55 protein-coding genes (1 of these 55 only partly in view) are annotated in these 55,990 nt (G+C 61.0%); 23 read left to right on the forward strand and 32 right to left on the reverse strand.

From position 1 onward, the window contains the following. The 4 genes from QRN10_RS11230 to coxB form a co-directional block, all read right to left on the reverse strand. Positions 1-483, reverse strand: partial view of a cytochrome c oxidase subunit 3 gene (locus QRN10_RS11230; protein WP_181077432.1) — the 5' portion only. It extends 405 nt beyond the left edge of the window; the window shows 483 of its 888 coding nt (coding positions 1-483); the start codon lies at positions 481-483; the stop codon falls past the left edge of the window. A 35-nt stretch (positions 484-518) separates the two neighbouring features. Then, entirely contained in the window at positions 519-1,070 is a 552-nt protein-coding gene (locus QRN10_RS11235; protein WP_181077434.1) for a cytochrome c oxidase assembly protein, read from the reverse strand. Between the two features lie 90 nt (positions 1,071-1,160). Further along, positions 1,161-2,750: a cytochrome c oxidase subunit I gene (gene ctaD, locus QRN10_RS11240; protein WP_181077435.1), complete on the reverse strand. Its 1,590-nt coding sequence runs from the start codon at positions 2,748-2,750 to the stop codon at positions 1,161-1,163. A 58-nt stretch (positions 2,751-2,808) separates the two neighbouring features. Beyond that, positions 2,809-3,936, reverse strand: a complete 1,128-nt coding sequence (coxB, locus tag QRN10_RS11245; protein WP_181077437.1) for a cytochrome c oxidase subunit II — start codon at positions 3,934-3,936, stop codon at positions 2,809-2,811. 368 nt (positions 3,937-4,304) lie between these two features. Between coxB and QRN10_RS11250 the strand changes: the two genes are divergently transcribed. After that, positions 4,305-4,952, forward strand: coding sequence for a hypothetical protein (locus tag QRN10_RS11250; protein WP_181077438.1), 648 nt, complete (start codon positions 4,305-4,307; stop codon positions 4,950-4,952). Positions 4,953-5,009: 57 nt separating this feature from the next. Here the strand turns inward: QRN10_RS11250 and QRN10_RS11255 are convergent, their stop codons facing one another. From QRN10_RS11255 to QRN10_RS11280, 6 genes are all read right to left on the reverse strand, one after another. After that, positions 5,010-6,557, reverse strand: coding sequence for a SulP family inorganic anion transporter (locus QRN10_RS11255; RefSeq protein ID WP_253509872.1), 1,548 nt, complete (start codon positions 6,555-6,557; stop codon positions 5,010-5,012). Positions 6,558-6,642: 85 nt separating this feature from the next. Then, entirely contained in the window at positions 6,643-7,374 is a 732-nt protein-coding gene (locus tag QRN10_RS11260; RefSeq protein WP_181077441.1) for a carbonic anhydrase, read from the reverse strand. Between the two features lie 227 nt (positions 7,375-7,601). After that, on the reverse strand, positions 7,602-8,660 hold the full coding sequence (locus QRN10_RS11265) for a PA0069 family radical SAM protein (RefSeq protein ID WP_253509871.1): 1,059 nt from the start codon (positions 8,658-8,660) through the stop codon (positions 7,602-7,604). An 82-nt stretch (positions 8,661-8,742) separates the two neighbouring features. Next, positions 8,743-10,041, reverse strand: coding sequence for a cytochrome c (locus QRN10_RS11270; RefSeq protein ID WP_285428416.1), 1,299 nt, complete (start codon positions 10,039-10,041; stop codon positions 8,743-8,745). Between the two features lie 12 nt (positions 10,042-10,053). Then, positions 10,054-11,838, reverse strand: coding sequence for a GMC family oxidoreductase (locus QRN10_RS11275; RefSeq protein ID WP_181077446.1), 1,785 nt, complete (start codon positions 11,836-11,838; stop codon positions 10,054-10,056). Positions 11,839-11,840: 2 nt separating this feature from the next. Next, entirely contained in the window at positions 11,841-12,593 is a 753-nt protein-coding gene (locus tag QRN10_RS11280; RefSeq protein WP_181077447.1) for a gluconate 2-dehydrogenase subunit 3 family protein, read from the reverse strand. Between the two features lie 284 nt (positions 12,594-12,877). Here QRN10_RS11280 and QRN10_RS11285 point away from each other — a divergent pair, with 284 nt between their 5' ends. Further along, on the forward strand, positions 12,878-13,534 hold the full coding sequence (locus tag QRN10_RS11285; protein WP_181077449.1) for a tyrosine-protein phosphatase: 657 nt from the start codon (positions 12,878-12,880) through the stop codon (positions 13,532-13,534). A gap of 58 nt (positions 13,535-13,592) precedes the next feature. Here the strand turns inward: QRN10_RS11285 and QRN10_RS11290 are convergent, their stop codons facing one another. Next, positions 13,593-13,865: a YheV family putative zinc ribbon protein gene (locus tag QRN10_RS11290; protein ID WP_181077450.1), complete on the reverse strand. Its 273-nt coding sequence runs from the start codon at positions 13,863-13,865 to the stop codon at positions 13,593-13,595. Then, positions 13,862-15,913: an oligopeptidase A gene (prlC, locus tag QRN10_RS11295; RefSeq protein ID WP_285428418.1), complete on the reverse strand. Its 2,052-nt coding sequence runs from the start codon at positions 15,911-15,913 to the stop codon at positions 13,862-13,864. Before prlC ends, QRN10_RS11290 begins: the two co-directional genes overlap by 4 nt. A gap of 102 nt (positions 15,914-16,015) precedes the next feature. Between prlC and QRN10_RS11300 the strand changes: the two genes are divergently transcribed. Together QRN10_RS11300 and QRN10_RS11305 are read left to right on the forward strand one after the other, a co-directional pair. Beyond that, positions 16,016-16,558, forward strand: coding sequence for a gamma carbonic anhydrase family protein (locus tag QRN10_RS11300; RefSeq protein WP_181077452.1), 543 nt, complete (start codon positions 16,016-16,018; stop codon positions 16,556-16,558). Then, the gene (locus QRN10_RS11305; RefSeq protein WP_181077453.1) at positions 16,555-17,214 is read left to right on the forward strand and encodes an HAD family hydrolase; all 660 of its coding nucleotides are present in this window, start codon (positions 16,555-16,557) and stop codon (positions 17,212-17,214) included. The genes QRN10_RS11300 and QRN10_RS11305 overlap by 4 nt, the downstream gene beginning before the upstream one ends. Positions 17,215-17,280: 66 nt before the next feature. Here QRN10_RS11305 and QRN10_RS11310 read toward each other — a convergent pair whose 3' ends face one another. Further along, positions 17,281-18,324 carry an aminopeptidase gene (locus QRN10_RS11310; protein WP_285428419.1) on the reverse strand — a complete coding sequence of 348 codons (1,044 nt, stop codon included), beginning with the start codon at positions 18,322-18,324 and terminating at the stop codon, positions 17,281-17,283. 109 nt (positions 18,325-18,433) lie between these two features. Between QRN10_RS11310 and QRN10_RS11315 the strand changes: the two genes are divergently transcribed. Continuing rightward, positions 18,434-18,856, forward strand: coding sequence for a PA0061/PA0062 family lipoprotein (locus tag QRN10_RS11315; RefSeq protein ID WP_181077455.1), 423 nt, complete (start codon positions 18,434-18,436; stop codon positions 18,854-18,856). Here QRN10_RS11315 and QRN10_RS11320 read toward each other — a convergent pair whose 3' ends face one another. Both QRN10_RS11320 and QRN10_RS11325 read right to left on the reverse strand, forming a co-directional pair. Further along, positions 18,857-19,096, reverse strand: a complete 240-nt coding sequence (locus QRN10_RS11320) for a DUF1161 domain-containing protein (protein WP_003233678.1) — start codon at positions 19,094-19,096, stop codon at positions 18,857-18,859. It lies immediately after the preceding gene. 145 nt (positions 19,097-19,241) lie between these two features. Then, on the reverse strand, positions 19,242-19,673 hold the full coding sequence (locus QRN10_RS11325) for an OsmC family protein (protein ID WP_181077456.1): 432 nt from the start codon (positions 19,671-19,673) through the stop codon (positions 19,242-19,244). Between the two features lie 217 nt (positions 19,674-19,890). Between QRN10_RS11325 and QRN10_RS11330 the strand changes: the two genes are divergently transcribed. Then, positions 19,891-20,892 (forward strand): LLM class flavin-dependent oxidoreductase, encoded by a 1,002-nt coding sequence (locus QRN10_RS11330; protein ID WP_181077457.1) that lies wholly within the window; start codon positions 19,891-19,893, stop codon positions 20,890-20,892. 63 nt (positions 20,893-20,955) lie between these two features. On the opposite strand, the gene QRN10_RS11335 is transcribed toward QRN10_RS11330, so the two are convergent. Next, positions 20,956-21,180 carry a DUF1161 domain-containing protein gene (locus QRN10_RS11335; RefSeq protein ID WP_181077459.1) on the reverse strand — a complete coding sequence of 75 codons (225 nt, stop codon included), beginning with the start codon at positions 21,178-21,180 and terminating at the stop codon, positions 20,956-20,958. A 113-nt stretch (positions 21,181-21,293) separates the two neighbouring features. Next, positions 21,294-21,509: a dodecin gene (locus tag QRN10_RS11340; protein WP_076952195.1), complete on the reverse strand. Its 216-nt coding sequence runs from the start codon at positions 21,507-21,509 to the stop codon at positions 21,294-21,296. Positions 21,510-21,665: 156 nt separating this feature from the next. Here QRN10_RS11340 and QRN10_RS11345 point away from each other — a divergent pair, with 156 nt between their 5' ends. Next, on the forward strand, positions 21,666-21,992 hold the full coding sequence (locus QRN10_RS11345; RefSeq protein WP_034101663.1) for an ElaB/YgaM/YqjD family protein: 327 nt from the start codon (positions 21,666-21,668) through the stop codon (positions 21,990-21,992). On the opposite strand, the gene QRN10_RS11350 is transcribed toward QRN10_RS11345, so the two are convergent. Further along, positions 21,965-22,885 carry a LysR family transcriptional regulator gene (locus QRN10_RS11350; RefSeq protein ID WP_285428420.1) on the reverse strand — a complete coding sequence of 307 codons (921 nt, stop codon included), beginning with the start codon at positions 22,883-22,885 and terminating at the stop codon, positions 21,965-21,967. The genes QRN10_RS11345 and QRN10_RS11350 overlap by 28 nt on opposite strands. Before the next feature lie 110 nt (positions 22,886-22,995). Between QRN10_RS11350 and trpB the strand changes: the two genes are divergently transcribed. The 3 genes from trpB (at position 22,996) to QRN10_RS11365 (ending at position 26,866) form a co-directional block, all read left to right on the forward strand. Beyond that, entirely contained in the window at positions 22,996-24,222 is a 1,227-nt protein-coding gene (gene trpB / locus QRN10_RS11355) for a tryptophan synthase subunit beta (RefSeq protein WP_285428421.1), read from the forward strand. Then, entirely contained in the window at positions 24,223-25,032 is an 810-nt protein-coding gene (trpA, locus tag QRN10_RS11360; protein WP_181077464.1) for a tryptophan synthase subunit alpha, read from the forward strand. A 175-nt stretch (positions 25,033-25,207) separates the two neighbouring features. After that, the gene (locus QRN10_RS11365) at positions 25,208-26,866 is read left to right on the forward strand and encodes an FAD-binding oxidoreductase (RefSeq protein ID WP_285428422.1); all 1,659 of its coding nucleotides are present in this window, start codon (positions 25,208-25,210) and stop codon (positions 26,864-26,866) included. A 67-nt stretch (positions 26,867-26,933) separates the two neighbouring features. Here the strand turns inward: QRN10_RS11365 and QRN10_RS11370 are convergent, their stop codons facing one another. The 6 genes from QRN10_RS11370 to QRN10_RS11395 all read right to left on the reverse strand — a co-directional run bounded on the left by QRN10_RS11370 (position 26,934) and on the right by QRN10_RS11395 (position 32,617). Beyond that, a complete protein-coding gene (locus QRN10_RS11370) occupies positions 26,934-28,244 on the reverse strand; it encodes an MFS transporter (RefSeq protein WP_181077467.1) in 1,311 nt (436 codons plus the stop codon). Between the two features lie 113 nt (positions 28,245-28,357). Continuing rightward, on the reverse strand, positions 28,358-29,506 hold the full coding sequence (gene dgoD, locus QRN10_RS11375) for a galactonate dehydratase (protein ID WP_181077468.1): 1,149 nt from the start codon (positions 29,504-29,506) through the stop codon (positions 28,358-28,360). A 47-nt stretch (positions 29,507-29,553) separates the two neighbouring features. Continuing rightward, the gene (locus tag QRN10_RS11380; RefSeq protein WP_181077470.1) at positions 29,554-30,174 is read right to left on the reverse strand and encodes a 2-dehydro-3-deoxy-6-phosphogalactonate aldolase; all 621 of its coding nucleotides are present in this window, start codon (positions 30,172-30,174) and stop codon (positions 29,554-29,556) included. 1 nt (position 30,175) lies between these two features. Next, on the reverse strand, positions 30,176-31,141 hold the full coding sequence (locus QRN10_RS11385; RefSeq protein ID WP_181077472.1) for a 2-dehydro-3-deoxygalactonokinase: 966 nt from the start codon (positions 31,139-31,141) through the stop codon (positions 30,176-30,178). 167 nt (positions 31,142-31,308) lie between these two features. Then, positions 31,309-31,635, reverse strand: coding sequence for a DOPA 4,5-dioxygenase family protein (locus QRN10_RS11390; protein WP_181077474.1), 327 nt, complete (start codon positions 31,633-31,635; stop codon positions 31,309-31,311). A gap of 31 nt (positions 31,636-31,666) precedes the next feature. Beyond that, positions 31,667-32,617 carry a choline sulfate utilization transcriptional regulator gene (locus tag QRN10_RS11395; RefSeq protein WP_266245231.1) on the reverse strand — a complete coding sequence of 317 codons (951 nt, stop codon included), beginning with the start codon at positions 32,615-32,617 and terminating at the stop codon, positions 31,667-31,669. 103 nt (positions 32,618-32,720) lie between these two features. Between QRN10_RS11395 and betC the strand changes: the two genes are divergently transcribed. The 3 genes from betC (at position 32,721) to QRN10_RS11410 (ending at position 36,819) form a co-directional block, all read left to right on the forward strand. Next, a complete protein-coding gene (gene betC / locus QRN10_RS11400; RefSeq protein WP_285428423.1) occupies positions 32,721-34,235 on the forward strand; it encodes a choline-sulfatase in 1,515 nt (504 codons plus the stop codon). 16 nt (positions 34,236-34,251) lie between these two features. Continuing rightward, positions 34,252-35,166, forward strand: coding sequence for a choline ABC transporter substrate-binding protein (gene choX, locus QRN10_RS11405; protein WP_253509862.1), 915 nt, complete (start codon positions 34,252-34,254; stop codon positions 35,164-35,166). A gap of 84 nt (positions 35,167-35,250) precedes the next feature. After that, entirely contained in the window at positions 35,251-36,819 is a 1,569-nt protein-coding gene (locus tag QRN10_RS11410; RefSeq protein WP_285428425.1) for a SulP family inorganic anion transporter, read from the forward strand. Between the two features lie 8 nt (positions 36,820-36,827). On the opposite strand, the gene aroE is transcribed toward QRN10_RS11410, so the two are convergent. Both aroE and hemF read right to left on the reverse strand, forming a co-directional pair. Further along, positions 36,828-37,646 carry a shikimate dehydrogenase gene (gene aroE, locus QRN10_RS11415; protein ID WP_181077482.1) on the reverse strand — a complete coding sequence of 273 codons (819 nt, stop codon included), beginning with the start codon at positions 37,644-37,646 and terminating at the stop codon, positions 36,828-36,830. After that, positions 37,646-38,578 (reverse strand): oxygen-dependent coproporphyrinogen oxidase, encoded by a 933-nt coding sequence (gene hemF / locus QRN10_RS11420; protein WP_181077484.1) that lies wholly within the window; start codon positions 38,576-38,578, stop codon positions 37,646-37,648. Before hemF ends, aroE begins: the two co-directional genes overlap by 1 nt. Positions 38,579-38,754: 176 nt before the next feature. Between hemF and QRN10_RS11425 the strand changes: the two genes are divergently transcribed. Then, positions 38,755-39,732, forward strand: a complete 978-nt coding sequence (locus QRN10_RS11425; protein WP_285428540.1) for a quinone oxidoreductase family protein — start codon at positions 38,755-38,757, stop codon at positions 39,730-39,732. A gap of 78 nt (positions 39,733-39,810) precedes the next feature. On the opposite strand, the gene tsaC is transcribed toward QRN10_RS11425, so the two are convergent. The 3 genes from tsaC to QRN10_RS11440 form a co-directional block, all read right to left on the reverse strand. After that, the gene (gene tsaC, locus QRN10_RS11430) at positions 39,811-40,368 is read right to left on the reverse strand and encodes an L-threonylcarbamoyladenylate synthase type 1 TsaC (protein WP_027608149.1); all 558 of its coding nucleotides are present in this window, start codon (positions 40,366-40,368) and stop codon (positions 39,811-39,813) included. Between the two features lie 70 nt (positions 40,369-40,438). Continuing rightward, positions 40,439-41,533, reverse strand: a complete 1,095-nt coding sequence (gene dprA / locus QRN10_RS11435) for a DNA-processing protein DprA (RefSeq protein ID WP_253509859.1) — start codon at positions 41,531-41,533, stop codon at positions 40,439-40,441. A 63-nt stretch (positions 41,534-41,596) separates the two neighbouring features. Then, positions 41,597-42,373 carry a peptidoglycan-binding protein gene (locus tag QRN10_RS11440; RefSeq protein ID WP_253509858.1) on the reverse strand — a complete coding sequence of 259 codons (777 nt, stop codon included), beginning with the start codon at positions 42,371-42,373 and terminating at the stop codon, positions 41,597-41,599. A 135-nt stretch (positions 42,374-42,508) separates the two neighbouring features. On the opposite strand from QRN10_RS11440, the gene def reads away from it, so the two are divergent. The 5 genes from def to QRN10_RS11465 all read left to right on the forward strand — a co-directional run bounded on the left by def (position 42,509) and on the right by QRN10_RS11465 (position 47,066). Continuing rightward, positions 42,509-43,015: a peptide deformylase gene (def, locus tag QRN10_RS11445; protein WP_181077488.1), complete on the forward strand. Its 507-nt coding sequence runs from the start codon at positions 42,509-42,511 to the stop codon at positions 43,013-43,015. Between the two features lie 69 nt (positions 43,016-43,084). Further along, positions 43,085-44,038: a methionyl-tRNA formyltransferase gene (fmt, locus tag QRN10_RS11450; RefSeq protein ID WP_285428427.1), complete on the forward strand. Its 954-nt coding sequence runs from the start codon at positions 43,085-43,087 to the stop codon at positions 44,036-44,038. Further along, positions 44,035-45,345: a 16S rRNA (cytosine(967)-C(5))-methyltransferase RsmB gene (gene rsmB, locus QRN10_RS11455; RefSeq protein ID WP_181077492.1), complete on the forward strand. Its 1,311-nt coding sequence runs from the start codon at positions 44,035-44,037 to the stop codon at positions 45,343-45,345. Before fmt ends, rsmB begins: the two co-directional genes overlap by 4 nt. A gap of 20 nt (positions 45,346-45,365) precedes the next feature. Next, positions 45,366-46,739 (forward strand): Trk system potassium transporter TrkA, encoded by a 1,374-nt coding sequence (gene trkA, locus QRN10_RS11460; RefSeq protein WP_253509855.1) that lies wholly within the window; start codon positions 45,366-45,368, stop codon positions 46,737-46,739. Positions 46,740-46,754: 15 nt separating this feature from the next. Next, positions 46,755-47,066: a tetratricopeptide repeat protein gene (locus QRN10_RS11465; protein ID WP_181077495.1), complete on the forward strand. Its 312-nt coding sequence runs from the start codon at positions 46,755-46,757 to the stop codon at positions 47,064-47,066. A gap of 89 nt (positions 47,067-47,155) precedes the next feature. Here the strand turns inward: QRN10_RS11465 and QRN10_RS11470 are convergent, their stop codons facing one another. Together QRN10_RS11470 and QRN10_RS11475 are read right to left on the reverse strand one after the other, a co-directional pair. Then, positions 47,156-48,043 carry a lysophospholipid acyltransferase gene (locus QRN10_RS11470; protein WP_181077496.1) on the reverse strand — a complete coding sequence of 296 codons (888 nt, stop codon included), beginning with the start codon at positions 48,041-48,043 and terminating at the stop codon, positions 47,156-47,158. Between the two features lie 40 nt (positions 48,044-48,083). Next, on the reverse strand, positions 48,084-48,641 hold the full coding sequence (locus tag QRN10_RS11475; RefSeq protein ID WP_266245212.1) for a DNA-3-methyladenine glycosylase I: 558 nt from the start codon (positions 48,639-48,641) through the stop codon (positions 48,084-48,086). A gap of 81 nt (positions 48,642-48,722) precedes the next feature. Between QRN10_RS11475 and glyQ the strand changes: the two genes are divergently transcribed. The 4 genes from glyQ to QRN10_RS11495 all read left to right on the forward strand — a co-directional run bounded on the left by glyQ (position 48,723) and on the right by QRN10_RS11495 (position 53,120). Next, on the forward strand, positions 48,723-49,676 hold the full coding sequence (glyQ, locus tag QRN10_RS11480; RefSeq protein ID WP_003170711.1) for a glycine--tRNA ligase subunit alpha: 954 nt from the start codon (positions 48,723-48,725) through the stop codon (positions 49,674-49,676). Next, the gene (gene glyS, locus QRN10_RS11485; protein WP_285428428.1) at positions 49,673-51,727 is read left to right on the forward strand and encodes a glycine--tRNA ligase subunit beta; all 2,055 of its coding nucleotides are present in this window, start codon (positions 49,673-49,675) and stop codon (positions 51,725-51,727) included. The genes glyQ and glyS overlap by 4 nt, the downstream gene beginning before the upstream one ends. 2 nt (positions 51,728-51,729) lie before the next feature. After that, entirely contained in the window at positions 51,730-52,266 is a 537-nt protein-coding gene (gene gmhB / locus QRN10_RS11490) for a D-glycero-beta-D-manno-heptose 1,7-bisphosphate 7-phosphatase (RefSeq protein WP_253509851.1), read from the forward strand. Between the two features lie 83 nt (positions 52,267-52,349). After that, entirely contained in the window at positions 52,350-53,120 is a 771-nt protein-coding gene (locus tag QRN10_RS11495; protein ID WP_181077504.1) for a lysophospholipid acyltransferase family protein, read from the forward strand. A gap of 180 nt (positions 53,121-53,300) precedes the next feature. On the opposite strand, the gene QRN10_RS11500 is transcribed toward QRN10_RS11495, so the two are convergent. Next, positions 53,301-55,580, reverse strand: coding sequence for a CHASE2 domain-containing protein (locus tag QRN10_RS11500; RefSeq protein ID WP_285428429.1), 2,280 nt, complete (start codon positions 55,578-55,580; stop codon positions 53,301-53,303). Between the last annotated feature and the right edge of the window lie 410 nt (positions 55,581-55,990).

Below are 55,990 nucleotides of genomic sequence, written 5' to 3' on the forward strand. Positions count from 1 at the left end.
CAAGCCCCACGGGCTGATAGTGCCTTCCGGCGCGGGGTAGAGTTTCGGGTCCGGGTTGTTGAGCAACGGCCAGGCAAATTCAAAGTTCGGCCACAGCATGTGCGCAATGCCTTTGGGACCTTCGCCGGCCAACGCGGGACCGGACACATGGCGCACATAGAACAGCGCACCGAAGAAGGCGATAAAGAACATCACTTCGGAAAAGATGAACCAGCTCATCCCCCAGCGGAACGAGCGATCCATCTGCGCACTGTACAAACCGGCGCGACTTTCCTTTATTACCGCGCCGAACCAGCCGAACAGCATGTAGGCCAACAGCAGGCCACCGACGAAAAAGATCCACGGCCCGTGGGATTCCGGGCGCGCCGCCTTGAGATCGTTGAACCACAGGCCCAGGCCGTACACGGTGATCAACAGGCCAAACGTGGCAATTATTGGCCATTTGCTTTGCGCTGGTACGTAGTACGTATCATGAGTCGACATGTATTCGCTCTCCTGATTGAGCGGGCAAACAGTAGCTAGCCGCCGCTGTGGGCGGCCACGGGCGGTTGGCGCGCGGTGATATCAAACAGCGTGTACGCCAGGGTCAGATGCTTCACATCCTTGGGCATGTCACGGTCGACGATAAACCGCACGGGCATTTCGATGCGCTCGCCGGGCTGCAGCACTTGCTGTGTGAAGCAAAAGCACTCGGTTTTGTGGAAGTACACCGCCGCTTCGGCCGGGGAAATGCTCGGGATCGCCTGCGCAGTCATCGGTTTTTTGCTGGGGTTGTAGGCTACGAACAGCATCTCGTTGACCGCCCCGGGGTTGACCACCAGCTCATCGGCCTTGGAGCGAAATTCCCAGACCATGTCGATGGCATTAGTGGCCAGAAACTGCACGCGCACTTGGCGCGACGGGTCCACTACCTGCGAGCCCTCGTACTGCCCTGCGGTCTTGCCATTGATGCCGAACGCCTTGCACATCACGTCATAGATGGGCACCAGCGCGAAGCCGAAGGCGAACATCGCCACTACCAGGATCAACAGCCGGGTGACCAGGCGCTTGAGGGGCACGGAGTCAGCCATGGCGTCCACCTGCTGCGTCGCAAACCAGGCTGATGTCGGCTGACATACCGTCATCGGGGGCAAGCCCCCTCCCACAAGGGATCAGCGTCTTCATTTGACCTCCGGCGGCGTGGTGAAGGTGTGGTACGGCGCCGGCGATGGAATGCTCCACTCCAACCCTTCGGCGCCATCCCACGGTTTGGCCGGTGCCGGTGGGCCGCCACGGATGCACTTGATCACGATAAACAGGAAGAAGATTTGCGTGGCGCCAAACATGAACGCGCCGATCGACGACACCATGTTGAAGTCGGCGAACTGCAGGTTGTAGTCCGGCACCCGCCGCGGCATGCCGGCCAGGCCCACGAAGTGCATCGGGAAGAACGCCATGTTCATGCCCACGAAAGACAGCCAGAAGTGCAGCTTGCCCAGGGTTTCGTCGTACATGTGGCCGGTCCATTTCGGCAGCCAGTAGTACGCCGAAGCGAAAATGCCGAAGATCGCGCCGGGCACCAGTACGTAATGGAAGTGCGCCACCACGAAGTAGGTGTCGTGGTATTGGAAGTCCGCCGGCGCAATGGCCAGCATCAAGCCGGAGAAACCGCCGATGGTGAACAGGATCACGAAGGCCACGGCGAACAGCATCGGCGTCTCGAAGGTCAGCGAGCCTTGCCACATGGTGCTGACCCAGTTGAACACCTTCACCCCCGTCGGCACGGCGATCAGCAACGTGGCGTACATGAAGAACAACTCGCCCACCAGCGGAATGCCCACCACGAACATATGGTGCGCCCACACGATGAACGACAGGAACGCGATGCTCGCCGTGGCGTAGACCATCGAGGTGTAACCGAACAGCGGCTTGCGCGAAAAAGTCGGGATGATCGAGCTGACGGCGCCGAAGGCCGGCAGGATCATGATGTACACCTCGGGGTGGCCGAAGAACCAGAACACGTGCTGGAACAGCACCGGATCACCGCCACCGGCGGCACTGAAGAAGCTGGTGCCGAAGTGAATATCCATCAGCATCATGGTCACGCAGCCCGCCAGCACCGGCATCACCGCAATCAGCAGGAAGGCGGTGATCAGCCAGGTCCACACAAACAGCGGCATCTTCATCAACGTCATGCCGGGGGCGCGCAGGTTGAGGATGGTGGCGACCACGTTGATCGCACCCATGATCGAGCTGATGCCCATCAGGTGGATGGCGAAGATGAAAAACGTCACGCTTTGCGGCGCATACGTGGTGGAGAGCGGCGCATAGAAGGTCCAGCCGAAATTCGGCCCTCCGCCCGGCGTGAACAAGGTCGACACCAGCAACAGGAACGCCGCCGGCAACAGCCAGAAGCTGAAATTGTTCATGCGTGGCAGCGCCATGTCGGGCGCGCCGATCATCAGCGGGATCATCCAGTTGGCCAGGCCGACAAACGCCGGCATTACCGCGCCGAACACCATGATCAGACCGTGCATCGTGGTCATCTGGTTGAAGAACGCCGGCTCCACGATCTGCAACCCCGGCTGAAATAACTCAGCGCGGATCACCATGGCGAAGGAGCCGCCCAGCAGGAACATGGTGAAGGCGAACCACAGATACATCGTGCCGATGTCTTTGTGGTTAGTGGTCAGCACCCAGCGCATCAATCCTTTGGCGGGGCCGTGGGCGTGGTCACTGGCGTGGCCATGGTCATCGATCACAGCGCTCATGGCCGTTCTCCTGCAAAAGAAGGGGCGGGGCGGTTCAGGGCATTTGCAATGAAAGAAGTCATTTGCTTTCCGCCTGCTTGATGGCCAACACATCTTTAGGCGTGACCATGTCGCCCTTGTTGTTGCCCCACGCGTTGCGCTCGTAGGTCACTACGGCGGCGATATCCACTTCCGAGAGCTGCTTGCCGAACGCGGCCATCGCAGTGCCAGGCTTACCGTGGTAGACAAGGCTCAGGTGATCGGCCGCAGGCCCGGTGGCAATTTTCGAGCCCTTGAGCGCCGGGAACATCGGCGGCAAGCCCTGGCCCTCAGCCTGGTGACAGGCCACACAAGTGGTGTGGTAAACCTTGTCGCCACGGGCCACCAGCTCTTCAAGGGTCCACTCTTTGGAGGTCAGCTCCTTGAGCTTGGCGGCGTCGGCCTTGCGCTCGCCGAGCCAGGTGTCGTAGTCGGCCTTGGATTTGACTTCCACCACGATGGGCATGAAGCCGTGGTCCTTGCCGCACAGCTCAGCGCATTGACCACGGTAGAGGCCAGGCTTTTCGATACGGGTCCAGGCTTCGTTGACGAATCCGGGGATGGCGTCACGCTTGACCGCAAACGCCGGCACCCACCAGGAGTGGATCACATCGGCGGCGGTCACCAGAAAGCGCACCTTGGCGCCCACCGGCAGCACCAGCGGCTGGTCGACTTCCAGCAGGTAGTGCTCACCCTTGGTGGCCTGGTTGCGGATCTGCTCGGCAGGCGTAGCCAGGTTGCTGAAGAATTCAACATCCTGGCCCAGGTATTTGTAATGCCATTTCCACTGGTAGCCGGTGACCTGGATATCGATGTCCGACTCACTGCTGTCGTAGATATTGATCAGGGTCTTGGTGGCCGGGATGGCCATCGCGATCAGGATCAGCAGGGGCACGACCGTCCAGAGGATTTCCACGGTGGTGCTCTCGTGGAACTTGGCCGCGACCTGGCCGGTGGAGCGGCGGTGGACGATCATCGACCAGAACATGGCGCCGAACACCACGATGCCGATCACTACACAGATCCAGAAAATGGTCATGTGCAGGTCAAACACCGCGTGACTGACTTCTGTCGCCCCTGGCGCCATATTCGTGGTCCAGGCGGCGTGCGCCTGGCCGAATACCGACCACAACAGGAGGCCCATCCAAACATGTGGATGTCGCATCATTGCGAGTTCCCCTTATCGTTCTTGTTATCCCGCCGGTTGTGCACCTGCGTCGAAGGGAGCGGCTTCCATACTGCTTACAACCGCTTAGCCTTGCCTGCTTATGCAGTCTGGCGTCATCAGCTAATCGCGTACAAATCCGAGTATAGACAGGGTCTGCAACCCCGCAATGTGTAGGGGCAAATGAGCGAAAATGATCGGAGAAACTCAATAAACCCGGGTGCGGAATCGTTTTTCCGACGAACGATGGCTATTCGATATAACCCCTGCGCATAACCGTGAAATAATTATGACAAATGCGTCTTAGCCGCTCGTATAAACGAGCTAACTTATGCTGTCCCTATTCCTACACCTGCTTGACTGGAGCCTTCATGAACACCGCCGCATTGCGCGAGCAGATTTCCCGTGCCCATCAACACGAAGCCACAACGGGCCAGCTTGCCCTGCAACTGGAAAAACAATTGCCGGATCTGCATTCGGCCATTTCCCTTGCTGATGATGATCGCAACTTAGTCATGACCCGCTTCGTCACCGCTTACATCGATCTTGTCCCGGAGTTGCTCGAGGCCGCCAACGACGTGGCCCGCGAAGCCGGTATCGAAAGCCAGATCAAGCCTGTGCTGAAGATCGCCGAGCATTTTTTCCTGCAGCCGCCCGCCATGCTGGAAGGTCATGAAGGGCTCGACGGCCTGCTGGACGAAGCGTACCTGGCCCATCGTCTGGTGGAAGAGGTCAACGACTTGTATATCAAACACTTTGGCCAGCCTCTGATTCCGGCGGATACCACCGTGGCCAACGTGATTGCCCATCAGTTGATCGGCGAAACGTTCGCCAACCAACTGGATGAAGTCGTACACCATGCCGTGGATGAAATGCTCAACGAAGACAGCTTTGCGCTGGAATCCGTCGAAGCCTATCGCGAGCAGCTCAAAAGCCCGGAAACGGAAGCGGCGTGGAAGCGCTGGCCGTGCCTTTCCCGCCAGCTGGGGGTTGAACTGGCGCTGGATCGCCCGGCTTAAACTTTCAATCTGATGTGGGAGGGAGCCGGTCCTCTCCCACATGTTGATTCGACTCCGTCAGCCGATAGAGGGTGCCGAGCCGATCCCCGTCGTCATCCTGATGCGGCCTTCGAGCCTGCGTTTCAACCCTCGCGCTTCAATCACCAACTTCGACCCTTTGGCAGCATTGGCCCGCCCCCATTCCTCCAGCAACTCCAGACAGGAATGATCGATGTAACTCAGGTTATTGAGCGGCACATGCACAGTGGTGCCGGCCGGCACGGTCGACAGCACCTGGGTCAGCGCCGGCACTTTGAGAAATGTCGCCGCGCCGATCAAGCGCAACTCCATCTCACCGTCCTGAGGCAGATCAATCAGGCTCACCTTCAAGCGTGACGCCTTGAACGCGAGCTTGACCAGCGTCAGACCAAAACCCACCAGCACGCCGGTCAGCAAGTCGGTGAAGATGATCGCCAGTGCGGTCGCGGCATAGGTAAACATCGGCATCCGGCCATAACGTCCCAATGCCTTGAAGGCCTTGAGGTCAACCAGCTTGATCCCGGTGTACACCAGCACACCCGCCAGGCTCGCCACCGGAATGCTTTGCAGCACGCTCGACAGCAGCAGCACAAAACCCAGCAGCCACACGCCGTGAAACATGGCAGACAATCGCGTGGTAGCACCGGCCTGTACGTTGGCCGAACTGCGCACGATTACACCGGTCATCGGCAGGGCGCCCACCAGGCCGCACAGCATGTTGCCTACACCTTGGGCGGACAATTCCTTGTCGAAATCGGAACGTTGACCACTGTGCATGCGATCCACAGCGGCCGCGGAGAGCAGGGTTTCGGCACTGGCAATAAACGCAACGGCAAACGCGGCGATCAGCAATTGTGGGTCGGCCAGGTTGAGCAGGTCGCTGGGGCGCAGCCAGTCGATCGCGTCGGCGAGGTTCTCGGGCACCTCAACCCGCTTGACCTGCAACGCCAGCACCAGGCTGGTGACCGTGGCCAGGCCGACACCGAGCAGGGCGCCCGGCACGAAGCGCAGCGACTGCGGGCGCAGCTTGTCCCACAGGTACATCACCAGCATCGTGGACAAGCCGAGCACTCCCGCCTGCCAGCCGAGGCCGCCGCCGAGGGTGGGGATAGCTTCGACCAGTGCGGCCGGGAAGCCCGCCAGGTTATCCAGCCCCGAGGGCTTGGGCGCGCCATCGAGCATCACATGAATCTGCGACAGCACAATCAGCACGCCAATGCCCGCCAGCATGCCGTAGACCACCGCCGGTGCCGTCACGCGGAACCAGCAGCCCAGACGCAAACGCCCGGCCACCAGTTGCAGAAACCCCGCCAACAACAGGATCGGCCCCAGCATCAGCATGCCGTGCTGGCGCACCAACTCGAACACCAGCACCGCCAAACCCGCCGCCGGGCCGCTGACTTGCAGCGGCGACCCCGCCAGCCAGCCCACCACGAGGCCACCGATAATACCGGTGATCAGGCCCTTGGCCGGCGGCATGCCGGACGCAATGGCGATACCCATGCACAAGGGCAGGGCGACCAGAAACACAACCACCGAAGCAAGCAACTCCCGTGGCAATACAGCTTTCAATTGAGCAGCACGCATGATGGCTCTCCCGAGGCATTCGCCGGGCGCGGTAAAGCCTGGCTGCGTCCATGGCAGCCACCGCTTTACCCGGCAGGGAAGTGTTTTAGAAGCGCGCTTTAGGCGTCGCGCAAGGGATAGGTCCGGAACCGCTCAACGGTCGGAACGCCGATTCATCCGCATCGTAAGCGCGAATTTCGCTGGTCTCGATGTTGTAAATCCAGCCATGGATAAACAACTGACCGTTGGCCATGCGCGAAGCCACCGAAGGGTGGGTGCGCAAATGCTGCAACTGGGCGATGACGTTTTCTTCGGTCAGCACCTTCATGCTCTCGCCTTCATTGGCGCAGTCGCAGTTGTCATGAACCATGGCCTTGGCGACCTCGGCGTGCCGCAGCCAGGCCTTGACCGTCGGCATCTTCTCCAGGCTGTCGGGGTTGAGGACCGCGCGCATGGCGCCGCAATCGGAATGCCCGCAGACGATGATGTGTTGTACCCCGAGGGCGAGTACCGCGTACTCGATTGCCGTGGACACACCGCCGTTCATCTGCCCGTATGGGGGCACTACGTTACCGACGTTACGGGTAACGAACAGGTCGCCGGGCGAACTTTGAGTAATCAGTTCAGGGACGATGCGCGAGTCGGCGCAGGTAATAAACATCGCCCTCGGGCTCTGGGCCGTGGCGAGTTTCTTGAAAAGTTCTTCCTGCTGAGGGAAGACGTCGTGATGGAAATGCAAAAAACCGTCAACGATATGCTGCAGCGCTGCATCGGCGGATTCCGCCACCTGAGGGGCTGATGCCGACGCAGCCAACGGCTGTTTATCCTTATCACTCATGATTCATCCTCTTGATTAATGCAGGGGAGTTTTCAGCTCAGTTCGACGCCTGGATAGTGGAATAGTTGTAAAACGCCGCGGGCTCCAGGGCCGACTCATCAGTCACTCGCCGAACAAGGTAACCATCGAAACTTAACTCAAACTGAATGAACCGCTCTAGATCGCGGGTTTCAGTGATATCAAAACGCGACTATTCCTACAGTAGCGGTGCATTCTTCCCAGCCAGTCTACAACAATGCCATTTGTCTGCCCGGTGGGCAGAACGCCTCGCAATCCAGATTGAAGCCTTCCCGGCGATCCATACCCAGGCGCTTGATCGCTTTGCTGAAGCGCTGCGCCAGCAGGTCGGCAAACGGCCCTTCACCGCGCATGCGTACGCCAAATCGACTGTCATACACCTCACCGCCCCGCACCTGGCGCACCAGGCTCATCACATGGGCGGCGCGCTGCGGGTAATGCGCCGCCAGCCACTCCTCGAACAGCGGCGCCACCTCCAGCGGCAGGCGCAACATCATGTAGGCCGCGCTCTGGGCTCCGGCGGCATGGGCCTCGGCCAAAAGGCTTTCCAGTTCGCTGTCGTTGATCATCGGGATCATCGGCGAACACAATACGCCCACCGGTATCCCCGCCTCACGCATCACTCGAATCGCCCGCAACCGCGCCTTGGGCGCCGCCGTGCGCGGCTCAAGGATGCGCTTGAGTTCGTCGTCCAGGCTGGTGAGGCTGATCATCACCGCCACCAGACGCTGGCGCGCCAGCTCGGTGAGCAGATCCAGGTCGCGCAGGATCAGCGAGCCCTTGGTGATGATGGTCACCGGGTGTCGGTAGCGCAGCAGCACCTCCAGGATCTGGCGGGTGATGCGGTACTCGCGCTCGATGGGCTGGTAGGGATCGGTATTGGAACCCAGGTTGATCGGTGCGCACACGTAGCCGGGCTTGGACAGTTGCTGCTCCAGCACGTCAGCCGCGTTGCTCTTGGCGATCAGCTTGGTTTCGAAATCCAGCCCCGGGGACATGTCCCAATAGGCATGGCTGGGCCGCGCGTAGCAGTAGATGCAGCCGTGTTCGCAGCCGCGATAGGGGTTGATCGAACGGTCGAACGGCAAATCCGGCGAGTTATTACGGGTGATGATGGTCTTGGCCGTTTCAATGCGCACTTCAGTGCCTTGGGTCGGCGGCACTTCCTGGTGCCAGCCGTCGTCTTCGGCCACGCTGACCGTGGGCGCAAAGCGGTTGTGCAGGTTAGTGGCCGTGCCCCGGCCACGGGGTGGCAGCGCAGTGGACATAAGAACGCCTCGATACTGTTTTTATATACAGTATCGAGGCGCGAAGGATCTGACCAGTGCCGTTTGGCGGGTCAGCACACTGTCAGTGCTTTTGCGTCACTTGCCCCAGATCGTCACCCGAGGTGGTGCGCATGTCGTTTTTGCGCAGGTCCGCCACTTCACTGGCCTGTACCGGCGCTCCCTGGTTGCCCCAACTGCCACGGATAAAACTCACCACATCCGCCACTTCCTGATCCGAAAGACGCCAGGCGAACGCCGGCATGGTGAAGGTGGACGGCGCCGTGTGGGTGGCCGGCAAAGTGCCGCCGTTCAACACGATGTTGATCAGCGACGTCGCGTCCGCCGTCTGCAACACCGGGTTGCCCGCCAGCGCCGGGAACACCCGCGTATAACCATGCCCGTCGGTACGGTGGCACGCCGCGCAGTTGTCGATATACACCGAGGCGCCGCGCTGGCTGTCGTCGCCCTTCCACAGGGCTTGCGCCACCTGCTTGTCGTACTGGTGCGGCTGATCCTTGGGGTCCACCGCCGGCAGACTCTTTAGGTACCGGGCGATAGCCGTCAGGTCGTCTTGCGACAGGTACTGCATGCTGTGCACGACCACATCGCTCATGCCGCCAAACACTGCGCTGCGGTCGCTGCGACCGGTCTTGAGAAATTGCACCAATTGTTCCTCGCTCCAACTACCGAGCCCGTCCTTGTGGTCACCGCGCAGGCTTTTGGCGATCCAGCCTTCCAACGGCGCACTGCCGGACAGAAACGCGCTGCCGTCCTGAGCACTCAGGGCTTTTTCCTGCATGGTCAGGGCGCGCGGCGTATGGCACGCGCCACAGTGGCCAAGGCCCTCCACCAGATAGGCGCCGCGACTGATCACCGGGTCGGTCCCCGCCTTGGCCTGGTAGTCCTCAACGGCCGGCGCAAACATCCAGCGCCACGCCGTCAACGGCCAGCGCATGCTCAACGGCCAGGGAATATCGCTGTCCTTGTTCTCCTGGGCGACCGGCTCGACGCCTTTCATGAAATACGCGTACAACGCCTGCATATCGCTTTCGCTGACACGAGCGTAAGACGGGTAGGGCATGGCTGGGTAAAGCGTACTACCGCTTTTGGCGACACCATGGCGCACGGCCTTGTCGAAGTCCTCGAAGCTGTAATCACCCAGGCCGGTCTTGTCCGGGGTGATGTTGGTGGAATAGATCACACCGATGGGGGTTTCCATCGGCAGGCCACCGGCGAAGGGTTTGCCGCCCTTGGCGGTGTGGCAGGCCACGCAGTCACCGGCACGAGCGAGGTATTCGCCCTGCTTGACCAGGTCGGTTTCTGCGGCGCTGATCGAGCAACTGCTGAGCAGCGCCAAGGTCGCGATAACGAATGTTTTCATGCTCATCGCTCCTTATGCCTGAACCAGCGGGCCGGGATTTTTCAGGTACTGCTCGCGAATCGCACGGGCCGACCAATAAGTCAGTGCCGCCACCAGGCCGGTAGGGTTGTAGCCCAAGCCTTGTGGGAAAGCGGATGCGCCCGGGACAAACACGTTGTGTACATCCCAGCATTGCAGGTAGCGGTTCAACGCACTGGTTTTCGGGTCGGTGCCCATGATCGCGCCACCGTTGAGGTGGGTGGTCTGGTAAGACGCAGTGTTGAAGTGCTCACCGACCTTCTTGCCCAACACGGCGATCGCCTTGGGGTTCATTGCCTGAGCGACCTTGCCCATCTTCTCGACCATGAAGCGGTTCATCTTGATGTCGTTTTCCTGCCAATCGAATGTCATCCGCAGCAATGGCAGGCCGTAGGCATCGCGGTAGACCGGGTCCAGATCCAGGTAATTACCCCGGTAGGATTGATGGGCGCCGTGGGCATCCATCGACACCTGATGGGTGTAGTAATCAGCGGTGGCGCGCTTCCAGGCACTGCCCCAGGCGGGCGTACCTGGAGGATTGGACGTGCCGGCGATCGGCCGGCTGCCGGCCTGGTTGACCCACATCGGCGAGCCGCCGACGAAACCGTGGGGGCCGTGGTCGAAGTTATCGGCGTTGAAGTCATCGATGGCCACACCGTTGCCGCCTGCACCGATGAAGTTATTGGTGTGCGTGTCTTTGTCGAAGAACGCCTTGATGGTGGCCATGTTCTGGTAAGCGAAATTCTTGCCCACCACGCCTTCGCCACTGATCGGGTCGTAAGGCTTGCCGATACCCGACAGCAGCATCAAGCGCACGTTGTGGAACTGGAACGCGCCAAGAATCACCAAGTCCGCCGGCTGCTCGCACTCGCGACCCTGGCCGTCGATGTAGGTCACGCCGGTGGCCTTGCTCTTGGTACTGTCGAGATTGACCTTGAGTACGTGGGAATTGGGCCTCAGTTCGAAATTCGGCACCTGCCGCAGCGCCGGCAGGATGTTTACGTTCGGCGACGCCTTGGAGTACATGTAGCAGACATAGCCACTGCAGAACCCGCAGAAATTGCATGGCCCCATCTGCGCCCCGTAGGGGTTTGTGTATGGCCCCGAAGTGTTGGCGGATGGCAGGTTGTAGGGTTTGTAACCCACCTCGGCAGCCGCCTTCTGAAACAGCTGTGCAGAGACGGTGTTTTTCTGCGACTCCAGCGGGAACGGGTTGGAGCGGTCCGGCGCATAAGGGTTACCGCCGCGGCCTTCACCCACCACTTGACCCTTGACGGTCCAGGCCTGGCCGGAGGTGCCGAAGACTTTCTCCGCGTAATCAAAGAACGGCTCCAGCTCTTCGTAACTGACGCCGAAGTCCTGGATAGTCATGTCCTTGGGAATGAAATGCTTGCCGTAGCGCTCTTCATAGTGGCTGCGCATGCGCAACTCGATCGGGTCGACACGGAAATGCACGCCGGACCAATGCAGGCCCGCTCCACCCACACCGTTGCCCGGCAGAAATGCGCCCAGCTGACGGTTGGGCAGGGCGACGTCATTCACGCTATGGCGAATGGTCACGGTCTCTTTGGAAATGTCCTGGAAGAGTTTTTTACGTACGCTGTAGGTCAGTTCGTCGATGACCTGGGGATAGTTGCCATCGGGGTAAGTGTCCTGCATCGGGCCGCGCTCCAGCGCAACCACGTTCAAACCCGCTTCCGTCAGCTCCTTGGCCATGATCGCGCCGGTCCAGCCAAAACCTACGATCACCGCATCGACTTTTTTCATGATGGTCGCCACGTTTATGCCCTCTCGCCGCGGATGGAAACTGCCGGGAAGGGGTATTGCTCGTTGCGTTCCACCCAATCCATGAAGTCGGCGCGCGCGCCGGGGAAGCCGATCAGGGTCCAGCCGACCATACCTTTATTGCCGCCGTGAATCGGGTCGCAGAAGAAACCTTCCTTGGTGTTTTGCAGCAACAGATTGAAGAACATCCTGGCCGGCACCGCCTCGAAATGGTCGGCCACTTCACCGCCGCCAGCTTCCAGGCGACGCAGCATGTCCTCCTGGGTAGCGCTGTCTTGAGCGGCAAAGACCTTGCCGTTGAACGCCTTGGACCATGCATCCGTCGCAGCAATGCCCAGGCGATAAATTTCCTTGGGCACCAGCTTGCTCTGCCAGCCCATCTCCGGTGCGGCATCGGCGTTGAACGGCCCCTGCATGTACCACAGCGCACCGCTGGCATAGGGCGTGTTCATCTGACGGTCGATGTACTCAGGCACACCCGCTTCAAGGGCGCCGGGGCCTTGGTCATCGGCAGGGATCAAGCGCGCGACTGCGGCGTGAATAAACGCCCATTCCTCAGCCGTGAAGTAGCTGGGTTCGTAGGCTTTTTCGCTAACTGCTGGCCTAGCCGGACTGGCCTGGACCGGTTCAGGCGTCGCCATCAGCATCGAACCACCCAAGCTGGTACTGGCAACCGTGACCACCGGGATCAAGGTCAAGGATTTGCGCAAAAAATCACGCCGGGGGTTGTCTTGATCTTGATCAGACATGGGTGCACCTCATCATGTGGTCACGGATTGATCAGCCGCTTCTAGCGAGCGGCTTGGGGAATATGAACAGCTATTGGATCCAACCTGTTCAGATAGATAGAACGCGGCTGTCATGAATAGTTACGAATGATAGCAGGCTAAGCATCAAGGGAATCGATTCAGCCCAGAAAACAGCGGCAGCGCTGCTCGCCGATCACGTTTCTTTGACGAACGCCTCACACGGCATTGACTCGACGTCACCCACTCTGACGACCACTCACCACCTCCTTTCGGTTACGTCGACCATGCTGAAACACCCCGTGTTACCTGCCCTGTGCCTGGCGCTCGTCAGTCTATTCGCCAATGTTTCTGTGCAGGCCGACGCAATCGTCACTTCCGTCCGGTCCCCCGAATGGGCCCAACCGATCGACGCTCACTACAACTTGCACCAGATGACGCCCACGCTCTACCGCAGCGGCTTGCCGGACAGCCGCGCGCTGCCTCTGCTGGAAAAACTGAACGTTGGCACCGTCATCAACTTCCTGCCCGAATCCGATGACAGCTGGCTCGCCGACTCCGATATCAAACAAGTGCAGCTGACGTATCGCACCAACCACGTAGACGATTCAGATGTATTGGCCGCATTGCGCGCAATCCGACAGGCAGAAGCCAATGGCTCGGTGTTGATGCACTGCAAGCACGGCTCGGACCGCACCGGCCTGATGGCGGCGATGTATCGGGTGGTGATTCAAGGGTGGAGCAAAGAGGATGCGCTGAACGAAATGACGTTGGGCGGGTTTGGCAGCAGTAATGGCTTCAAGGACGGTGTTCGTTACATGATGCGCGCCGATATCGACAAATTACGCACTGCCTTGGCCACCGGGGATTGCAGCACCAGCGCGTTTGCGCTGTGTTCGATGAAGCAATGGATTTCCACGACAGGCAGTGAGCAGAAGGAGTAGAAACGGATCAGGCAGCAGCGGTCCGGTTGAATGGACGCGCTGCCTGCTCTGGGTGTGCTCAGTCCTTTTTCAACTTCGGATTTGGAAAGAATTGCACCGCCTGCACCTTTGGGTCCGGCACTTTCAGCGCTGACGTATTAACCCGCGTGCCCAATTCCTTGGGCACCGACAAGCCTTGGTCATTGAGCGTATCGGTGTAGCCGCAGGCCACGCATTCGCGATGGGGCACGCTGTCCTCGGTCCACATTTTCAACTTATCCGGCTCGCTGCACGCGGGGCACACGGCCCCGGCGATAAATTGCTTTTTGGTGATCACAGGCCCTTCGCTCATGCTGCTGCATCCTCACTCAGGCCGCTGTGACGCAACAGTGCGTCAATGGACGGCTCGCGGCCGCGGAAATCGACGAACAGCACCATCGGCGCCTGGGAACCGCCACGCGCCAGGATCGCATCGCGGAACGCACGGCCGGTTTCAGCATTGAGCACGCCTTCTTCTTCAAACTTGGAGAAGGCATCCGCCGACAGCACTTCGGCCCATTTGTAGCTGTAATAACCCGCTGCATAACCACCGGCGAAGATGTGCGCAAAGCTGTTGGGGAACCGGTTGTAGGCCGGCGGACGCATGACCGAAACCTCGTCACGTATGCCTTCAAGCACCTGGGGCACGCTGCGACCATCGCCATGAGTGGCATGCAATTCGAAGTCGAACAGCGAGAACTCCAGTTGCCGCACCATCATCAGGCCGGACTGGAAGTTCTTCGCCGCGAGCATCTTTTCCAGCAGGTCCTGGGGCAGTGGTTCGCCGGTTTCATAGTGGCCGGAGATCAGCGCCAGGCCTTCCGGCTCCCAGCACCAGTTCTCCATGAACTGGCTCGGCAACTCCACCGCATCCCACGCCACGCCGTTGATCCCGGAGACACCGGCGTGTTCGACACGGGTCAACAGGTGGTGCAGGCCGTGGCCGAATTCGTGGAACAGCGTGGTGACTTCATCATGGGTCAGCAGAGCAGGCTTGCCGCTGTCGGCCGGGGTGAAGTTGCACACCAGATTGGCCACCGGGCTTTGCAGCACGCCATCGACAGTGCGGCGACGGTCGCGCGCACCGTCCATCCAGGCACCGCCGCGCTTGTTGGCGCGGGCGTACAGGTCAAAGAAGAAGCGCCCGACGTGCTGGCCGTTTTCCTTGATTTCAAACAGGCGAACGTCCGGGTGCCAGGTGTCGAAGCCTTTTTGCTCGGCGATCTCGATGCCATACAGGCGCTGCACGATAGCGAACAGGCCGCTGAGCACCTTGTCGATCGGGAAGTAGGCGCGCAGGGCTTCCTGGGAAACGCTGTAGCGCTGCTCGCGCAGCTTTTCGCCGTAATACCCGCTGTCCCAGCTCTGCAAATCGGCGCAACCCTGTTCGGCGGCGTAGGCCTTGAGCTGCTCCAGATCCTGGGCTGCAAACGGCTTGCTGCGCTTGGCCAGGTCACGCAGGAAGCTCAGCACCTGGTCGCTGGACTCGGCCATTTTGGTGGCCAGGCTCAGTTCGGAGAACGAGGCGTAGCCCAGCAGGCTGGCCAGTTCCTGACGCAGATCCAGGATCTGTTCCATCACCGGGCCGTTATCGTTCTGGCCGGCATTCGGGCCCTGATCCGACGCACGGGTGCAGTAGGCAGCGTAAATTTCTTCACGCAGGGCGCGGTCCTGAGCGTAGGTCATCACCGCATAGTAGCTAGGGAATTCCAGGGTGATCAGCCAACCGTCGAGGCCCTTGGCCTGAGCGGCGGCGGCCATCTGCGCCTTGGCCGAGTCGGTCAGGCCAGCGAGGGTGGCTTCATCGGTGACGTGCTTGGTCCAGGCCTGGGTAGCGTCGAGCAATTGGTTGGAAAACTTGCTGCCCAGCTCGGAGAGTTTGCTTTGCACTTCGGCATAACGTTTTTGCTGCTCGGGCGGCAGATCGATACCCGACAGACGGAAGTCGCGCAGGGAGTGTTCCAGGATGGTTTTTTGCGCCACATCGAAGCCTGCGGCTTCCGGGCTGTTGGCCAAGGCTTCGAAGGCCTGGAACAACTCGCGGTTCTGGCCCATTTCAGTGGAATAAGCACTCAATGCCGGCAGGCACGCCTCGTAGGCTTCGCGCAGTTCGGCGCTGTTGCACACGGCGTTGAGGTGGCTCACCGGGCTCCAGGCTGCGCCCAGGCGGTCATTGAGTTCATCCATAGCCAGGACCAGGCCTGCCCATGTCGGATTTTTCCCTTGGCTTTGCAGGATGCCTTCGATGGCAACGCGGTTGTCGGCGAGGATCTGTTCGATGGCCGGCTGAACGTGCTCGGCACGGATCGCCGAGAACGGCGGCAGGTCGTAGGGCTGCAGAAGAGGGTTGTTCGCGCTCACGGTGGGCACCTTGGCTGGAGAAACATGTAAGAACAAAGATGGGGCCATCTTAATTACAATCAATGCCCACCGCAGCTATCAGCAGAAGAGAGAGAAGCTATCGTGACCCTTCGCACCTATCAGAACCACACGCCAACCCTGGGCGCCGGGGCTTTTGTCGATATGTCGGCGGTGGTGATCGGCGATGTCGAAATCGGCCCCGACAGCTCCGTATGGCCGCTGACGGTGATTCGCGGCGACATGCACCGCATCCGTATCGGCGCGCGCACCAGCATCCAGGATGGCTGCGTGCTGCACATCACCCACGCCGGGCCCTTCAACCCCGACGGTTTTCCGCTGCTGATCGGCGACGATGTGACCATCGCCCACAAGGTCATGCTGCATGGCTGTACGGTTGGCAGCCGTATTCTGATCGGCATGGGCAGCATCGTGATGGACGGCGCGGTGGTGGAAGATGACGTGATCATCGGCGCCGGCAGCCTGGTGCCGCCGGGCAAGACGCTGGAGAGCGGTTTTTTGTATGTCGGCAGCCCGGTCAAACAAGTCCGTGCGCTGACTGACAAGGAACGCGCCTTTTTCACCTACAGCGCGGCGAACTACGTGAAGCTCAAAGACCTGCACCTGGCTGAAGGATTCGACCGATGAGCCTGCATTACTCCACCGTGCTGTTCGACCTGGACGGCACCCTCACCGACCCGCGCGAAGGCATCACCCGTTCGATCCAGTACGCCCTCGCCAAGTTGGGTATCGATGAACCGGACCTGACCCGGCTGGAACATTTCATCGGTCCGCCGTTACTGCAAGCCTTTATGCAGTTCTATGACTTCGATGAAGCCAGAGCCTGGGACGCGGTGAATTACTATCGCGAACGCTTCAAGGTTACCGGGCTGTATGAAAACCGCGTATTTGACGGCGTGATGCCATTGCTGGAGGCACTCAACCAGCAAGGGCGTCAGTTGTACATCGCCACCTCCAAGCCGTGGGAATTTGCCCGGGAAATTGCCCGTCATTTCGACTTTGCCAAGCATTTCAAGGTGATTTACGGCAGCGAACTGGACGGCACGCGCACCGATAAAGTCGAGCTGCTTGCGCACCTGATGAAAGAAGAGGGCCTGGACCCGGCCAGCACCTTGATGATCGGCGATCGCAAGCACGACCTGATCGGCGCCCGCAGCAATGGGCTGGATTCGGCGGCGGTGGGGTATGGTTTTGGCAGCTTTGAAGAATTGAATGCCGAAGCGCCGACCTGGCATTTCGAGACATTGGCCGCGATGCACCGGGCGTTTTTGCAGCGGCCTTAAAAATCGTCATCGGGGGCAAGCTGTGCAGCCTAAAAAGGTGGGACGGGGCTTGCCCCCGATGAGGCCCTACAGACCCACACCCTCCAACTGCCTCAACGCAGCCTTACGCTGCACCACCGGCAACTCGCCCAACTTTTCCACCGCGGCGTAGAACTTCACCCAATCCCCCTGTTGCTGCGCAAACAACGCCGCAAACGCCGGCACCCATTGGTCATACAGCCCGAACGGCAACAGCCTTGCGTTGTTCATAGGTTGGTTGACCCAGGCGTCATAGCGTTTGTCACCGGCCCATTGGGTGTCGCGCAGTTGCCGGTAGTCGCGGCGCAATTGCTCGAACTGCGCCGCTTTGGCCTGACGCATCACGTCCGGGGCCAGAGGCTGCGCGTAGAGGTTTTCCAGGCGATGGCGGGTGTCCAGGATCAAGCGGATAAACTGGTCACGTTGCTGCGCCTGTGCATCGCTGAGCGGTGGCAGGCTGCGCGCAGCCCGCCACTGGCGGGTGCCTTCCTGCTCGACAAAGGTGGCAAACGACTCGTTGAACTCAGTGTCGTCTTTCACATAGAAACGCTGGTGAGCGAGCTCATGAAAAATCAACGTGGCCAGCCGCTCGTCGCCCCAGTTCATCATCGAATTCATGATCGGGTCATCGAACCATCCTAAAGTGGAATACGCTTCCACGCCGCCGATCGCCACGTCCATGCCCTGTAACTTCAACACCGCCGCCTCGCCACGCGCCGCGCCCTGGTTGTAATAGCCGCGATAGGCCACACAGCCGGCGATGGGAAAGCAATGGTTTTGAGGCGTCAGAGAAAATTCCTGCGTGGCGAAGACATTCCAGACCACATAGGGGCGGCCGATGTCTGCGTACAACCGGTAACTCAGGTTGTCAGGCAGGTGCAGGTGTTCGCTGGCGAAGGTGCGCGCTTTTTGTGCTTGCACCAGGTGGTCGCGCAGTACCTGCGGGCGCGTCGGGTCACTTATTACCTGAGCCACCGGCTCGCGGGCACGTAATAACTGCCATTGGCCGCTCGCCAATTGGCTGTAGTAACTGACGCTGGAGCACCCGCCGAGCAGCACGGCCAACCCCCCTGTAAGTAAACGCCTGATCATGTTCCGACTGCTCCTGGATACCCTGTGCGCCAGACTGGCGTGCCGCGCGGGAATTTTCCACGTCCAGAGGTGTTTATACTCAAACGTCCCCCTGCATTGAGACTTTGCCATGCGCCTGTTCTTAGTTGCCGTTGTTGCCTTGCTCTCGAGTGCCTGCACAACGACACCGGTACCGCCCGCCGACCCGCATCAGGCATGGGTCGATTTCATCACCCCCACACCAGGCGCCAAACTGTTGATGGCACAGCGTCTGGACGGCAAGAATCTCGAAGACGGACGCTACTTCCAGATACCAACCGGCGCCCACGAGCTGATGGTGCGCTTTGACTTTGAGGTACCGGCGGGTGGCGGGCTGGGAGGGCTCAGCCAGATGCAATATCGAACCTGCTTCATGACGTTGCAGTACGACCACTTCCAGGCTGGCCAACGCTATGTGCTGGAAGGCCGCTCGCTGGCCTTTACGCCCAACATCCGACTGTATGACTCCGCCCGCCAGTTGCTGGCAGAGGAACGCAGTGTGAACTGCCTCTGATCAGTCGTTGTTCTTCTGGTAGATGATGCGCTTGGTGCCGTTTTCGCACGAGCCAACAATCATGGCACTGTCGTGGTTCTTGGCTTCTTCGGCGGTGATGATTTCCAGGGTGTAGGACGGAATCGCCTTGGCCTGGATATTCACTTCGATCTCTTTCCTGAGCTCTTCACAATCTTTTGGAGCGGCCACGGCCGATGTGGCCAACACACCGCAGATGATCGCCAAGGCAAAACGTTTCATGGTTGAAGCTCCCTGAATGCATTGCGCACGAGTGTGCGCCTAGGCTGCATAGGGTATAGGACCACAGGTGCGAAACGGGAGTTCTTATTTAACGCAGCACAAAGTGGGGGAGCAGGCTTGCCCCTCCCACCTTGGACCTGTTGTGTCAGTTAACCAGCGTGCCATCCAGAGTGATGGTTGCATTCAGAACCTTGGACACCGGGCACCCTTCCTTGGCCTTTTTGCTCAATTCATCGAATTGCGCCTGGCTGGCGCCTGGGATCTTGGCTTTGAGCGTCAGGTGTACGGCGGTGATCGCAAAACCCCCTTCGACCTGATCCAGCGTCACGTCGGCCTGGGTGTCGATGCTGTCGGCCTTGAGGCCCGCATCGCCCAGAATCATGGAAAACGCCATGGAGAAACAGCCCGCATGGGCCGCACCGATCAGCTCTTCCGGGTTGGTGCCCTTGCCGCCCTCGAAACGGGCCTTGAAGCCGTAGGGCGCTTCGCGCAGCACACCGGTTTCGGTGGAGATGGAGCCCACACCAGTCTTCAGATCACCTTCCCAATGCGCGGATGCCTTTTTAACAATACTCATAGCTTTCTCCTCGAACGGTGGTTTTGCTTCAGTAAGGTTCTGAGGATAGATGCTCGGGCAAAGTTCATCTTGTAAGAGAAACCCAGCAGTTTAGTAGGAAATTTCAGGCCAGCTATTGAATCTCGGGTATATGCCCTCATTGCATGGAGGATGCACATGAAGCGGCAGGTTTTGGTTCGTCTTAAAAGCCTGCGCCCTCAATTGGAGAAGCAGGCTTATGAAATCGCTGTCCGACGTTAAGTTTTCCGCCCTCGACCTGGTGCCCGTACGCGCCAATGGTAGCCCGGCACAATCGCTGCGCAATTCCCTGGACCTGGCTCAGCATGTGGAAAAGTTCGGCTACAACCGTTTCTGGGTAGCCGAACACCACAATATGGACGGCATCGCCAGCTCGGCCACTTCGGTGTTGCTGGGGTATCTGGCCGGTGGCACCTCGACGATTCGTGTCGGTTCCGGCGGTGTGATGCTGCCCAATCACGCGCCGCTGGTAATCGCCGAGCAATTCGGCACCCTTGAAAGCCTGTACCCGGGCCGCATTGACCTGGGCCTGGGTCGCGCCCCCGGTTCCGACCAGATGACCGCCCGCGCCCTGCGCCGTGAGCGCTCCGGCAGCGCTGACGATTTCCCCGAGGACGTGGCCGAACTGATGGCCTACCTGGGCCCGCGCACCCCCGACCAACGGGTTATCGCCGTCCCCGGCACCGGTACCAACGTGCCTGTCTGGCTGCTGGGTTCGAGCCTGTTCAGCGCGCAACTGGCCGGCGAGCGTGGTTTGCCCTACGCCTTCGCCTCCCATTTCGCACCCCGTTTAATGCACGAAGCGATTCGCGTGTACCGCAATCACTTCAAGCCTTCGGCTGTGTTGGACAAACCCTACGTGATGCTGGGCATTCCGCTGGTGGCGGCCGATACCGACGAACAGGCCGATTACCTGGCGACCTCCGTCTACCAGCGCATTCTCGCGCTGATGCGCGGCCAAAGTCTGGTGCAGCGCCCACCGGTGAAAAGCATGGATGGCCTATGGCTGCCCCATGAAAAGGACGCGGTCGGCAGCTTCCTCGGCCTGGCCATGGTCGGCAGCCCGGCGAAGATTCGCGCCAAGCTCGAGGTGCTGATCGAACAGACCGGCGCGGATGAGTTGATCTTCACCTGCGACCTGTACGAGCACGCGGACCGGATTCATTCCTACGAGTTGCTGGCGCAGCTGATGAAGGGCTGACCTAACCCCAGTCGAAAAAAAACCGACGCACCCGCGTCGGTTTTTTATGTCTGCAACACGGGGTTAACCGCGTTTGTAGACGATTTCCTTGGTGCCGCCCTCGCAAGTGCCGACCACTTTGGCGTCGGTAGAAGCGCCTTTGTCGACGACTTCCAGCGAATAGCCCGAAGCACCTTTGGCGTCGATTTTCGCCGCAATTTCACTTTTGAGGTCTTCACACGACTTGCCCGCCGCCAGGGCGGTACCTGCCAGGCTCAACAAACCTACGGCTAACAGAAGCTTCTTCATCCGTTACTTCCTTGCGCTGATCCAATAGAACGTGCCGACGCAGTGGCATCGGCACCCGAACGTTGTAGCGCAGGTTATGGCAATCGGCCAGTCAGCAAGTTCAACTCACAGGATCAACTGCTGGCAATTCGGAATCCCACCTTCAGAGTGACCTGATAGTGGGCGACCTTGCCATCTTCGATATGACCGCGCGTTTCAGTCACTTCAAACCATTCCAGGTGCTTGAGGCTTTTGCTGGCCTCGGCCAATGCGTTCTGGATCGCATCCTCGATAGTGGTGGTGGACGAACCTACCAGTTCAACTTTTTTGTAAGTGTGGTGATCGGTCATGGGGTTTCTCCTGAGGGATGTTTAAGAAGCCTAGCAGTCAATATCCGTACTGCTTCAGGCGACCGTTCCTACCTGAAAGTTCAGATTTACTGCACTTTCTGAAAACCCAGCAGTCGGTATCTACACACGCCACTCAATCACTTCAGGAGAATCCACATGGCTAACACTTCTTTACGCAAAGCGTCGCTGGAAAGCATGGAAGCCGAGATTTCGAGCCTGCTCAAGTCCCTTGAAAGCCTCAAGGACGATGCGTCGGATGAGTCGCGCAAAACCTTGAAGGCCCTGAAAAGCAATGCCGAGAATGCGCTCAAGCACTCCCGTCATCTGATCACCGATGCCTATGAAGAAAGCAAAGTGAAATTGCGCGAAACCGGCGTGGCAACTCGCGATTACGCGCAAGAGCACCCTTGGACCACTGCCGGCGTTGCCGTTGGCGCGCTGGGTCTGCTGGCGGCTTACTTGCTGTGCAAGCGCGGTGACTGAATCGGTTGGCGCGACAGCTCTGTCTTGAGCCATTGCGCCAGCTGCCGGGCGCGCCCATCCGCGGCGCGCTTGGGTAGCCACAATGCCAGGTGCGCCGGGGTTTCGCTGAACCCCCAAGGCGCCACCAGGCGACCGGCCAGCAGATCTTGCGCCACCAGCGGCTGCGGCGCGATCGCCACCCCCAGCCCGGCCACAGCCGCCTCCAGCAAATAATACAAATGCTCGAACCCTTGCCCGTGCTTCAACGCATTCGGTGCGATGCCGTATTGCTGCGCCCAACTGGGCCACGCCTGGGGCCGTGACGTGGTGTGCAGCAGCGCTTCACCGCACAACGCCGACGCAGGCGCCTGACGCAGACGCTCATAACCGCTGAATCGCGGGCTCATGACCGGGCCGATACGCTCACTGGCCAACTCGTATACCTGCATATCGGCCGGCCACGGCGGTTCGGCGAACACCAGCAACGCATCCAACCCCGGACGACGCGGGTCCAGATCACCATCACCCGCCGACAAGTGCAGGCGCAGGTCCGGCAAGTCAGCGTTCAGGCGGCCAAGGCGCGGAATCAACCAGCGTGCCAGTAAACTGCCCGAACAGCCGAGTACGAAGGGGGCGTCGGCGCCGGTCTGGGTGAGTTCCGCACACACGTCTCTCAAACGCTCGAACGCTTCGCCGCTGGCATCGCGCAGCCGCACGCCCGCATCTGTGAGTTTAAGGCCACGCCCCTCCTTGACGAACAGGCTGACGCCCAAGTGTGCTTCGAGCACCTTCAATTGGCGACTGACTGCCCCGTGGGTCACATGCAGTTGCTCAGCGGCCTGGCTGACGCTGTTGAGGCGCGCGGTGGCTTCAAACGCGCGCAGGGCGTTGAGGGGTGGAAGGTCTCGGCTCATCTGTGAGTTTTCCTGACAGGTTGCAGCGATCTTATCGGTTTTCAGCCGCGGATGTGAGGGGTAGAGTGGCCCACATTGCTTCCCACACGAATTCTTTCCTGGAGCGTCCCATGACTCAGTCCCAGACCGATCTACGCAACGGCCCAGACACCAGCGGCCTGTTTGGCGCGTTCGGCGGCCGCTACGTCGCTGAAACCCTGATGCCGTTGATCCTCGACCTGGCCCGCGAATACGAAGCGGCCAAGATTGATCCGGCGTTCAACGAGGAATTGGCCTACTTCCAGCGCGACTACGTTGGTCGCCCAAGCCCGCTGTATTTTGCCGAACGTCTGACCGAATACTGCGGCGGCGCCAAGATCTACCTCAAGCGCGAAGAGCTGAACCACACCGGCGCGCACAAAATCAATAACTGCATCGGTCAGATCCTGCTGGCGCGACGCATGGGCAAAAAACGCATCATCGCCGAGACCGGCGCCGGCATGCACGGCGTGGCCACCGCCACGGTAGCCGCGCGTTTCGGCCTGCAATGCGTGATTTACATGGGCACCACCGACATCGAGCGCCAGCAGGCCAACGTGTTCCGCATGAAGCTATTGGGCGCCGAAGTGATTCCGGTGGTTGCCGGCACCGGCACCCTCAAAGACGCCATGAACGAAGCCCTGCGCGACTGGGTCACCAACGTCGACAGCACTTTCTACCTGATCGGCACCGTAGCGGGTCCACACCCATACCCTGCAATGGTCCGCGACTTCCAGGCCGTGATCGGCAAGGAGACGCGCACGCAACTGCAAGCCCAGGAAGGCCGACTGCCGGACAGCCTGGTGGCGTGCATCGGCGGCGGCTCCAACGCCATGGGCCTGTTCCACCCGTTCCTGGACGACAAGAGCGTGGACATCATCGGCGTCGAAGCGGCCGGCCACGGCATCGAGACCGGCAAGCACGCCGCCAGCCTCAACGGCGGCGTACCCGGCGTACTTCACGGCAACCGCACCTTCCTGTTGCAGGACGACGATGGCCAGATCATCGACGCCCACTCGATTTCCGCCGGCCTGGACTACCCCGGCATCGGCCCGGAACACGCCTGGTTGCATGACATCGGCCGCGTCCAATACACCTCGGTGACCGACGACGAAGCCCTCGACGCCTTCCACAAATGCTGCCGCCTGGAAGGGATTATTCCTGCACTGGAAAGCGCCCATGCATTGGCCGAAGTGTTCAAACGCGCACCGACCTTGCCGAAAGATCACCTGATGGTGGTTAACCTGTCCGGCCGTGGCGATAAAGACATGCAGACCGTGATGCATCACATGGAACAGTCCCAGCAGGAGAAACACTGAATGAGCCGCCTGCAAACCCGCTTTGCGCAACTCAAGGAACAAAACCGCGCCGCCCTGGTGACTTTCGTCACTGCCGGCGACCCGGGTTATGACACCTCGCTGGCGATCCTCAAAGGGTTGCCCGGCGCCGGCGCCGATGTGATCGAACTGGGCATGCCCTTCACCGACCCGATGGCGGACGGGCCGGCCATTCAGCTGGCCAACATCCGCGCGCTGGAGGCCAAGCAGAACCTGGCGAAAACCCTGCAGATGGTGCGTGAGTTCCGCAAGGACAACGACGAAACACCGTTGGTATTGATGGGCTATTTCAACCCGATCCACAAATACGGCGTGCCTGCGTTCATCGCCGATGCCAAGAACGCCGGGGTAGACGGCCTGATTGTGGTAGACATGCCACCTGAGCATAACCGCGAGCTGTGCGACCCGGCGCAGGCCGCAGGCATCGACTTCATCCGCCTGACCACACCGACCACCGATGACGTACGCCTGCCGACCGTGCTCAACGGCAGCTCCGGTTTTGTGTATTACGTGTCGGTGGCCGGCGTGACCGGCGCCGGCGCCGCCACCCTGGAACATGTCGAAGAAGCCGTGACACGCCTGCGCCGCCATACCGACCTGCCGATCAGCATCGGTTTCGGCATTCGCACACCGGAACAGGCCGCCGCCATCGCCCGGTTGGCGGACGGTGTGGTGGTGGGCTCGGCGTTGATCGATCACATCGCCACCGCCGGCAGCGACCGGCAGGCGATCGATGGTGTGCTCAGCCACTGCGCAGCGTTGTCGGAAGGTGTACGTAACGCTCGTAAGTAAAGGCCTCAGGCTCCCGACTGATCTAGGCTAGGCTGAAGGTGGGCATTGCGCCCCACCTTCAACGCACTTCGTGCCTATTGCTGTCTAACCACCTCTGCAAGCCCCGCCGTTCTTGCGCTGTCGGTCGTTAAGTTAGTTGCATCAGAAGTCATTATCGTCTCCCACGGAGCACATCATGGCATTTGATCTCGTCCCGCCTTCAGACCCCCGTCATGCCGCCTTGCAGAAGGGTTTCAACCTGCGCTGGCCGCTGGGCAACGTCCAGGGCCAATCCTCGCCCAATGGCGCCAACCTTATCTACCTGTGCCACAACCCGCAGGACATCATCGACGCCGCCGCGCAAGCCTTGGCCATGCCCAATGGCCGCATCACGGTGCGAAGTGGCGGTCATTGTTATGAAGGGTTTGTCGCTAACGTGATGCCCGGAGTGCCGCACGAGAGCCTGTCGATCCTGGATATCGGGCAAATGAACCAAGTCGCCTACGACCCGTCCGGACAGATAGGGTCAATGCTGGTGCCGGGCTCACCTCGTCGCTACAGCGTCCGCCTGGAACCCGGTTGCCAGAACTGGGACACCACCGTCGCACTTTATAAGAGGGCAAATAAAACCCTGCCAAGCGGCTCCTGCTATTCGGTGGGGCTTGGCGGGCATATCTGCGGCGGCGGTTATGGGTTGCTGTCGCGCAAACACGGGCTGGTCTGCGACTGGCTGGACGGCGTTGACCTGCTGGTGGCCAACGTCAGTGGAACGGGCCTTGTGCCTGTGCATGTGTCCCGGGACAGCACCGATAGCGCTGAGCTGGACCTGTTCGCCGCTTGCTGCGGTGCCGGAGGTGGGCAGTTCGGCATTATTACCAGTTATTACTTCAAGGCCCTGCCACCGGCGCCCACGCAGGTGCTTTGGCTGGCATTGGAATGGGATTGGGCGCAACTGACCCGTCCGGCTTTGGAGCGCCTGCTGCGGGCCTATCAAAAATGGTTCGCGGACAATCAGGCAAACCCCAATACCTGGGGCCTGTCGACCAAGCTGGAGATGCGCCACCTCAATACCGGCAACGTGACGTTGGGTATTCACTATGTCGACAAGAACGGTCAACTCGATGACCGGGCGCCCTTCGACGACTTCGTGCTCAGCCTACTGACCGCCGTGGGCGTGAGCCCGAGGCAGTCGCTGGTGCCGTTCCACGTGGTGCATCAACCGCGCGATGGGCAAAGGGGGCGCCGCATTACTTCTCTGCAGGATGCCCGAAAAGCGGCGCGGCAACTGGACTGGCTGTACGCCACCCAATCGCTCAACGGCTCCGGTGACAATCAACGCGGTCGCTATAAATCGGCGTATCAGAAAGGCGAATTCACCCAGCGCGTGCTGGATGCGATCTGGGCCACGCTGAACTGGCCGGACCCTGAGCAGCAGTTGACCCAGAGCCTGATCCAGATCCAATCGTTCGGCGGGCGCATCAACGAGATGGAAGGCCCGATCCTGGCGCAGACATCCGCCGCTCAGCGCTCCTCGTACCTCAAGTGGCAGCCGCAATGTTACTGGCACACGGCGGACGACGGGGCGGACCAGGCCCACGCCGACTGGATCCGTGGGCTTTTCAACGCGGCATTCACCAACGGCGTGCCGGACGATCCGGAGTTCGAGGGCTGCTACATCAACTACCCGGACCTGGACATGACCTATCTCGGCGGCGATCCGGCGAATGGCAAGAACCCCTCGTGGTATGGGATCTTCTTCCCCAACACCATCATCGAGAGCCGCCTGCGCCGAACCAAGCAGCGATGGGACCCGTTGAATGTGTTCCGCAATGAAATGTCGGTGCCGCACGCGTAACAACGGGCGAGTCTGACGACTGTGACTGTGGCGAGGGAGTTGCTCCCTCGCCACTGCGATGACTGGCCTACAGCTCGATGCGCTCGACCTTGCCCACCAGCAGCACGTAGGACAAAGCCCCCAACAACGCCAGCACTGCAATGTAAGTGATCGCCGGCGCAAACGAATCACCGCTGGCGAGGAAGCCGATAACGATTGGCGTGGTAATCGCCGCCAGGTTGCCGATGAAGTTGAACACCCCACCGGTCAGGCCCAGCAACCGCGCCGGGGCGAGGGTGGAGACCAGCGACCAGGTGATCGAAGCCAGCCCATTGCCGAAGAACGCCACAGCCAGGAAGGCGATGACCAGCGGGGTCGATTCGACGAAGTTGGCGCCGATGATCGCCGTGGAGATCAGCAGCCCGCTGATGATCGGCAACTTGCGCGCAAAGCCCACGCTTGCGCCGCGACGGATCAGCCAGTCGGAAAACAGCCCGGAACACAGGACTCCGACGAATGCCGCGAGAAACGGCAGCGACGCGAGCATGCCGGACTTGATGAAGTCCATGCCGCGGTACTTCACCAGATACGTCGGGAACCAGGTCAGGAAGAACCACAGCGTGGAGTTCAGGCAGAACTGCCCCAGGTAAATCCCCCACAATTTGCGTTTGCTCAGGACAATCCCCAGGTCGACCCAGCTGAACGGCGCCTTGGTCTTGGCCGCTTGGGTGCTGAGGTCCACCAGCCCGCCGCCGTCGCGGATCAGGTCGATTTCGGCCTGGTTGATGCCTTTGAAATCACGTGGTTCGCGGTACACCGCGTACCAGATCGCCGCCCACAGGATGCCGACGCCACCGGTGACCACAAACACCATGTGCCAGCCATAGTGGTGCTGCAGCCAGGCCAGCACCGGCGTCAGAAACGCCAGCCCGACGAATTGACCGGAGGTGTAGAAGCCGATCGCGGTGGCGCGTTCACGCTCGGGAAACCAGCTGGTGACCACGCGACTGTTGATCGGGTAGGCCGGCGCTTCCAGCGCACCGACCGCCATGCGCAGGACAAACAGGGCGATGAAGCTGGCGGCAAAGCCGAGCATGACGGTTGCAATGGACCACAGCAGCAGGGCCACGGTATAGAGGATGCGCGGCGGCACCCGATCCACCAGCCAGCCGCCGGGGATCTGCATGGCGGCGTAGGTCCAGCCGAACGCCGAGAAAATCAGGCCGACATGCACCGGGTCAATGCCCAGGTCACTGGTCAGGGCGGGGGCCGCAATCGACAGGTTGCTGCGGTCCAGGTAATTGATCACCACGGTGATAAACAGCAGCACCATGATGAAGTAGCGCTTTCGGCTGGGCGTGACTAAAGGAGCCTGCCCGGTCAAGGATTCAGGTTGCATGGGGGAAGTCTCTTCTTATGTTTATTGAGGACAAGTCTTACTGAAGAAATCGATTTGATATGGGAGGGGCTTGCCCCCTCCCAGATTTTTTACCGGTTGTCTTCAGATGAGCATCACCACTCGGCGAAACTGCCGTCGGCGTGGCGCCAGATCGGGTTGCGCCAGCGGTGGCCGATGGCAGCCCGTTCGATCACGTACTCTTCGTTGATCTCAATGCCCAGGCCCGGCCCGTTGGGGATCTTGACGAAGCCCTGGTCATAGTCGAACACGCCGGGGTCGCGCACGTAGTCGAGCAGGTCGTTGCTCTCGTTGTAATGGATGCCCAGGCTCTGCTCCTGGATAAACGCGTTGTAGCAAACCGCATCCAGCTGCAGGCACGCCGCCAGCGCGATCGGGCCCAGCGGGCAGTGCAGGGCCAGGGCCACGTCATAGGCTTCGGCCATGTTGGCGATCTTGCGCGTTTCGGTGATGCCGCCCGCGTGGGACGCGTCGGGCTGGATGATGTCGACATAGCCTTCGCTCAGCACACGCTTGAAGTCCCAACGCGAGAACAGGCGCTCGCCCAGGGCGATCGGGGTGCTGGTCAGCGGCGCCAGTTCCTTGAGCGCTTCGTAGTTTTCGCTGAGCACCGGCTCTTCGATGAACATCAGCTTGTACGGGTCCAGCTCCTTCATCAGCACCTTGGCCATTGGCTTGTGCACGCGGCCATGGAAGTCGACGCCAATGCCGACGTTGGGGCCGACCGCATCACGCACGGCGGCGACGTTGGCCAGGGCCAGGTCGACCTTTTCAAAGCTGTCGAGGAATTGCAGTTCTTCGGTGCCGTTCATTTTTACCGCAGTGAAGCCGCGGGCCACGGCGTCTTTGGCGGCGCGGGCGGTGTCGGCGGGGCGGTCGCCGCCGATCCACGAGTACACGCGGATCTTGTCGCGCACCTGGCCACCCAGCAAGTCGCTGACGGACACGCCGAGGGCCTTGCCCTTGATGTCCCACAGGGCTTGGTCGATACCGGCCAGCGCACTCATGTGCACCGCGCCGCCACGATAGAAGCCGCCGCGATAGAGCACAGTCCAGATATCTTCGATGTTGCGCGGGTCTTTGCCGATCAGGTAGTCGGACAATTCTTCGACGGCGGCGGCCACGGTATGGGCGCGGCCTTCGACCACGGGTTCACCCCAGCCGGTCACGCCCTGGTCGGTTTCGATTTTCAGGAAGCACCAGCGAGGCGGGACGATAAAGGTCGTCAGTTTGGTGATTTTCATCTGTTATCTCTCTTGTAGATGCAGCGCCAGGGGCGCGGAACTTGAACTCAGCTCAGGGCTTTCCAGGCGGCGACATAAGCCTGGGCGCGGCTCGCTACCTGATCCACGGTCATACCCGGTTTGAACAACCCGGAACCCAGCCCGAACCCTTTGGCGCCGGCGTCGGTGAACACCTGCATGTTGTCCGGGGTAATACCGCCCACCGGCAGCAGCAACGTGCCCGCCGGCAATACCGCCAGCCACGCCTTGATCACCGCCGGGCTCATTTGCTCGGCCGGGAACAGCTTCAAGACGTCGGCGCCTTCGCCCAGTGCGGCAAAGGCTTCGGTGGGCGTGGCCACGCCCGGCGACAGGTACAGGCCAGCCGCCTTGGCAGCGCGCAAGACCTTGGCATCGCTGTGGGGCATGACGATCACCTGGCCACCGGCGGCCTTTACCTGCTCCACCTGCTCGGGCGTCAGCACGGTGCCGGCGCCGATCAGGCAATCGGCGGGCAGGCTGTCGCGCAGGGTGCGGATGCTGGTGTAGGGGTCCGGTGAATTGAGCGGAACTTCGATCACGCGAAAACCGGCGTCGTACAGCACCTGGCCGACCGCCTGGGCTTCGTCCGGGCGCAGGCCGCGCAGAATTGCGATCAGACCGTTTTGTGCGAGTGCTTGCTTGAGCATGTCAGGCCTCCGATACAGGTTGAGTGAGCCCGGCTGCCACGGCCAGTTGCCACAGGCCGTGCTCGGTGGCTTCTTCGGCCAAGCTGACATGGGCAAAACCGCAGAGGGCAAGGGCGCGTTGGTAGCGCGCGCATAAAGCGCCGGCGCCGACCAGAATGATCGGGGTATGCCGGGCGCGGTCGGGCAGGCCGGCCAGCTCATGACCGATCATCAGGCCGGAGAGGTAGTCCGGTTGCTGATCGGCCGCAAGTTCGCCGGTCAGGCCCAGGGTGCGGGCGCTGAACAGGGTCGACAGCAGACCGCGCTGGCCGTCCTGGGAGCGCGCCACTTGCACACCGCGATCAAAGGCGTCGGCCTGGAAGCGTTCGGGTGTCTGCTGCGTGCGGCCGAGGAGGCTGTGCTTGCCGAGAATCGCGAACACCTCGCCGGTCATGAAGGTATCGAAGTGGGTGATGCAACCACCGACCACCTCGACCCACTTGGAGTGGCTGCCGGGCAGGCCGATCAACACTTCACCGCCGGTCGGCAGGCTGCGCAGCACGCCCAGCACCTGGGTTTCTTCGCCGCGCATCACGTTGGGCAAGCCGCCTTGCTCGATCACGCCGGGTACGATGTGTACCGTCACGCCACGCAGGCTGCGTACGGCGTGCAGGGCTTTGCCCAGGCTGGCAACGTCCACCGGCGTATTGCGATACGCCGCTTCACTCCAGCCCTGGGCGCTGCCAACCATGCCGCACGCAATCACCGGCAAGTGTGGCTCGGCGTCGAGCCAGTCACCACACGCCGTATCGAAGGCCAACTCAAACCCGTCGGCGCAGCGCACGCCGGCAATTTCCCGGGCTTCTGTGGGCAAATGCATGATGCCCGACGCCAGCGAGCGTTGTTCCAGCACCACGCCTGCGGGGCCGAGTTTGTAAGCACGAAGGGAGCTGGTTCCCCAATCGAGCGCGATCAATTGCGCCTGCATCGCTTCACCTGAAAATGAGTGGGTGCTGAAAAAAGCAGATGGGCGACTATAAACCTATGCCGTGAAATATCTCAATATATAAATATGACTCCCATATAGTGGGAAATTGACGAGCAAAGTCCTACAAACCCTCGGGAATGTCAGCACTTGCATCCTTTAAGAAGAGGTTAGAAAACCGACAGATCCAACTCGCGCATCGCGCCCATCCAGATCGCGTAGTCGGTGTGGTCCTTCAAGTCATCGCCGGTATTGGGATGCAGGAACACCACCAGCCCATTTCGATGCAGCGCCAGCCACGGCAGCATCACGCCGATGTATTCGGCGTCAAAGGCCAGTTGGCAGCTCCAGTCGGGGTGAGGGCCAACGGGGCGTTCATGCACGCGGCCCATGCGCAGCGGGAAGAGCTTGGCCGCGTCCTCGCACAAGGCGCGCGCCTGCTCGAGCGTGTTGGCATCAAAGTAGATATGAGCGTGATAACCCTTGATACGGTGCATGACCGGCTCCGATGACGACGTGCGCCAGATGCTAGACCGCAATCGAGGGCAGGGCCAGTCCGGTCAGCGATTGCGCACTGCTGGCTTGCTCGGCCAGCAGCCAATCGACGAAGCGTTCCACCAGTTGCCCCCGGCGTTTGCGCTGCGGTTGCACCACGTAATAGCCAAAGCGCGAAATGACGGTGTCGCTGAACGGCCGGCACAGCCAGTTCTGTTCCAGCAGGTTATCCACCAAGTGACGCCAGCCAATGGCCACGCCCTGGCCGGCGATCGCCGCCTGGATCAGCAAGGTGTAGTTGTCGAAGCGCAACTGACCTGGCGTGGGCGCGGCGCTGAGGCCCAGCTCACGAAACACGCCGCTCCAGTCGAACCACTGGCTGTTGTTTTCCTGGCGCAGGTGCAGCAGGGGGCAGTCGGGCAGGTCCTGCACGCTTATTCGCGTAGCCTGAGCCTTGAGCCACTGCGGGCTGCACACCGGGAAGACTTCCTCGTTGAACAACCACAGGCTGTCACCCTGCTTGAAGCGACCATCGCCGAACAGCACCGCCACGTCGATATCGCTGCGCAACGTGGCGTGGTTGCGTTCGCTGGTCACCAGGCTCACATCCACCTGCGGGTTGGCCTGGTGGAAGCGGTGCAGGCGCGGCATCAGCCAGTAGGCGGCGAAGGCGAAGTCAGTGGCCACTTGCAGCACTTCGTGCTGGCTATGCTGGGTGATAACACCCAAGCCTTGGTTGATCGCCTGCAAGCCGCCCTGAACGTGCTCGAACAACAGCGCGCCGGCGTCGGTCAGTTCGATGCCACGGTAGATGCGGTCGAACAGGCGGATCGCCAATTGTTCTTCCAGGCGCTTGATCTGCTGGCTGATCGCCGGCTGGGTGGTGCCCAACTCCATCGCCGCGGCGGTAAAACTGCGGTGGCGCGCAGCGGCTTCGAATGCGCGCAGCAAATCGAGAGACAAATCACCCAACGCTTCATACATAAGCTGTGCTTATCCTAGACATTGCAATTCATGGGCTTTACCCCTTTTTACGTGGGCCGCATGCTCATTGGCATAAACACCGCCTATGGAATGCCGATAACCCATGAAGCGCAAGAACATTCTTTTCATCATGGCCGACCAAATGGCCGCGCCGCTGTTGCCTTTCTACGGCGCCTCGCCGATCAAGTTGCCCAACCTCAGCCGTCTCGCCGCCCAGGGTGTGGTGTTCGACGCCGCGTATTGCAACAGCCCGCTGTGCGCGCCCTCGCGTTTCACCCTGGTCAGCGGCCAGTTGCCGAGCAAGATCGGCGCCTACGACAACGCGGCCGATTTTCCCGCCGATGTACCGACCTATGCCCACTACCTACGCCGCCTCGGCTACCGCACCGCGCTGTCGGGCAAGATGCACTTCTGCGGCCCCGACCAATTGCACGGCTACGAAGAACGCCTGACCAGCGACATCTACCCCGCCGACTATGGCTGGGCGGTGAACTGGGACGAGCCGCACGTACGCCCCAGCTGGTACCACAACATGTCCTCGGTGCTGCAGGCCGGCCCATGCGTGCGTACCAACCAGCTGGATTTCGACGAAGAGGTGGTGTTCAAGGCCCAGCAGTACCTGTTCGACCATATCCGCGAAGACGGCAATCAACCGTTTTGTCTCACCGTATCGATGACCCACCCCCACGACCCGTACACGATTCCCAAGCCGTTCTGGGATTTGTACGACGACGCTGATATCCCATTGCCTGCTACACCGGCCCAAGGCGATCTCGACCCGCATTCCCAGCGTCTGCTCAAGGTCTATGACCTGTGGAACAAGCCGCTGCCTTTGGATAAGATCCGCGACGCCCGCCGCGCCTACTTCGGTGCGTGCAGTTACATCGACAGCAATGTCGGCAAACTTCTGCAAACCCTGGCAGACACCGGTCTGGCCGACGACACCCTGATCGTGTTCTCCGGCGACCACGGCGACATGCTCGGCGAGCGCGGCCTCTGGTACAAAATGCACTGGTTCGAAATGGCCGCCCGCGTGCCGCTGCTGGTGTACGCGCCGGGGCAATTCGCGGCGGGCCGGGTCAGCGCCGCGGTGTCCACCGCCGACCTGTTGCCGACCCTGGTGGAACTGGCCGGTGGCGAACTGGACCCACGCCTGCCGCTGGACGGCCGCTCACTGGTTCCGCATCTGCAAGGGCAGGGCGGCCATGACGAAGTATTCGGCGAGTACATGGCCGAAGGCACCATCAGCCCGCTGATGATGATCCGCCGGGGTGCCTACAAATTCATCTACAGCGAGGACGACCCTTGTCTGCTGTTCGATGTACACAACGACCCGCACGAGCGGGAAAACCTCAGTCAGTCACCGGAACACCGAACACTGTTCGAGGCGTTTTTGAGTGAAGCGCGGGCTAAATGGGACATCCCGGCGATCCACCAGCAGGTGCTCGCCAGCCAACGCCGTCGGCGCCTGGTGTTCGAGGCGCTGACCCACGGCAAGCTGAAGAGCTGGGACCACCAGCCACTGGTCGACGCCAGTCAGCAATACATGCGCAACCATATCGACCTCGACGACCTGGAGCGCAAGGCACGTTATCCACAACCCTGCCAAGACCAATAACGACAGAGGGAAGGCCATGCAAAAATTAACAGTAGTACTGGGCATCCTGGCGCTGAGCAGTGCCAACGTGTACGCAGACACCCGTTGCGAAACGGTGAAGATGGCCGACCCAGGCTGGAGCGACATCGCCGCGACCAATGCCATCACCGGATTTCTTCTGACGGGCATGGGCTACAAACCCAAGGTCGATACCTTGGCGGTGCCGATCACGTTCGGCGGGCTCAAGGACGGTCAGGTGGATGTGTTCATGGGCAACTGGATGCCCGCGCAGCAAGGCTTCTATGACAAGTTCGTGGCCAACGGCGACGTGGTGCAACTGGCGAAAAACCTCGACGGCACCGAGTTCACCCTCGCCGTGCCGGATTATGTATGGGACGCCGGCGTGCATGATTTTGCCGACTTGAATAAATTCGCCGACAAGTTCGACAAGAAGATCTACGGCATCGGCTCCGGCGCACCGGCGAATATCTCGCTGCAGGAGATCATCAAGAAGAATGACTTCGACCTCGGCCAGTGGAAACTGATCGAGTCCAGCGAACAGGCGATGTTGGCAGAGGTGTCGCGGGCGGTGAAAAGACAGCGCTTCGTCACGTTCCTCGGCTGGACCCCGCACCCGATGAACGTGCAACTGAAAATGCACTACCTCAAGGGCGGCGAGAAGTACTTCGGTGACACCGGCAGCGTCTACACCCTGACACGCAAAGGTTATGCACAGGCCTGCCCGAACGTAGGAAAACTGCTTACCAACTTGAGTTTTACCCAAGAGATGGAGAACAGCATTATGGCCGAGGTCGCCAACAACAAAGTCAGCAATGCCGATGCGGTGAAGGCGTGGATCAAGGCGAACCCGGCGGTGCTGGACAAGTGGCTCGACGGCGTAAAAACCCTGGACGGTCAGGAGGCGTTGCCGGCGGTAAAAGCCAAACTCTAAAGGCTGACATTGTGGGAGGGTCCCCTCCCACACATTTCAGTGTGTACTGATACTCTGATTCAAACCTTTTCAACCGAGTTATAAATGCCCCGGCTCAACCGCCACACACTCTTTCCCTTCCTCAGCTGGCTGACGCAGCAGACCCGGGCCAGCGTCGGCCGCGATGCGATGGTCGGGCTCAGTGGCGCGGTGCTGGCATTGCCGCAGTCGATTGCCTACGCGCTGATCGCAGGCCTCCCACCGGAATACGGGCTGTACGCCGCGATCATCCCGGTACTGATCGCCTGCCTCTGGGGTTCGTCGTGGCACCTGATCTGCGGCCCGACCGCTGCGATTTCCATCGTGCTCTATGCCAGTGTCAGTCCTCTGGCCGTGCCGGGATCGCAGGACTACGTCACCCTGATCCTGTTGCTTACATTTATAGCCGGCGTTTTCCAGTGGCTGCTGGGCATGCTGCGCTTTGGCGCGCTGGTCAATTTCGTCTCCCACTCCGTAGTGCTGGGGTTCACTTTGGGCGCCGCTGTGGTGATCGCGCTGGGGCAACTGCCCAACTTGCTGGGGCTGGATTTACCCAGCCAGGCCACGGCGATCAACAGCCTGCTGGCGCTGATCGAGCACAGTGGCGACTGGGACCACGCCTCCCTCGCCCTGGGCCTCGGCACATTGCTGACGGGGGCACTGCTCAAATACTGGAAACCGCGCTGGCCGACGCTGTTGATCGCCCTGGCCCTGAGCAGTGTGGTGGCCTGGTTGTGGCCGGCGATGTTCGCCCAGGTGGCGCGGGTCAGTTCATTCGTGGGCAAATTACCGCCGTTCAGCCCGTTGCCGATGGACCTGGACACGATCCTGCGTCTGCTGCCGAGCGCAGTGGCCGTGGGCATGCTGGGGCTGGTGACGAGCCTGTCGATTGCGCGCTCGCTGTCGGCTCGCTCGCAACAGTTGCTTGATGCGAATCAGGAAGTTCGCGCGCAGGGCTTATCCAACATCATCGGCGGATTTTTCTCCGGGTACCTGTCAGCCGGTTCGTTTACCCGCTCCGGCCTCAGCTATGAAGCCGGCGCCTGCTCACCGCTGGCCGGGGTGTTTTCCGCGCTGTGGGTGGCGCTGTTCGCATTGTTTGGCGCGGTATTGATCTCACATATCCCGATCCCCAGCATGGCCGCCAGCATCCTGCTGATCAGCTGGGGCCTGGTGGACCATCGCGGTATTCGCGCATTGTTCCGCGTCAGCCGCGCCGAATTTGCAGTGATGGGCCTGACCTGCGTCGCCACCTTGCTGCTGGAACTGCAAACGGCGATTTACGCCGGCGTGCTGGCCTCGCTGTTTTTCTACCTCAAGCGCACCTCGCAGCCGCGGGTCCAGCATTGGCGGGAGGGTGACGAGGATGTGCTGCGCGTCGGCGGCTCGATCTTTTTCGGCGCCAGTCACTACCTGCAGGTGCGCCTGCAGCGGTTGCAGGGCCAGCGTGTGGTGATCGAGGCACAGCAGATCAACTTTATCGACTATTCCGGGGTGGAAATGCTGCACCAGGAAGCGCGGCGCCTGCGCAGGTTGGGGCGCAGCCTGACATTGCGTCGGGCCAGACCGCAGGTGGTCGAGGAACTGAAGAAGCTGGAGGGGGCGGATCACTGCCCCATCCAGTTCGAAGACTGAGGCGAATGTCAGGCCAACTGTCGACGCAATTCAGCCAACACCGGCGCCGATGCCGGGCGCACACCCCGCCACAGGAAGAACGCTTCGGCGGCCTGCTCCACCAGCATGCCCAGGCCGTCCATCGAGACGGCGGCACCGTGCTGCGTGGCCCAGTGGCAGAAGGGGGTGGATTCCCTGGCGTACATCATGTCGTAGCAAAAGGTCCTGCCAGGTTCGATCAGGCTGCTCGCAATCGGCGGTAAATCGCCTGACAGGCTCGCGGAGGTGGCGTTGATGATCACGTCCACCGGCTCACGCAGCCAGTCGAAACCACTGGCGGACACCGGGCCCAGGTCGTCGAATGACTCGGCGAGCAATTCGGCTTTTTCCACGGTGCGGTTAGCGATGATCAACGATGAAGGTCGCTCGGCCAGCAACGGCTCCAGCGCCCCGCGCACCGCGCCGCCGGCGCCCAGCAGCAGAATGCGTTTACCGTTGAGGCTCAACCCCGCGTTGACCGTCAGGTCGCGCACCAAGCCAGCGCCGTCGGTGTTGTCACCCAGCAGGGTGCCATCGGCGAGTTTGCTCAAGGTGTTCACCGCACCGGCGCGCTTGGCGCGCTCGGTGAGGGTATCCGCCAGGCGATAGGCGTCTTCCTTGAATGGCACGGTGACGTTGGCGCCACGACCTTGGTGAAAAAACTCACGGGCGCAGCCGGTAAAATCCTCCAGCGGCGCGAGCATCGTGCTGTAGTCCAGCAGTTCGCCGGTCTGCTCGGCAAACATGCGGTGAATCAGCGGCGATTTGCTGTGGCCGATGGGGTTGCCAAAGACGACATAGCGATCCATCAGTTCGCCGCCTTGGGCGCCGCGATGCCGAGCCAGTCGCGGTCCTGCAGGAAGTAATCGGTCAGAAGCGCTTCTTCGCTGCCGGGCTCGGCTTTCCAGTCATAGCTCCAGCGCACCTGCGGCGGCAGCGACATCAGGATCGATTCGGTACGCCCGCCCGACTGCAGGCCGAACAAGGTCCCACGGTCGTAGACCAGGTTGAACTCGACGTAGCGGCCACGACGGAACTCCTGGAACTCGCGTTGTTGCTCGGTATAAGCCATGGCCTTGCGGCGCTGCACGATTGGCAGGTAGGCGTCGATGTAGGCGTCGCCAATGGCACGGATGAAGGCGAAGCAGGTGTCGAAGCCCCACTCGTTCAAGTCATCGAAAAACAAGCCGCCAATGCCACGCGGTTCGTTGCGGTGCTTGATATGGAAGTAGCTGTCGCACCAGGCCTTGTAACGCGCGTAGACGTCGGGGCCAAACGGCGCACACGCTCGTTCGGCCACGCGGTGCCAGTGGACGCAGTCTTCTTCGTTGCCGTAGTAGGGGGTGAGGTCGAAGCCGCCGCCGAACCACCACACCGCTTCTTCACCTTCTTTTTCCGCGATGAAAAAGCGCACATTGGCGTGGGACGTTGGCACATGAGGATTGTGCGGGTGAATCACCAGCGACACACCGAGCGCTTCAAACCCGCGACCGGCCAACTCAGGGCGATGGGCGCTGGCTGATGGGGGGAGGCCGCTGCCGAAAACGTGGGAAAAGTTGACGCCGCCTTTTTCAATCACCGTGCCGTTCGCGATTACGCGGGTGCGACCGCCACCGCCGGCAGGCCGGGTCCAGGCGTCTTCGATAAAGCGAGTGTCCGTCTCGAAGGTTTCCAGGGCGCTGCAAATGCGGTCTTGCAGGTCAAGCAGGTAGGCCTTTACAGCCTCGGTGCGGGTAGTCATGGCATCACCTTGAATCGGGCAAAGCTACGCGAGGCCATCAGGCGTCGGCGGCAAATGGGCGCACAGGATACCACCGCGCTTAATGAGCACTGCACTTAGGTGCGCGGCAGTTGACGAAGATCAAGCTTAGGAGTCCGATAGGAACCTTCGTGAAAACGACCCAAGGAGAAGTGCAGATGGCCAAGCGTATCCAGTTCAGTGCCCATGGCGGCCCCGAGGTACTTGAATATGTGGACTACACCCCGGCGGAACCCGGCCCACAACAAGTTCGCGTGCGTAATGAGGCGATTGGTCTGAACTTCATCGACACCTATTTCCGCAGCGGCCTCTACGCGCCACCCTCCCTGCCATCGGGGTTGGGCGCGGAAGGGGCCGGCGTGGTGGATGCGGTGGGCAACGAAGTCACCCAGTTCAAAGTCGGCGACCGCGTGGCCTACGGCAGCGGCCCGCTGGGCGCCTACAGCCAACTTCACGTGCTGCCCGCCGCCAACCTGGTGCACCTGCCTGATGGCATCAGCTTCGAACAGGCTGCTGGCGCCATGCTCAAAGGCCTGACGGTGCAGTACCTGCTGCGCCAGACCTATGAGTTGAAGGGTGGCGAGACCATCCTGTTCCATGCCGCCGCCGGTGGCGTGGGCTCGCTGGCCTGCCAATGGGCCAAGGCCCTGGGCGTTAAGTTGATCGGTACCGTGAGTTCGCCTGAAAAAGCGGCGGTGGCCAAATCCCTCGGCGCGTGGGAAACCATCGACTACAGCAAAGAAGATGTCGCACAGCGCGTGCTGGAATTGACCGACGGCAAAAAAGTCCCGGTGGTGTATGACGGCGTCGGCAAGGACACCTGGCTGACCTCACTGGACAGCGTGGCACCGCGTGGGCTGGTGGTGAGCTTCGGCAATGCGTCGGGCGCGGTGGATGGGGTCAACCTGGGGATTCTGGCGGCGAAAGGTTCGCTCTATGTAACCCGGCCGACCCTGGCGACCTATGCCAACAACCCGCAAAATTTGCAGGCAATGGCCGACGATCTGTTTGCGATGATCCACAGCGGCAAGGTACGCATTGATATCAACCAGCGGTATTCGCTGGCTGATGCGGCCAAGGCGCAGGCAGAGCTGTCTGGGCGCAGAACCACTGGGTCGACCATCCTGTTGCCTTGACGCACGGCGTTGCCTGGGTTGGGCCTGCTTCGCGGGCCAGCATGGGCAAACGCCCTCGCCACAAGCCGGGTGCGGGGGTCAAGACGGGCGAACCACCTCGCCCGTTGCCAGGTCGCGAATCAGGCTGGGGTTCTTGCGTCCGCCCAGGGCGCCACCCAGCACCAGGTCCACCTGGCCACGGAAGTACTGCTCCACGCGAATCCGCGTACGCGCGGCCGGACGGCCCTGCGGGTTGGCGGATGTTGAGATCAGTGGCCCCACCAGCGCGCACAAATCCCGCACCAGCGGGTGATCACTGACCCGCAACGCCACCGTGTCATGCACGCCGGTGACCCATTCCGGCAACAGATCCTGATGTGGCACCAGCCAGGTATTAGGCCCCGGCCAAGTGCTGGCCATGCGCTCGATCCAGGTATCCGGGAAGTCTTCGAACAGAAAATCGAACTGGCGGATATTGTCCGCTACCAGGATCAGGCCTTTGTCCACCGAGCGATTCTTGATCGCCAGCAGCCGATCTACCGCCTCTTCATTCCAGGGATCGCAGCCCAGGCCCCAGACCGCCTCGGTTGGATAGGCAATCACCGCGCCTGCGCGAATTTCTCGTGCGGCTTCCAGCACACGCCACCTGTTGACCATGGTTTTACTCTCCGACTAAAGCTCTGCGCAGTTTACCGATCTTCTTTGCAAAACCCAGCAGCACAAACGCTCAGCGGCGCGCGAACCAGCGCCCGTTTTCACAGATTACCTGACCTTCAAGCTCCAAGTCGGTCAGGGCCGCCAGCAACTGGGCCAAAGGGCGCCCGCTGGCAATCGCCAAGGCTTCGCTGGTGTGCGGCGCGGCGCGCAGCAGGGCCACCAGGGGATGGGTTACCGCAATCGGCGCCGGGCACGATAAGGCCTGCCAACCGCGCAAGGCCTCAAGGATATGTTCGATGGTTTCCACCAGTACCGCGCCGTCACGGATCAACTGGTGGCAGCCCTTGGCGCCAGGGTGATGAATGGACCCCGGGATCGCGTACACCTCACGACCCTGTTCGGCCGCCAGTTTCGCCGTGATCAGCGAGCCGCTGGCCATACTGGCCTCCACTACCAGCACGCCGAGGGACAGGCCGCTGATGATCCGATTGCGCCGTGGAAAGTTGGCGGCCTGGGGCGCGGCGTCCAGCGGGAATTCTGAAACCACCGCGCTGCCTTGGGCGATCATCGCCGCGGCAAGGCGACGATGGCGTTGTGGATAAAAATTTTCCAGGCCCGTGCCGAGTACGCCGATTGTCTGGCCGCCCACGTCGAGCGCGGCTTGATGCGCCGCGCCGTCGATACCCAACGCAAGGCCGCTGGTGATGACAAAACCGGCGCCTGCCAGGCTGCGCGCAAACGCAGCGGCGGTGTCCATCCCCGGGCGCGATGCACGTCGACTGCCAACCATCGCCAGTTGCGGTTTCTCCAGGATTGCAGGGTCGCCGGCGATGAATAACAGCGGCGGCGCGTCATAGATCTGGGCGAGCAAGGCGGGGTAATCCGGCTGGTCCCACATCAGCAAATGCTGGTCCGGGCGCTCAAGCCAGGCCAGTGCCTGGCTGGCCCCGTCGCGTATTTCATGACTGCGCCGGGCATCGGCGCTGATGGGCGGCAAGCCCAGGGATCGCCAGGCACCGGCGGGCGCGCTGATGGCTTTAGAGGCGCTGCCAAAGGCTTCTATCAGCAGGCGAAAACGCTTCGGGCCGACGTCAGGCAGCCTGTGCAGGCGCAGGCGAGCTTCCAGCTCTGACGGGGAAATGGCATAGCTGTTTATCGGATTCATTTGATCGTCCTTGACCGGAACAAGCTGTGGATAACTCTGTTGGTAACTTATTTAGCAACCTACTTATTGCGCAGCATGGACAGCCTCGAAACGGTCCATGACCGCCAACGACCGGGAGGCGCTGAGTACCAAAGCGAAGCTGAGCTTTTCATAGGTGCGAAACACCAGCAGCGTACCGGCGGGTGTGTCGGGAAGGGCTACGGACGAACCGCTGAATGGATCCCGGACGCGGGCACCGGCCTTGATCACCGTCAGCAACTGGCCTTCCACCAAGCCATCGCGGCGCCCTTTGTTCAGGGTCACGGCGTCGAGCACGCCGATTTGAGTGACACCTCGGGGGATATCAATGATGTGCCCTTCAACGGACGCCGCAGACGCCGGTGTCACCAGGCGTGCCGGGTCGACAGCCGGCTGGAGTCGCAGCAAGCGATCACCGGGGCGTATCTCTTGTGTCACCCGTTGCACCACCAGCGTGCTCAGATCGCTCGCGCTGACAAAGCGCGCAGTGCCGATATCGTCGGCGTTCACGCCTAGCAGCTCGCGCGTGCGCGGGTCGGTATAGGTCCTGCCGCGTCGCACAATGGCATAGCCGGGTTGGGCGGGATCCAGCACGCCGCGCGCATGCACGCGTTCACCATCAGCCCCCAGGACACGCCCGTTATCGGCGGCAATTACATAGGGCGCGGTGTCCAGGTCCTCGGGCGTATCCAGAATGCGGTTGTGCAATAAAAAACGCTGGATGGCCTGTTGTGTCGAAGGGTCGAGCGCCCGGCCTGGCGGCGGGATCAGCGCCATGGCAAACGGGGCCCACAGCAGCAAGACGAGTAGCGATTTCCTCATGGGGTCAATCTCCTTTATTATGTGCGTTCGCGTGAAATGCCTTGGCCATCGCGGCTTTCGAACGTTTCACACCGGCCGTGTGGGTCCATCCCACCGCCGATTTGCCTTTACCTCACATGTGCAGCAATTACGCTTATGGCTATTTTGAACATCCTCGAATTCCCCGACTCGCGCCTGCGCACGATCGCCAAACCGGTGGCTGTAGTGGACGACAAGGTTCGTCAGTTGGTCGATGACATGTTTGAAACAATGTATGAAGCTCCTGGCATCGGGCTCGCCGCGACGCAGGTCAATGTGCATCAGCGTGTCGTGGTCATGGACCTGTCGGAAGATCGCAGCGAACCGCGGGTGTTCATCAACCCCGAATTCGAACCGCTGACCGATGAGATGGGGGAATACCAGGAAGGCTGCCTGTCGGTGCCGGAGTTCTACGAGAACGTCGAACGCCCGCTGCGTGTGAAGATCAAGGCGCTGGACCGTGATGGCCAACCGTATGAACTGATCGCCGACGGCCTGCTGGCGGTATGCATCCAGCACGAATGCGATCACCTCAACGGCAAGCTGTTTGTCGATTACCTGTCCACGCTCAAGCGTGACCGGATCAAGAAGAAGCTGGAAAAAAAGCATCGCCAGCAAGCTTGATGCCCTTCTTCCAAAGGCTTGCTGCGGCAAGCCTTTTTCTTTTGTGACTGTTTTTAACCGAGAACGCCCATGACCGAGCCACTGCGCATTGTTTTTGCCGGTACACCTGAATTTGCCGCCGAACACCTCAAGGCGCTGCTTGCCAGCCCTTATGACATCGTCGCGGTGTACACCCAGCCGGACCGCCCGGCAGGGCGTGGGCAAAAACTGATGCCGAGCCCGGTCAAACAGCTGGCGCTGGAGCACAACATTCCCGTGCTGCAGCCGCCGACCCTGCGCAACGCCGAGGCCCAGGCCGAACTGGCGGCGTTGCGACCGGACCTGATGGTGGTAGTGGCGTACGGCCTGATCCTGCCTCAGGCAGTACTGGATATCCCGCGCCTGGGTTGCATCAACAGCCACGCCTCGTTATTGCCGCGTTGGCGCGGCGCGGCGCCGATCCAGCGCGCCGTGGAAGCCGGCGACCGCGAAAGCGGCGTGACCGTGATGCGCATGGAAGCGGGCCTGGACACCGGTCCGATGCTGCTGAAAGTCAGCACCCCGATCACCGCCGAGGACACCGGCGGCAGCCTGCACGACCGCCTCGCCGAGCTGGGCCCCCCGGCTGTGATCCAGGCCATCACCGGCCTCGCCGACGGCACGCTGCAAGGCCAAGTGCAAGACGACAGCCTGGCCACTTACGCACACAAATTGAACAAAGACGAAGCACGCCTTGACTGGGGCCGTCCGGCCGTGGAGCTGGAGCGCCTGGTACGTGCCTTCAACCCTTGGCCGATCTGCCACAGCAGCCTCAATGGCGAAGCTTTGAAAGTGCTGGCCGCCACTTTGGCCGACGGCAAAGGTGCCCCCGGTGAAATCATCGCCGCCAGCAAGGAGGGTCTGCTGGTGGCTTGCGGCGAACAGGCGCTGTGCCTGACCCGTCTGCAATTGCCCGGCGGAAAAGCGCTGAATTTCAGTGATTTGTTCAACAGCCGGCGTGAGAAATTTTCCCTGGGTAGCGTGCTCGGGACGGTCACCCAATGAACCCGCGTCTGGCCGCCGCCAAAGCCCTCGCCGCCGTTCTTAATGGCAAGGCATCGCTGAACAGTTCGCTGCCCACGCAGTTGGATAAGGTCGAGGATCGCGATCGCGGTTTCACCCAGGACCTGGCCTTCGGCACCGCGCGCTGGCAACCACGGTTGTCGGCGCTGGCCGCCAAACTGCTGCAGAAACCCTTCAAGGCGGCGGACGCGGATGTCGAGGCGCTGCTGCTGGTGGGTCTCTATCAACTGCTTTACACCCGCGTGCCGGCACATGCCGCCATCGGTGAGACCGTCGGCTGCGCCGACAAGCTGAAAAAACCCTGGGCCAAGGCCTTGCTCAACGCTGTGCTGCGCCGCGCCCAGCGCGAAAGCGAAGGGCTGCTGGCCGAGTTGGAGCATGACCCCGTGGTTCGCACTGCTCACCCGCGCTGGCTGCAGAAATCGCTGAAAGCTTTTTGGCCACAGGAGTGGGAAGCCATTTGCGCGGCCAACAATGCACACCCGCCGATGATCCTGCGGGTCAACCGTCGCCATCACCGCCGTGACGCATATCTGCAATTGCTGACCGACGCCGGGATAAACGCCGCGCCGTGCGTGTACAGCACCGACGGCATCGTGCTTGAGGCGGCTACCGATGTGCGCAGCCTGCCAGGCTTTGCCGAAGGCTGGATCAGCGTGCAGGACGAAGCTGCGCAATTGGCCGCCGACCTGCTCGACCTGGCACCCGGCCAACGCGTGCTGGACGCCTGCTGCGCGCCGGGCGGTAAGACGTGTCACATCCTGGAAGTGGAAAAAGACCTGGCCCACGTGGTCGCCGTCGATCTGGAGGCCAAGCGTCTGGTACGCGTGCGGGAAAACCTTGCACGCCTGGGCCTGAGCGCAGAACTGATTGCCGCCGACGGCCGCGACACAGCCGCATGGTGGGACGGGCAGCCGTTCCAGCGCATCCTGCTCGACGCACCGTGCTCCGCCACCGGTGTAATCCGCCGCCACCCGGACATCAAGCTCACCCGCCAAGCCGACGACATCGTCGCGCTGGCCGCACTGCAAGGCGAGCTGCTCGACGCACTGTGGCCGACCCTGGAAGTCGGCGGCATCCTGCTCTACGCCACATGCTCCACCTTGCCCACCGAAAACACCGAGGTCATCGAAGCCTTCCTCGCCCGCACCAGCGGCGCGCGGGAACTGGACCTCGCCACCGCGGCCGGTATCAAGCAGCCCCATGGCCGACAACTGCTCGCGCAGGAAGGCGGGCACGATGGCTTCTACTACGCCAAACTGATCAAGATCGCCGCCGCGCGCGGCTGACGGTTTAAGGGAGTGACCGGATGAAAATCATCATCCTTGGGGCAGGGCAGGTTGGCGGTACGTTGGCCGAACATCTGGCCAGCGAAGCCAATGACATCACCGTGGTCGACACCGACGCCGAGCGCCTGCGCAACCTGGGTGACCGCCTGGACATCCGCACCGTACAAGGACGCGCGTCGTTTCCCACGGTGCTGCGTCAAGCGGGCGCCGACGATGCGGACATGCTCGTCGCCGTAACCAACAGCGACGAAACCAACATGGTCGCCTGCCAGGTCGCTCACACGTTGTTTCACACGCCGACCAAAATCGCCCGGGTGCGCGAAGCGGCCTACCTGACCCGTGCCGGGTTGTTCGACAACGACGCGATTCCGGTGGATGTGCTGATCAGCCCGGAACAAGTGGTGACTCACTACATCAAGCGCCTGATCGAAATTCCCGGCGCCCTGCAGGTGATCGACTTCGCCGGCGGCAAGGCCCAGTTGGTGGCGGTAAAGGCCTACTACGGTGGGCCGCTGGTGGGTCAGCAACTGCGCCAACTGCGCGAACACATGCCCAATGTGGAAACCCGTGTCGCAGCCATTTTCCGCCGTGACCGGCCGATCCTGCCCCAGGGCGACACCGTGATCGAAGCCGATGACGAAGTATTCTTCATCGCCGCCAAAGCGAATATTCGCGCAGTCATGAGCGAAATGCGTCGGCTGGACGAGACCTACAAGCGCATCGTCATTGCTGGTGGCGGGCAAATCGGCGAGCGGCTGGCGGAGGCCATCGAAAGCCGCTACCAGGTCAAGATCATCGAGATGAGCCCGTCGCGCTGTCGGCATCTGTCCGACACCCTGGACAGCACGGTCGTGCTGCAAGGCAGCGCCTCGGACCGCGACCTGCTGATGGAAGAGAACATCGCCGACGCGGATATCTTCCTGGCGCTGACCAACGATGACGAAGCCAACATCATGTCCTCACTGCTGGCCAAGCGGCTGGGGGCAAAAAAAGTCATGACCATCATCAACAATCCGGCCTATGTGGACCTGATCCAGGGCGGCGATATCGACATCGCCATCAGCCCGCAACTGGCGACCATCGGCACCTTGCTGGCCCACGTGCGCCGTGGCGATATCGTCAGCGTGCACTCCCTGCGCCGGGGCGCGGCGGAGGCCATCGAGGCGATTGCCCATGGCGACTCAAAGTCCAGCAAGGTCATCGGCAAGGCCATCCGCGACATCGGCCTGCCGCCGGGCACCACCATCGGCGCAATCATTCGCGATGAAGAGGTGCTGATCGCCCATGACGATACGGTGATTGCTGCCGGGGACCACGTCATCCTTTTCCTTGTGGATAAGAAACACATCCGCGATGTTGAAAAGCTGTTCCACGTGGGTTTGAGCTTTTTCTGATCAAGGAGTGAACCGATGCTGGAGTCTCTGGAAAAGATGCTCGCAAAGGGCGTGGACAACTCGCTGCTGCGCTTTGGCTTGGGCAAGGGTTATCTGGATTTGAAGGACAATGCGAAGGCGGCGGAGCATCTGCACAAATGCGTCGAGTTCGACCCGAAATATTCGGCGGCCTGGAAGTTGTTGGGCAAGGCGCAGTTGGGGCAGGGTGATAACGCCGCAGCGCGACAGGCGTGGGAGAAGGGTATCGAAGCGGCCCAGGCCCATGGCGACAAGCAGGCCGAGAAAGAGATGGCGGTGTTCCTGAAGAAACTCGAGCGACAAACCTGAGCAGATCGAAAATGTGAGAGGGGCGGTGCGACGATTCGACTTACCCCTTCCCACATTGGGTGTGGCGTTGTTTTTCGATCAGCAGTGGGTCAGTACCACCGCGCTTCACCCGGCGGGCGTTTCTTGAAGCGCTTCATGCTCCACATGTACTGGCTCGGGTAGGCGCCGACATAGCGCTCCACTACCTTGCTCATCGCTGCGCAGGACGTGGCGGTGTCGGTGCTGTACATGTCTTCCGGCGCCGCTTCCAGAATCACCTTATAGCCCGAACCGTCAGGCAGGCGCAGGGCGTGCAGGAACACCCCCACAGCCTTGTGGCCGGCGAGCATGTTGGGCACGAATTTGCTGGTGAGCGCCTGAGTGGCGAAGAACGGTACAAAGATCCCCGCGGATTCCGCCGGCTCGGGGTCGGCGGGAATACCCACCTGGCCACCTTTGCGCACTTCCTTGATCACGCTCAGGATGCCTTCCTTGGTCGACGCAGCTACGCGGTTGCCCAGTTGCACGCGCTGCTTGCGCAGTAATTCGTCCACCGCTTTGAGTTTGGGCGGGCGGTAGAAAATGATCGGTTTGCACTGGCTGCAATAGAAGTGGTTCAACACTTCCCAGTTGCCCAGGTGGCTGGTGATGCCCACCACGCCTTTGCCCGAAGCCAGCGCCTCGTGCAGGACTTCCAGGCCTTCGACTTCACGCACCAGGTCAATGGAGCGTTGGGCCGGCCAGATCCACGCGCAGGCGCTTTCGGTCAGGGACTTGCCGATGTCCATCAGGCTGCGGCCGACCAGGCGCTCACGCTCGGCGGGGTCCATGTCCGGGAAACACTTGGAAAGGTTGATCCGCACCGTGTCGCGTGAGCGGTTGGGGGTTTTCCACATGATCCAGCCGATGGCCGTGCCGACCGCCTGGACAGCGCGCCAGGGCAGCAGGGCAAACAACCGGAGAGCGCCTACCAGCAAGGCGCCTTTAAACTTTTCCACAGGTCACTCCTGATCGTGTGTGGTGCGCAAAGCGCGCATTCTAACCGGCGATGGCCAACTGCGCGTAACGGTCACAGTCCTGGGTGTGATCCATGACCATGCCTGAGGCCTGCATGAACGCGTAACAAATGGTCGGACCGACAAAGGTGAAACCGGCTTTTTTCAAGGCTTTGCTCATCGCCTCGGCCTCGGGGGTGATCGCCGGAACTTCACTGCGGTCCTTGAAGTGATTGATCCTGGGCACGCCGCCAACGAATGACCACAACCACCCCACCGGATCTTCGAGCGCCAGCCAGGCCGCGGCGTTGCGCCGGGTGGCGTTGAGCTTCAGACGGTTGCGCACGATACCGGGGTCGAGCATCAGCGCGTCGATCTCGGCGTCGCTCAGGCGCGCCAGACGCTGGGCATCGAAGCCGAACAGCACCTTTCGATAATGCTCGCGTTTGCGTAAAACGGTGATCCAGGACAGGCCCGCCTGGAACCCTTCGAGCAATAACAACTCGAACAAACCCTGCGCATCGCGCAGCGGCGTTCCCCACTCCTGATCGTGATAAGCCATGTACAGCGGATCTTCAGAACACCAAAAGCAGCGTGGCATAAGGCTCCAGGGGATGGTGGCGCGGCCGAATCGGGTATACTCCCGCTCTTTAAATCGCAGCCCAAGTAACAGGTGAATTTCGTGAGCCAGCCTACGCCAGCCGTGCGTACCTTCCAAGACTTGATCCTCGCCCTCCAGCAATACTGGGCCGAGCAAGGTTGTGTGGTACTTCAGCCCTACGATATGGAAGTAGGCGCCGGCACTTTCCACACCGCTACCTTCCTGCGGGCCATCGGCCCGGAAACCTGGAACGCCGCTTATGTGCAGCCCAGTCGTCGCCCGACTGACGGCCGCTACGGCGAAAACCCGAACCGTCTGCAGCACTACTACCAGTTCCAGGTGGTATTGAAGCCCAACCCGGATAACTTCCAGGAACTCTATCTGGGCTCGCTGAAACACGTCGGCCTCGACCCCTTGGTACACGACATCCGTTTCGTCGAAGACAACTGGGAATCGCCGACCCTGGGCGCCTGGGGCCTGGGCTGGGAGGTCTGGCTCAATGGTATGGAAGTGACGCAATTCACTTACTTCCAACAAGCGGGCGGCATCGAGTGCTACCCGGTAACCGGGGAAATCACCTACGGCCTTGAGCGCCTGGCCATGTACCTGCAGGGCGTGGATTCGGTCTACGACCTGGTATGGGCTGATGGCCCGTTCGGCAAAGTGACCTATGGCGACGTGTTCCACCAGAACGAAGTGGAGCAGTCGACCTATAACTTCGAACACGCCAACGTCGACAAGCTGTTCGAACTGTTCGATTTCTATGAAAGCGAAGCCAAGCGCCTGATCGAACTCGATCAGCCGCTGCCGTTGCCGAGCTACGAAATGGTGTTGAAGGCGTCCCATACCTTCAACCTGCTGGACGCCCGCCGTGCCATCTCGGTGACCGCGCGCCAGCAATACATCCTGCGTGTACGCACCCTGGCGCGTTCCGTCGCTCAAGCCTACCTGCTGGCACGCGCCAAGCTCGGCTTCCCGATGGCTACCGAGGATTTGCGTGATGAAGTGTTGGCTAAGCTGGAGGCTGCACAATGAGTGCTCAAGATTTCCTGGTTGAACTGGGCACCGAAGAGCTGCCACCCAAGGCGCTCAATACGCTGGCCGACGCCTTCCTGGCCGGTATCGAAAAAGGCCTGCAGACCGCCGGCCTGAAGTTTGAAGCGAAAAAAGTCTACGCTGCACCGCGTCGCCTGGCGGTACTGCTGACCGCGCTGGAAACCCAGCAGCCGGACCGCAGCATCAACCTCGATGGCCCGCCACGCCAGGCCGCCTTCGACGCCGAAGGCAACCCGACCCAGGCCGCCCTGGGCTTCGCCAAGAAGTGCGGCGTGGAGCTGAGCGACATCGACCAGAGCGGTCCGAAACTGCGCTTCAGCCAGGTCATTACCGGCAAGCCGACCGCCAGCCTGCTGCCAACCATCGTCGAAGATTCCCTTAACGACCTGCCGATCCCCAAGCGCATGCGTTGGGGTGCGCGCAAGGAAGAGTTCGTGCGTCCGACCCAGTGGCTGGTGATGCTGCTGGGTGACCAGGTCATCGACTGCACTATTCTCGCCCAGAAGGCCGGTCGCGATTCTCGTGGCCACCGCTTCCACCACCCGCAAAGCGTGCGTATTACTTCGCCGGCCAACTACCTCAACGACCTGCGTGGCGCCTACGTATTGGCCGATGCCAACGAGCGTCGTGAGCTGATCAGCAAGCGCACCGAAGAGCTGGCCCGCCTGCAGGAAGGCACTGCCATCGTGCCGCCAAGCCTGCTCGACGAAGTGACCGCGCTGGTGGAGTGGCCGGTGCCGTTGGTGTGTTCGTTCGAGGAGCGTTTCCTCGATGTGCCGCAGGAAGCCCTGATCACGACCATGCAGGACAACCAGAAGTACTTCTGCCTGCTGGATGCGGACGGCAAGTTGCTGCCGCGCTTTATCACCGTGGCCAACATCGAGAGCAAGGACCCGCAGCAGATCATCGCCGGTAACGAGAAAGTCGTTCGCCCGCGCCTGACCGACGCCGAGTTCTTCTTCAAGCAGGACAAGAAGCAGAAGCTGGAAGACTTCAACCTGCGCCTGCAGAACGTGGTGTTCCAGGAGAAGCTCGGCAGCGTCTACGACAAAGCCGTACGTGTTTCCAAGCTGGCGGCCTACATTGCACCACGCATTGGTGGTGACGCAGCCTGGGCCGCGCGTGCCGGCTTGCTGTCCAAGTGCGACCTGGCCACCGAGATGGTCGGCGAATTCCCCGAGATGCAAGGCGTTGCCGGCTACTACTACGCCCTCGACGATGGCGAGCCGAACGATGTGGCCCTGGCGCTGAACGAGCAGTACATGCCGCGCGGTGCCGGTGCCGAGTTGCCGTCCACCCTCACGGGTGCAGCCGTGGCGATCGCCGACAAGCTGGACACCCTGGTCGGCATCTTCGGCATCGGCATGCTGCCCACCGGTAGCAAAGACCCGTACGCCCTGCGCCGTGCGGCCCTGGGGGTGCTGCGCATCCTGATCGACAAGAAGCTCGACCTCGACCTGACCCAGGCCGTGGTCTTCGCGGTCGGCCAATTCGGTGCCAAGGTCAAGCAGGCCGGCCTGGCCGAGCAAGTGCTGGAGTTCGTGTTCGACCGCCTGCGTGCGCGCTACGAGGACGAAGGCGTGGATGTTTCCGTCTACCTGTCGGTTCGTGCCCTGCAACCGGGTTCGGCATTGGACTTCGACCAGCGCGTACAAGCCGTGCAGGCGTTCCGCAAGTTGCCTGAGGCCGATGCGTTGGCTGCCGTGAACAAGCGCGTGTCGAACCTGCTGGGCAAGGCCGAAGGCATGAGCAACGTTGATGTCGACCCGGGCCTGTTTGCCGATGCCAAGGAGTTCTCGCTGAACTCGGCCATCGTCAAGGCAGAGAACGCCGTGAAACCGCTGATCGCCGAGCGCAACTACGCCGAAGCGCTGGCGCGCCTGGCGACCTTGCGTGAGCCGGTGGATGCGTTCTTCGAAGCGGTGATGATCAATGCCGAAGACGCAGGTGTGCGGAAAAACCGCTACGCCATGCTGGCGCGCCTGCGTGGTCTGTTCGTCAATATCGCCGACATTTCGACCCTGAGCTGACCATGCTGAAGCTGCTGATTCTCGATCGGGACGGTGTAATCAACTACGACTCCGACGCCTACATCAAATCGGTCGAGGAATGGATTCCACTGCCAGGCTCGATCGAGGCCATCGCGCAGTTGAGCAAAGCCGGCTGGACAGTGGCCATCGCCACCAACCAGTCCGGCATTGCCCGTGGCTACTATGACCTCGCCACCCTGGACGCCATGCATGCGCGCTTGCGCGCGTTGGTGGCTGAGCAGGGCGGCGAGGTGGGCTTGGTTGTGTACTGCCCCCATGGGCCGGACGAGTGCTGCGATTGCCGCAAACCCAAGCCGGGCATGTTGAAAACCATTGCAGAACATTACAACGTGCCGTTGGCTGGGATATGGTTCGTCGGGGACAGCCTCGGTGACCTGGAGGCGGCCAAGGCCGTCGACTCTCAGCCAGTTTTGGTAAAGACCGGGAAAGGCGAAAAGACCCAGGCGAAAAACCTGCCGGTAGGCACATTGATTTTTGACGATCTGGCGGCAGTTGCCGCAGAACTTATCAACAACTAGCCGCCCTCGACTTCCTGACCAAGGATTGTTCGGGAGTGCGCTGTTCAACAGGCGGGCCGTGTCCCGCAACGGTAAATGCCGCCATGTCGATCTTGCAGGCCATCAGAACCTTTTTCTTTTACCTGCTGCTGGGCACCAGTTCGTTTCTCTGGTGCACCCTGAGCTTTTTTATTGCGCCGTTCCTGCCGTTCAAGGCGCGCTATCGCTTTATCAACGTTTACTGGTGCCGCTGTGCGTTGTGGTTGGCCAAGGTATTCCTGAATATTCGCTTCGAGGTCAAGGGCGCGGAAAACGTCCCTGAGCAGCCCTGCGTGATTCTGTCGAACCACCAGAGCACATGGGAGACGTTCTTTCTCTCGGCTTACTTCTCGCCCTTGAGCCAGGTACTCAAGCGCGAGTTGCTGTACGTGCCATTTTTCGGCTGGGCGATGGCCATGTTGCGTCCCATCGCCATTGACCGTGACAACCCCAAGGCAGCGCTCAAGCATGTGGCCAAGAAGGGCGACGAGCTGCTCAAAGACGGCGTGTGGGTGCTGATCTTCCCGGAGGGCACTCGCGTACCCTACGGCACCGTGGGCAAGTTCTCGCGAGGTGGGACTGCTTTGGCGGTCAACGCCAATCTGCCGGTACTGCCGATTGCGCATAACGCCGGCAAGTTCTGGCCGAAAACCGGCTGGGCCAAACGCGAAGGCACGATTACCGTGGTCATTGGCGAACCGATGTATGCCGAAGGCGAAGGCCCTCGCGCCATTGCGGCACTGAATGATCGCGCCGCGGCCTGGAACGAAGCGCAGCAACGCGCCATGGGTTCACTGCCACCGGAGCCGATCGTTGTGGATACACCCGTCGTATGATGTTCTGTGGATAACCTGTGCACGGTTTGTTGGCGAATGGCTTCTTTTTTACGTTAAAGAGCTGATTTTATTAGATATTTCAAAAAGGGATAAAATCTCGAAAAAGGTGCATAAGTTTTTCCAGCTATAAAAAAACCGGTCTTGATGACCGGTTTTTTGTATTCGCCCCAAATGCCTCGCTTACTCCTCCAGCAAGGGCAACCGAAGGTTGAATACGGTGCCTTTACCCAATGTGCTTTCACAACTGATAACGCCCCTGTGACGCTCCACCACCGCCTTGACCATCGTCAGGCCCAGCCCCAGTCCTTCGCTGCCTTGGGCTGAATCAAAGCGCCGGTACTGGCTGAACAGTTCGGGCAAATCGTCTGGCGCTATGCCAGGGCCCTGATCGCTGATGCGGCATCCAAGCCAGCCGTCAGCAGCGGCATGACTCAACCTGACGGTGGTACCGGAAGGTGAGTACTTGACCGCATTCTCAAGCACATTGAATAACGCTCGAGTGAGCAGCGACTGATCGGCCAACACCATGCCTTCATCCGCCTCATCCAGGTCGTGGACCAAGTGGATGCCTTTGAGCTGAGCAATTACTGCCACTTGGTCGAAGGCATCCATCACCAACATGGCAAACAGCGTCGGCTGGAAGTGATAGCCATCGGCCTCGGCTTTGGCCAACTGCACGAATGACTCGGTGAGGCTCAACGCGCGTCGTACCTGCTGTTCGATCTGGGCAAATATTGGCGACTCGCTGCTGTGCACATCCAGCAATGCAAGGATCGCTGAGTGGGGGGCGCGCAAGTCGTGGGAAAGAAAGCGCAACATGGTTTCCCGATGCTGCTGGGCGTCACGCTCCTTACTCAGATCGGTAAGGCTTAATAGCCAGCCCAGGGCAAAATCGCCTTCGGCCGGTAGCAGGGGCGCAAGCTCCATGCGCAGGCTGCGCTGGTGGATATCGCGGAACTCGACCAGTTCCAGTTGCGCGAGGGCAGGGCGGACGCCGCCGTGCAGGGGTGGATAACCCAGGTCGGCCAGTTGCTCCAGGAGATTTTCAGCGACCAGGTCATTGCCGAACACATTCCGGGCGATACGATTGGCCAGCAGAATATTGCCTTGCGGATCGGTGATCAGCGTCGCCACCGGCAGGCACTCAAGGCCATCGGCCATGAAGCGCCGGGTATCTCGTGTGCGGCTGACCGCTTGCTCCAGCGCGAAGATGCGCGACTGCAACACGTCGCCTCGGCTGGCGGGCGCACGGCGGCGTTCAGGCAGGACCTTGGGCTCGTCGTCCAGGCGCGCCAACTCCCAGCCGAAATAGGCGAGAATTACACTCAGTCGGCGCCAATTCCAGATCAGGTAGCTGAGCAACAAACCGATCAGGCAAGCGGCCGGCGACCACCAGTGCCCCATGCGTAACAACGTCAAGGCGCCGACCAACGCGATGAACATGCAACCCAGCGTCATCCAGAGCGCATAGCGTGGCCGGTAGAGCAGCAACGCCAACAACAGCGCCACCAGTGAGGTCGCTATCAACGCCGCAAGCCATCCTGGAACATCTTCAATACTGCGACCTTGTAACAATCCATTGAGTACGTTGGCCTGAATGTCCAGCCCTGCGGTAGTACCAGCCGTGGAAGAGAGGGGTGTAACAAAACGATCCCCCATTGCAGACGCGTTTGCCCCCACCAGAATCAAACGGTCACGCAGTTGTGCCGGTGGCACCTCACCGTGCAATACGCTGACATAGGACACGCTGGGGAAGTGGCTATGAACAGGGATGGAGGGGATGCGGATCGCATGATCTCGGTGCCAGCGTTGCGGTGTCGATACCAGCGGCCCGCCGGGCATTTGTCGTGGTTCAACGGCCATTTGGTAAGCCAGCCAGGCAAGCTGCGGGACCATCGCATCAGCTGGTCCTTCACGCAGATACAGGCTGCGCACCACGCCATCGCTGTCGGCTTCAACATTGATATGACCCAAGCCCCTGGCACATTTGAGTAATGGCAGCCTGTGCGCTTCGGCCTGGCCGTCGCCTGTGGAGTCGTCCTGCACCAAAGGCAGCACCACGTTGCCGGCGTTGCATAGCGCATCCGCCAGACGCTTATCGCCAGCGGGTTCTTCGGGCTCACTGAAGATCACGTCGAACAGAATCCCGGCCGGCTGCGCAGCGCTGAGGCGATCAATCAGATCAGCATGCAGGGTACGAGGCCAAGGCCATTGCCCGAGTTTCTTGAGGCTGGGCTCGTCGATGGTCACCAGCAAAATACGCGGATCTACCGGCAACGGCGTAAAGCGCAGCAGGCTGTCATACAGCGGGTTACTCAAGGCCAGCCCAGGACTCACCGACAGGTAGGCAGTTATAGGCAGCAGCAGCAAACCGATCCACAGCCATTCACGCACCAACCCGCGGAACAAGCGCTGGGCATGGGTCGGTTGCCGCTTCTCGGCCTTACCCCAGAGCATCATAGGTCACCGCGCCGGTGTTGGAGGAGGGTACTAAACATTGTCGTGGTTTCACTTCTGCTCGCGGGAAGCCCATTCTCGCCCAATCGGAAAAGTTTTCCTGCACGATGTTCATTGAGGCTCCGCCGTGGCGACTTGAAAGCGGTGAGGTGAGGGCGGCTCCGCTATGTGCACCGAGGAGTCTACGACGGCACATGTGTCGGCTGAGCCTTTTCCTTACTATCGGGAGTCGGTATCTTTCCTGCCTGGGTAGAAACGTTTTCCAATGAGTTAAGCACTCTTGGAAATGAGCCTACCGAAGATCCAGGGGGGCGTTGGTTCTGAGCACAATTCTTCAGATTCAACGACCGGCATCTGCGCAGTACGTGCCTTGATGAGGACGACGGCTGCCGTACTCTTCAAGACGAAAGGAC

The sequence above is a fragment of the Pseudomonas sp. lyk4-R2A-8 genome, assembly GCF_030209095.1.
Taxonomy (GTDB): domain Bacteria; phylum Pseudomonadota; class Gammaproteobacteria; order Pseudomonadales; family Pseudomonadaceae; genus Aquipseudomonas; species Aquipseudomonas quebecensis.

Excerpts from the sequence above, each read along its gene's own strand:
- QRN10_RS11235 (WP_181077434.1), bottom strand. The coding sequence starts at position 1,070 with ATGGCTGACTCCGTGCCCCTCAAGCGCCTGGTCACCCGGCTGTTGATC.
- ctaD (WP_181077435.1), bottom strand. The coding sequence starts at position 2,750 with ATGAGCGCTGTGATCGATGACCATGGCCACGCCAGTGACCACGCCCAC.
- coxB (WP_181077437.1), bottom strand. The coding sequence starts at position 3,936 with ATGATGCGACATCCACATGTTTGGATGGGCCTCCTGTTGTGGTCGGTA.
- QRN10_RS11250 (WP_181077438.1), top strand. The coding sequence starts at position 4,305 with ATGAACACCGCCGCATTGCGCGAGCAGATTTCCCGTGCCCATCAACAC.
- QRN10_RS11255 (WP_253509872.1), bottom strand. The coding sequence starts at position 6,557 with ATGCGTGCTGCTCAATTGAAAGCTGTATTGCCACGGGAGTTGCTTGCT.
- QRN10_RS11260 (WP_181077441.1), bottom strand. The coding sequence starts at position 7,374 with ATGAGTGATAAGGATAAACAGCCGTTGGCTGCGTCGGCATCAGCCCCT.
- QRN10_RS11265 (WP_253509871.1), bottom strand. The coding sequence starts at position 8,660 with ATGTCCACTGCGCTGCCACCCCGTGGCCGGGGCACGGCCACTAACCTG.
- QRN10_RS11270 (WP_285428416.1), bottom strand. The coding sequence starts at position 10,041 with ATGAAAACATTCGTTATCGCGACCTTGGCGCTGCTCAGCAGTTGCTCG.
- QRN10_RS11280 (WP_181077447.1), bottom strand. The coding sequence starts at position 12,593 with ATGTCTGATCAAGATCAAGACAACCCCCGGCGTGATTTTTTGCGCAAA.
- QRN10_RS11285 (WP_181077449.1), top strand. The coding sequence starts at position 12,878 with ATGCTGAAACACCCCGTGTTACCTGCCCTGTGCCTGGCGCTCGTCAGT.
- QRN10_RS11290 (WP_181077450.1), bottom strand. The coding sequence starts at position 13,865 with ATGAGCGAAGGGCCTGTGATCACCAAAAAGCAATTTATCGCCGGGGCC.
- QRN10_RS11305 (WP_181077453.1), top strand. The coding sequence starts at position 16,555 with ATGAGCCTGCATTACTCCACCGTGCTGTTCGACCTGGACGGCACCCTC.
- QRN10_RS11310 (WP_285428419.1), bottom strand. The coding sequence starts at position 18,324 with ATGATCAGGCGTTTACTTACAGGGGGGTTGGCCGTGCTGCTCGGCGGG.
- QRN10_RS11315 (WP_181077455.1), top strand. The coding sequence starts at position 18,434 with ATGCGCCTGTTCTTAGTTGCCGTTGTTGCCTTGCTCTCGAGTGCCTGC.
- QRN10_RS11320 (WP_003233678.1), bottom strand. The coding sequence starts at position 19,096 with ATGAAACGTTTTGCCTTGGCGATCATCTGCGGTGTGTTGGCCACATCG.
- QRN10_RS11325 (WP_181077456.1), bottom strand. The coding sequence starts at position 19,673 with ATGAGTATTGTTAAAAAGGCATCCGCGCATTGGGAAGGTGATCTGAAG.
- QRN10_RS11330 (WP_181077457.1), top strand. The coding sequence starts at position 19,891 with ATGAAATCGCTGTCCGACGTTAAGTTTTCCGCCCTCGACCTGGTGCCC.
- QRN10_RS11335 (WP_181077459.1), bottom strand. The coding sequence starts at position 21,180 with ATGAAGAAGCTTCTGTTAGCCGTAGGTTTGTTGAGCCTGGCAGGTACC.
- QRN10_RS11340 (WP_076952195.1), bottom strand. The coding sequence starts at position 21,509 with ATGACCGATCACCACACTTACAAAAAAGTTGAACTGGTAGGTTCGTCC.
- QRN10_RS11345 (WP_034101663.1), top strand. The coding sequence starts at position 21,666 with ATGGCTAACACTTCTTTACGCAAAGCGTCGCTGGAAAGCATGGAAGCC.
- QRN10_RS11350 (WP_285428420.1), bottom strand. The coding sequence starts at position 22,885 with ATGAGCCGAGACCTTCCACCCCTCAACGCCCTGCGCGCGTTTGAAGCC.
- trpB (WP_285428421.1), top strand. The coding sequence starts at position 22,996 with ATGACTCAGTCCCAGACCGATCTACGCAACGGCCCAGACACCAGCGGC.
- trpA (WP_181077464.1), top strand. The coding sequence starts at position 24,223 with ATGAGCCGCCTGCAAACCCGCTTTGCGCAACTCAAGGAACAAAACCGC.
- QRN10_RS11365 (WP_285428422.1), top strand. The coding sequence starts at position 25,208 with ATGGCATTTGATCTCGTCCCGCCTTCAGACCCCCGTCATGCCGCCTTG.
- QRN10_RS11370 (WP_181077467.1), bottom strand. The coding sequence starts at position 28,244 with ATGCAACCTGAATCCTTGACCGGGCAGGCTCCTTTAGTCACGCCCAGC.
- dgoD (WP_181077468.1), bottom strand. The coding sequence starts at position 29,506 with ATGAAAATCACCAAACTGACGACCTTTATCGTCCCGCCTCGCTGGTGC.
- QRN10_RS11380 (WP_181077470.1), bottom strand. The coding sequence starts at position 30,174 with ATGCTCAAGCAAGCACTCGCACAAAACGGTCTGATCGCAATTCTGCGC.
- QRN10_RS11385 (WP_181077472.1), bottom strand. The coding sequence starts at position 31,141 with ATGCAGGCGCAATTGATCGCGCTCGATTGGGGAACCAGCTCCCTTCGT.
- QRN10_RS11390 (WP_181077474.1), bottom strand. The coding sequence starts at position 31,635 with ATGCACCGTATCAAGGGTTATCACGCTCATATCTACTTTGATGCCAAC.
- QRN10_RS11395 (WP_266245231.1), bottom strand. The coding sequence starts at position 32,617 with ATGTATGAAGCGTTGGGTGATTTGTCTCTCGATTTGCTGCGCGCATTC.
- betC (WP_285428423.1), top strand. The coding sequence starts at position 32,721 with ATGAAGCGCAAGAACATTCTTTTCATCATGGCCGACCAAATGGCCGCG.
- choX (WP_253509862.1), top strand. The coding sequence starts at position 34,252 with ATGCAAAAATTAACAGTAGTACTGGGCATCCTGGCGCTGAGCAGTGCC.
- QRN10_RS11410 (WP_285428425.1), top strand. The coding sequence starts at position 35,251 with ATGCCCCGGCTCAACCGCCACACACTCTTTCCCTTCCTCAGCTGGCTG.
- aroE (WP_181077482.1), bottom strand. The coding sequence starts at position 37,646 with ATGGATCGCTATGTCGTCTTTGGCAACCCCATCGGCCACAGCAAATCG.
- hemF (WP_181077484.1), bottom strand. The coding sequence starts at position 38,578 with ATGACTACCCGCACCGAGGCTGTAAAGGCCTACCTGCTTGACCTGCAA.
- QRN10_RS11425 (WP_285428540.1), top strand. The coding sequence starts at position 38,755 with ATGGCCAAGCGTATCCAGTTCAGTGCCCATGGCGGCCCCGAGGTACTT.
- tsaC (WP_027608149.1), bottom strand. The coding sequence starts at position 40,368 with ATGGTCAACAGGTGGCGTGTGCTGGAAGCCGCACGAGAAATTCGCGCA.
- dprA (WP_253509859.1), bottom strand. The coding sequence starts at position 41,533 with ATGAATCCGATAAACAGCTATGCCATTTCCCCGTCAGAGCTGGAAGCT.
- QRN10_RS11440 (WP_253509858.1), bottom strand. The coding sequence starts at position 42,373 with ATGAGGAAATCGCTACTCGTCTTGCTGCTGTGGGCCCCGTTTGCCATG.
- def (WP_181077488.1), top strand. The coding sequence starts at position 42,509 with ATGGCTATTTTGAACATCCTCGAATTCCCCGACTCGCGCCTGCGCACG.
- fmt (WP_285428427.1), top strand. The coding sequence starts at position 43,085 with ATGACCGAGCCACTGCGCATTGTTTTTGCCGGTACACCTGAATTTGCC.
- rsmB (WP_181077492.1), top strand. The coding sequence starts at position 44,035 with ATGAACCCGCGTCTGGCCGCCGCCAAAGCCCTCGCCGCCGTTCTTAAT.
- trkA (WP_253509855.1), top strand. The coding sequence starts at position 45,366 with ATGAAAATCATCATCCTTGGGGCAGGGCAGGTTGGCGGTACGTTGGCC.
- QRN10_RS11465 (WP_181077495.1), top strand. The coding sequence starts at position 46,755 with ATGCTGGAGTCTCTGGAAAAGATGCTCGCAAAGGGCGTGGACAACTCG.
- QRN10_RS11475 (WP_266245212.1), bottom strand. The coding sequence starts at position 48,641 with ATGCCACGCTGCTTTTGGTGTTCTGAAGATCCGCTGTACATGGCTTAT.
- glyS (WP_285428428.1), top strand. The coding sequence starts at position 49,673 with ATGAGTGCTCAAGATTTCCTGGTTGAACTGGGCACCGAAGAGCTGCCA.
- gmhB (WP_253509851.1), top strand. The coding sequence starts at position 51,730 with ATGCTGAAGCTGCTGATTCTCGATCGGGACGGTGTAATCAACTACGAC.
- QRN10_RS11495 (WP_181077504.1), top strand. The coding sequence starts at position 52,350 with ATGTCGATCTTGCAGGCCATCAGAACCTTTTTCTTTTACCTGCTGCTG.
- QRN10_RS11500 (WP_285428429.1), bottom strand. The coding sequence starts at position 55,580 with ATGATGCTCTGGGGTAAGGCCGAGAAGCGGCAACCGACCCATGCCCAG.